The organism is Calditrichia bacterium (genome assembly GCA_020634975.1).
Classification (GTDB): Bacteria; Calditrichota; Calditrichia; order RBG-13-44-9; family J075; genus JACKAQ01.
In genome coordinates this window covers 115,343-173,013 of the sequence record JACKAQ010000003.1, presented here as the reverse complement: position 1 = coordinate 173,013, position 57,671 = coordinate 115,343, and the positions used below count along the sequence as shown (strand labels likewise).

At 47.4% G+C, this 57,671-nt stretch carries 49 protein-coding genes, 2 tRNA genes and 3 pseudogenes (1 of these 54 cut by a window edge); 22 read left to right on the top strand and 32 right to left on the bottom strand.

Annotated features, from left to right (window positions below; translation table 11 throughout):
- On the top strand, window positions 1-30 hold the 3' end of the coding sequence (locus H6629_18380) for a hypothetical protein (protein MCB9069751.1). Its footprint begins 129 nt before the window's first position; only the last 30 of its 159 coding nucleotides appear in the window; the start codon falls outside the window, past its left edge; the stop codon is at window positions 28-30.
- A gap of 34 nt (window positions 31-64) precedes the next feature.
- On the opposite strand, the gene H6629_18375 is transcribed toward H6629_18380, so the two are convergent.
- The 7 genes from H6629_18375 to H6629_18345 form a co-directional block, all read right to left on the bottom strand.
- Complete coding sequence (locus H6629_18375) at window positions 65-838, bottom strand: cyclase family protein (protein ID MCB9069750.1); 774 nt, start codon at window positions 836-838, stop codon at window positions 65-67.
- A 98-nt stretch (window positions 839-936) separates the two neighbouring features.
- Complete coding sequence (locus H6629_18370; GenBank protein MCB9069749.1) at window positions 937-1,950, bottom strand: amidohydrolase; 1,014 nt, start codon at window positions 1,948-1,950, stop codon at window positions 937-939.
- A gap of 229 nt (window positions 1,951-2,179) precedes the next feature.
- A complete protein-coding gene (locus H6629_18365) occupies window positions 2,180-2,707 on the bottom strand; it encodes a 3-hydroxyanthranilate 3,4-dioxygenase (GenBank protein ID MCB9069748.1) in 528 nt (175 codons plus the stop codon).
- A gap of 154 nt (window positions 2,708-2,861) precedes the next feature.
- On the bottom strand, window positions 2,862-5,486 hold the full coding sequence (locus H6629_18360; GenBank protein MCB9069747.1) for a T9SS type A sorting domain-containing protein: 2,625 nt from the start codon (window positions 5,484-5,486) through the stop codon (window positions 2,862-2,864).
- A gap of 544 nt (window positions 5,487-6,030) precedes the next feature.
- Entirely contained in the window at window positions 6,031-6,459 is a 429-nt protein-coding gene (locus H6629_18355) for a RidA family protein (protein ID MCB9069746.1), read from the bottom strand.
- 42 nt (window positions 6,460-6,501) lie between these two features.
- On the bottom strand, window positions 6,502-7,158 hold the full coding sequence (locus tag H6629_18350) for a hypothetical protein (protein ID MCB9069745.1): 657 nt from the start codon (window positions 7,156-7,158) through the stop codon (window positions 6,502-6,504).
- Between the two features lie 36 nt (window positions 7,159-7,194).
- A complete protein-coding gene (locus tag H6629_18345; GenBank protein ID MCB9069744.1) occupies window positions 7,195-8,460 on the bottom strand; it encodes a dicarboxylate/amino acid:cation symporter in 1,266 nt (421 codons plus the stop codon).
- Window positions 8,461-8,742: 282 nt separating this feature from the next.
- On the opposite strand from H6629_18345, the gene H6629_18340 reads away from it, so the two are divergent.
- On the top strand, window positions 8,743-9,090 hold the full coding sequence (locus H6629_18340) for a hypothetical protein (GenBank protein MCB9069743.1): 348 nt from the start codon (window positions 8,743-8,745) through the stop codon (window positions 9,088-9,090).
- A gap of 33 nt (window positions 9,091-9,123) precedes the next feature.
- Here the strand turns inward: H6629_18340 and H6629_18335 are convergent, their stop codons facing one another.
- The 15 genes from H6629_18335 to H6629_18265 form a co-directional block, all read right to left on the bottom strand.
- Window positions 9,124-9,885: a tetratricopeptide repeat protein gene (locus H6629_18335; protein MCB9069742.1), complete on the bottom strand. Its 762-nt coding sequence runs from the start codon at window positions 9,883-9,885 to the stop codon at window positions 9,124-9,126.
- A gap of 42 nt (window positions 9,886-9,927) precedes the next feature.
- Window positions 9,928-11,736: a protein BatD gene (locus tag H6629_18330; GenBank protein MCB9069741.1), complete on the bottom strand. Its 1,809-nt coding sequence runs from the start codon at window positions 11,734-11,736 to the stop codon at window positions 9,928-9,930.
- Window positions 11,737-11,794: 58 nt separating this feature from the next.
- Window positions 11,795-12,361: a hypothetical protein gene (locus tag H6629_18325; GenBank protein MCB9069740.1), complete on the bottom strand. Its 567-nt coding sequence runs from the start codon at window positions 12,359-12,361 to the stop codon at window positions 11,795-11,797.
- Between the two features lie 4 nt (window positions 12,362-12,365).
- Complete coding sequence (locus tag H6629_18320; GenBank protein MCB9069739.1) at window positions 12,366-13,022, bottom strand: tetratricopeptide repeat protein; 657 nt, start codon at window positions 13,020-13,022, stop codon at window positions 12,366-12,368.
- A 37-nt stretch (window positions 13,023-13,059) separates the two neighbouring features.
- The gene (locus H6629_18315; GenBank protein MCB9069738.1) at window positions 13,060-14,112 is read right to left on the bottom strand and encodes a VWA domain-containing protein; all 1,053 of its coding nucleotides are present in this window, start codon (window positions 14,110-14,112) and stop codon (window positions 13,060-13,062) included.
- A gap of 39 nt (window positions 14,113-14,151) precedes the next feature.
- Window positions 14,152-14,511, bottom strand: a complete 360-nt coding sequence (locus tag H6629_18310) for a four helix bundle protein (GenBank protein ID MCB9069737.1) — start codon at window positions 14,509-14,511, stop codon at window positions 14,152-14,154.
- 72 nt (window positions 14,512-14,583) lie between these two features.
- Window positions 14,584-15,573 (bottom strand): VWA domain-containing protein, encoded by a 990-nt coding sequence (locus H6629_18305; GenBank protein MCB9069736.1) that lies wholly within the window; start codon window positions 15,571-15,573, stop codon window positions 14,584-14,586.
- Window positions 15,574-15,576: 3 nt separating this feature from the next.
- Window positions 15,577-16,581: a hypothetical protein gene (locus H6629_18300; GenBank protein ID MCB9069735.1), complete on the bottom strand. Its 1,005-nt coding sequence runs from the start codon at window positions 16,579-16,581 to the stop codon at window positions 15,577-15,579.
- A 117-nt stretch (window positions 16,582-16,698) separates the two neighbouring features.
- A complete protein-coding gene (locus tag H6629_18295; GenBank protein MCB9069734.1) occupies window positions 16,699-17,592 on the bottom strand; it encodes a DUF58 domain-containing protein in 894 nt (297 codons plus the stop codon).
- Window positions 17,593-17,676: 84 nt separating this feature from the next.
- Window positions 17,677-18,666, bottom strand: a complete 990-nt coding sequence (locus tag H6629_18290; GenBank protein ID MCB9069733.1) for a MoxR family ATPase — start codon at window positions 18,664-18,666, stop codon at window positions 17,677-17,679.
- A gap of 8 nt (window positions 18,667-18,674) precedes the next feature.
- Window positions 18,675-19,619, bottom strand: coding sequence for a hypothetical protein (locus tag H6629_18285; GenBank protein ID MCB9069732.1), 945 nt, complete (start codon window positions 19,617-19,619; stop codon window positions 18,675-18,677).
- 150 nt (window positions 19,620-19,769) lie between these two features.
- A complete protein-coding gene (locus H6629_18280; GenBank protein MCB9069731.1) occupies window positions 19,770-20,201 on the bottom strand; it encodes a tetratricopeptide repeat protein in 432 nt (143 codons plus the stop codon).
- 122 nt (window positions 20,202-20,323) lie between these two features.
- A complete protein-coding gene (locus H6629_18275) occupies window positions 20,324-22,420 on the bottom strand; it encodes a glycosyltransferase (GenBank protein MCB9069730.1) in 2,097 nt (698 codons plus the stop codon).
- A 268-nt stretch (window positions 22,421-22,688) separates the two neighbouring features.
- On the bottom strand, window positions 22,689-23,099 hold the full coding sequence (locus tag H6629_18270; GenBank protein MCB9069729.1) for a sugar transferase: 411 nt from the start codon (window positions 23,097-23,099) through the stop codon (window positions 22,689-22,691).
- A complete protein-coding gene (locus H6629_18265; GenBank protein MCB9069728.1) occupies window positions 23,063-25,186 on the bottom strand; it encodes a hypothetical protein in 2,124 nt (707 codons plus the stop codon). The genes H6629_18270 and H6629_18265 overlap by 37 nt, the downstream gene beginning before the upstream one ends.
- A 273-nt stretch (window positions 25,187-25,459) precedes the next feature.
- Here H6629_18265 and H6629_18260 point away from each other — a divergent pair, with 273 nt between their 5' ends.
- From H6629_18260 to H6629_18190, 15 genes are all read left to right on the top strand, one after another.
- A complete protein-coding gene (locus H6629_18260; protein MCB9069727.1) occupies window positions 25,460-26,197 on the top strand; it encodes an outer membrane lipoprotein-sorting protein in 738 nt (245 codons plus the stop codon).
- Between the two features lie 57 nt (window positions 26,198-26,254).
- A complete protein-coding gene (locus tag H6629_18255) occupies window positions 26,255-27,478 on the top strand; it encodes an ABC transporter permease (GenBank protein MCB9069726.1) in 1,224 nt (407 codons plus the stop codon).
- Window positions 27,479-27,578: 100 nt separating this feature from the next.
- Window positions 27,579-28,808 carry an ABC transporter permease gene (locus H6629_18250; protein ID MCB9069725.1) on the top strand — a complete coding sequence of 410 codons (1,230 nt, stop codon included), beginning with the start codon at window positions 27,579-27,581 and terminating at the stop codon, window positions 28,806-28,808.
- Window positions 28,809-28,989: 181 nt separating this feature from the next.
- Entirely contained in the window at window positions 28,990-29,676 is a 687-nt protein-coding gene (locus tag H6629_18245; protein MCB9069724.1) for an ABC transporter ATP-binding protein, read from the top strand.
- Between the two features lie 25 nt (window positions 29,677-29,701).
- Window positions 29,702-30,808 carry a hypothetical protein gene (locus tag H6629_18240; protein MCB9069723.1) on the top strand — a complete coding sequence of 369 codons (1,107 nt, stop codon included), beginning with the start codon at window positions 29,702-29,704 and terminating at the stop codon, window positions 30,806-30,808.
- A 91-nt stretch (window positions 30,809-30,899) separates the two neighbouring features.
- Window positions 30,900-30,992 (top strand) — tRNA-Ser (locus tag H6629_18235).
- Between the two features lie 54 nt (window positions 30,993-31,046).
- Window positions 31,047-31,132 (top strand) — tRNA-Ser (locus tag H6629_18230).
- A 173-nt stretch (window positions 31,133-31,305) separates the two neighbouring features.
- The gene (locus tag H6629_18225) at window positions 31,306-32,874 is read left to right on the top strand and encodes a nicotinate phosphoribosyltransferase (GenBank protein MCB9069722.1); all 1,569 of its coding nucleotides are present in this window, start codon (window positions 31,306-31,308) and stop codon (window positions 32,872-32,874) included.
- Between the two features lie 81 nt (window positions 32,875-32,955).
- Entirely contained in the window at window positions 32,956-34,011 is a 1,056-nt protein-coding gene (locus H6629_18220; protein ID MCB9069721.1) for a CehA/McbA family metallohydrolase, read from the top strand.
- The gene (locus tag H6629_18215) at window positions 34,008-35,453 is read left to right on the top strand and encodes an SDR family oxidoreductase (protein ID MCB9069720.1); all 1,446 of its coding nucleotides are present in this window, start codon (window positions 34,008-34,010) and stop codon (window positions 35,451-35,453) included. The genes H6629_18220 and H6629_18215 overlap by 4 nt, the downstream gene beginning before the upstream one ends.
- A 78-nt stretch (window positions 35,454-35,531) precedes the next feature.
- Window positions 35,532-36,797, top strand: a complete 1,266-nt coding sequence (locus tag H6629_18210; GenBank protein ID MCB9069719.1) for a cysteine desulfurase-like protein — start codon at window positions 35,532-35,534, stop codon at window positions 36,795-36,797.
- A 289-nt stretch (window positions 36,798-37,086) separates the two neighbouring features.
- Window positions 37,087-37,749, top strand: a complete 663-nt coding sequence (locus tag H6629_18205) for a class II aldolase/adducin family protein (GenBank protein ID MCB9069718.1) — start codon at window positions 37,087-37,089, stop codon at window positions 37,747-37,749.
- A 266-nt stretch (window positions 37,750-38,015) separates the two neighbouring features.
- Window positions 38,016-41,630, top strand: a complete 3,615-nt coding sequence (locus H6629_18200; protein ID MCB9069717.1) for a T9SS type A sorting domain-containing protein — start codon at window positions 38,016-38,018, stop codon at window positions 41,628-41,630.
- A gap of 85 nt (window positions 41,631-41,715) precedes the next feature.
- Window positions 41,716-42,378 carry an alpha/beta fold hydrolase gene (locus H6629_18195; GenBank protein ID MCB9069716.1) on the top strand — a complete coding sequence of 221 codons (663 nt, stop codon included), beginning with the start codon at window positions 41,716-41,718 and terminating at the stop codon, window positions 42,376-42,378.
- 6 nt (window positions 42,379-42,384) lie between these two features.
- Window positions 42,385-43,335 (top strand): phosphodiester glycosidase family protein, encoded by a 951-nt coding sequence (locus H6629_18190; GenBank protein ID MCB9069715.1) that lies wholly within the window; start codon window positions 42,385-42,387, stop codon window positions 43,333-43,335.
- 50 nt (window positions 43,336-43,385) lie between these two features.
- Here the strand turns inward: H6629_18190 and speE are convergent, their stop codons facing one another.
- Entirely contained in the window at window positions 43,386-44,228 is an 843-nt protein-coding gene (speE, locus tag H6629_18185; protein ID MCB9069714.1) for a polyamine aminopropyltransferase, read from the bottom strand.
- Window positions 44,229-44,428: 200 nt separating this feature from the next.
- Between speE and H6629_18180 the strand changes: the two genes are divergently transcribed.
- On the top strand, window positions 44,429-44,845 hold the full coding sequence (locus tag H6629_18180; GenBank protein ID MCB9069713.1) for a hypothetical protein: 417 nt from the start codon (window positions 44,429-44,431) through the stop codon (window positions 44,843-44,845).
- A 194-nt stretch (window positions 44,846-45,039) separates the two neighbouring features.
- Here the strand turns inward: H6629_18180 and H6629_18175 are convergent, their stop codons facing one another.
- Window positions 45,040-46,326, bottom strand: a complete 1,287-nt coding sequence (locus H6629_18175; protein MCB9069712.1) for an acetyl-CoA hydrolase/transferase family protein — start codon at window positions 46,324-46,326, stop codon at window positions 45,040-45,042.
- 5 nt (window positions 46,327-46,331) lie between these two features.
- A complete protein-coding gene (locus H6629_18170) occupies window positions 46,332-47,438 on the bottom strand; it encodes an alanine dehydrogenase (protein ID MCB9069711.1) in 1,107 nt (368 codons plus the stop codon).
- Between the two features lie 175 nt (window positions 47,439-47,613).
- Here H6629_18170 and H6629_18165 point away from each other — a divergent pair, with 175 nt between their 5' ends.
- Together H6629_18165 and msrA are read left to right on the top strand one after the other, a co-directional pair.
- On the top strand, window positions 47,614-47,844 hold the full coding sequence (locus tag H6629_18165) for a hypothetical protein (protein MCB9069710.1): 231 nt from the start codon (window positions 47,614-47,616) through the stop codon (window positions 47,842-47,844).
- Window positions 47,834-48,376, top strand: coding sequence for a peptide-methionine (S)-S-oxide reductase MsrA (gene msrA, locus H6629_18160; protein ID MCB9069709.1), 543 nt, complete (start codon window positions 47,834-47,836; stop codon window positions 48,374-48,376). Before H6629_18165 ends, msrA begins: the two co-directional genes overlap by 11 nt.
- 68 nt (window positions 48,377-48,444) lie before the next feature.
- Here the strand turns inward: msrA and H6629_18155 are convergent, their stop codons facing one another.
- Window positions 48,445-49,767 (bottom strand): hypothetical protein, encoded by a 1,323-nt coding sequence (locus tag H6629_18155; protein ID MCB9069708.1) that lies wholly within the window; start codon window positions 49,765-49,767, stop codon window positions 48,445-48,447.
- 128 nt (window positions 49,768-49,895) lie between these two features.
- Between H6629_18155 and H6629_18150 the strand changes: the two genes are divergently transcribed.
- Window positions 49,896-50,744 carry an AraC family transcriptional regulator gene (locus H6629_18150; GenBank protein ID MCB9069707.1) on the top strand — a complete coding sequence of 283 codons (849 nt, stop codon included), beginning with the start codon at window positions 49,896-49,898 and terminating at the stop codon, window positions 50,742-50,744.
- A 177-nt stretch (window positions 50,745-50,921) separates the two neighbouring features.
- On the top strand, window positions 50,922-52,061 hold the full coding sequence (locus H6629_18145; GenBank protein MCB9069706.1) for a hypothetical protein: 1,140 nt from the start codon (window positions 50,922-50,924) through the stop codon (window positions 52,059-52,061).
- Between the two features lie 63 nt (window positions 52,062-52,124).
- Here the strand turns inward: H6629_18145 and H6629_18140 are convergent.
- From H6629_18140 to H6629_18115, 6 genes and pseudogenes are all read right to left on the bottom strand, one after another.
- A pseudogene (locus tag H6629_18140) lies at window positions 52,125-52,764 on the bottom strand (N-acetyltransferase).
- A gap of 499 nt (window positions 52,765-53,263) precedes the next feature.
- Window positions 53,264-53,776 carry a hypothetical protein gene (locus H6629_18135; protein ID MCB9069705.1) on the bottom strand — a complete coding sequence of 171 codons (513 nt, stop codon included), beginning with the start codon at window positions 53,774-53,776 and terminating at the stop codon, window positions 53,264-53,266.
- 454 nt (window positions 53,777-54,230) lie between these two features.
- Window positions 54,231-54,661: pseudogene (locus H6629_18130) on the bottom strand (transposase).
- Between the two features lie 378 nt (window positions 54,662-55,039).
- On the bottom strand, window positions 55,040-55,339 hold the full coding sequence (locus H6629_18125) for a hypothetical protein (GenBank protein MCB9069704.1): 300 nt from the start codon (window positions 55,337-55,339) through the stop codon (window positions 55,040-55,042).
- Window positions 55,340-55,789: 450 nt separating this feature from the next.
- Window positions 55,790-55,969 carry a hypothetical protein gene (locus H6629_18120; protein ID MCB9069703.1) on the bottom strand — a complete coding sequence of 60 codons (180 nt, stop codon included), beginning with the start codon at window positions 55,967-55,969 and terminating at the stop codon, window positions 55,790-55,792.
- Window positions 55,970-56,619: 650 nt separating this feature from the next.
- Window positions 56,620-57,449: pseudogene (locus H6629_18115) on the bottom strand (carbon-nitrogen hydrolase family protein).
- Window positions 57,450-57,671 lie beyond the last annotated feature (222 nt).

The following is a 57,671-nucleotide window of genomic DNA, read 5'->3' as shown; positions in this document are numbered from 1 at the left end:
ATCGCGCCATTTATTTACACATTGTTTTAAAATCGATTTGAGGCGCTGGCAAAGCGCCTCTTTTTTATGTTGCCGGTAGTAAAAAAACACGGCTCGGTGCTGCGTCGCTGCACCAGTTAGGGATCTGGATGGCAACAGAATAGCTGCCGTCCGGTATTTCATCCGGCACAAAAATCATCTCTGTAACTGTGCGTTCCCGCCGTGATTTTTCCGTCAATTTATGCGTTCCCAACGGCACATTCCACCAAATGTGGTGGGTGCTCAGCAACCCTTCGTCATACAATTTATCCAGCGATGGCATATCTACCAGCAAATGTTTGATTGGCAAATTCGTGATGAATTGCATCGCTTCCATCGAGAAAAACGGTGCCGGTTGCTCAACGTAATCCATTGTTTTTTTTGAAGATTCATTCGGTTGCGTTCGAATGATCAACCCGGTGAGGTTATCTGCTTTTACATTCCACAGGGCTTTTTCCAGTTGGGATTTTTGAATAATCCGATCGTCTGCTGATAATTGGGGCAGATAGTTGTCGCCCGATTCCGCAGCCAAAACCGGTGGAATTGTAACCAGTGTAGCCGGAAAAACAACATCGCGGAGCACCTCGTTGATGAACACCCGTTCATCTGTAATATGCCCGATGCACTCTGTGTGCGTTCCGTTGCAATGCGGAATCAGCGAGATTTGCTGAACGTTGCAACTGCCGCCTCTCCGCGTATCGCCGATAAAATTTACCGCAGCAATGGGCGAAGCTTTCGCTTTTGCCACATTGAAATGATTGGGTTGTTCATTGTTAAAATCCAACGGGATCGATATATCGATAGGGAATTGTTTGTTCATCATATAAAAGTGGGTGAGGGCGATGCCTCATCTATTTCGATTCAAAAAAGCAACGGATCGATGGGTTAATGGTTTTGTTATTTTTGAAATTCGAAAAATCACTGAAAACATGTTGCTTTTAAATTCAGCCATTCCAATGCCGTTCCGCTGAGAAGGCGTTGGCGATCTGCTTCGCTCAAATTGTTGTGGGTTTCGATCATTTTTCCGGGTTGCAATTCGCCCAACGGAAAGGGGTAATCGCTGCCCATCGCGATGCAGCTTGGCGTAAATAAATCCAGCAAATATTGAAAATAGCGCCGATCGTGAACAATCGAATCGACGTAAAACCGCCCGATGTAATCCCGGGGATTAACCGGATTATCCACCGCGCACAAATCCGGGCGCATGGTGTGGGCATGTTCGATCCGCCCGATAGTGGCGGGAAACGCACCGCCGCCATGGGCAAATGCAACCCGCAATTTTGGCAGTCGCTCAAAAATGCCGCCAAAAATCATCGAACAAATCGCCAGCGAAGATTCCGCAGGCATACCCACCAACCAAGGTAGCCAGTATTTGGGCATGCGTTCTTTAGCCATCATATCCCACGGGTGCACAAAAATTGCCGCACCAAGTTTTTCCGCGGCTTCGAAAAACGGAAACAGGTGTTCATCGTAAAAATTCCAGTTGTTCACATGTGTGCCAATTTCGACACCGACCAGTCCCAATTCGGTAACGCAGCGCTCCAGTTCGCGAATTGCCAGCTCCGGTGCTTGCAATGGCACAGTGCCCAATCCGACAAACCGTTTGGGGTGATTGCTACAAACTTGTGCTATTTCATCGTTTACAATTCTCGATAGATCCAACGCATCATGTGGACGTGCCCAATAACTAAATAGAATCGGGATAGGGGAGAGCACCTGCACGTTAACGCCGCTGGCATCGCACTCTTGAATACGAACGACCGGGTCCCAACAATTGTGTTTTATTTCGCGGAAACTGTCGCCGTTGACAATCATTTTTGCGCAACACGGGCGGTGATGTTCCAGCCGAACAAATCCGCCATAGCCATATTTCATCTCCAAATCGGGTAAATTTTTAGGGATGAAATGGGTGTGAATATCAATTTTTAACATACATCTGTTTCCCCGAAGTCAGTTGCAACTGTTGTGAAAAATATGCGTCACTAACGCAAATATATCAAAGTATCGGTAAACGGTGATGATTTTAGCACCATTAACGAATACAATTTTTTGATATTTGGATAGTGATTAAAAAAAGGGAAACCTCAAAAAACGCAGCTTAAGCCAAAATAGAACGAACCGCTGCGTTTGCAACGGTTCATTCCGGACCTTATAACAACATTTATGATTTCTTTTGGGGCGGTTGCATGACGGCGCCGCATTTATCGCAGGTGCGGTGCTGGTCATTTTTGTAAAATCGCTCCATAATCGGCGGGAGTTGGGTAACGATGTTTTCCAGCTTGAAATATTCATCGTAAAGTTTGTTGCCACAGCTTTCACAGAACCACATGAAACCGTCTTTTTCGCCGCTGTAACGTTTTCGCTCGATGACCAATCCGACGGTATTTGCCGGGCGTTGCGGCGAATGCGGCACTTTTGGCGGCAGCAGATAAATATCACCTTCGCGGATGGGAATATCCACCGGCTTATCCCCGTCCATCACTTTTAAAGTGATGTCGCCTTCAACCTGATAAAAAAATTCTTCGCCTTCGTTATAGTGAAAATCTTTCCGGGCGTTGGGTCCGCCAACGACCATCACGATAAAATCGTCTGTTTCCTCGAACACCAGTTTGTTGCCGACCGGCGGTTTGAGCAGGTGGCGGTGTTCGTCTATCCATTTCCGAAAATTGAATGCCTGAAAGTTAGCCAAGGGGCAATCTCCTCTGTTTGAGTTGATTGGCAAAATCGTCCAGTTTCGTATTTACATATTTAATTCGGATTCACAAAAATGTCAAGCGGTTTTAATGATTCATAAAAAAATCGCGGCAAACTGGAATTTTGCCGCGATTGTAAGTTGCCAAAATTTAACGGGATAGCATCATTTTATTCATTTGCGACCGCGATTGCTGACCGTTGATATCCAGCCGGTAAAAATAGGTACCACTGGCAACCGCTTCACCGCGATTGTTGCGTCCGTTCCACTCAAAATCATGCGATCCGGCAGACACATTACCGTCAACCAGATTGCGCACGGTTCGACCGAGATTGTCAAAAATAGTCAACCGGATATCCGCAGATGTCGCCAGTTTTACCGGAATTGTTGTGGTCGGGTTAAAGGGATTCGGGTAATTTTGCAACAGCGCGAAATCCTGTGGTGCGGTGTCTGTCGCCGGATCGTCGATGCCGACGAGTATTTGGGCGAGATCCATTTTATACATCGAACGTGCGTGCGTGCCGATCGCCAGATAATCCGCGGTTTCATGTACTTTCATATCGTACACCGTAACCATCGGGAAATCGCTGCTGATGTATTCCCAACTCAACCCGTCGTCCACGCTGTAATAAGCGCCCAAATCCGAACCGGCAAACAGATAAGTGCGGAAATTGTCATCGGTGAACACTGCAAATGCATTTACCGGCGCCTCCGGCAGGTTTGCGGTAATATCTTCCCAACTGGCGCCAAGATTGGTTGTTCGCATTACTTTGGCTTCCGCTTCCTTCCAGCGCAGCCCGTTGAATGTGGCGTAAGCGGTTGCTTCGTCCACCGGATGCGCGATTACCCGGGTTACCCAGCGATTGGGCAATCCGGTGGAAGTGTTCGTCCAGTTGCTACCGCCATCGGCAGTAACCCACACTTTTCCGTCATCCGTTCCGGCCCAAACAACGCTCGTGAGTGCCGGCGATACGCCGATGGTCGTTACCGTGCCGAGTCGCGAACCGGGAGTGGCGTTGTGCAGCACTGGACTGACGGCTGTCCAGCTCGATGCGCCGTTGGTAGTTTTCCACACGCGATCTGATCCATAATACAAAATACTGCTGTTTACGGGATCCATCACCACTGGTGTTGACCAGTTGGTTCTGCCGGAAATGCCGGAAGTCGCACCAAAAAACGATGCGCCGCCATTGGTGGATTTCCCGAGATTCCCATTTTGCGATTCCGCATAAATGATGTTCGGGTTGGAATGATCGACGATCACATAAAATCCGTCGCCACCAAAAATGCGCGTCCAGTCATCTGTGGCACCGGTGAGAGTACGCAGCGTGCCGTTATCCTGCGTGCCGCCGTAAAGGCGTTCGGGATTGTTGCGATCCAGCCCGATTTCGTAAAATTGGTTGACGGGAAGATCCGCCACTTTGGTGAAATTGACGCCGCCATCGGTGGAAATATTGATGCCGCCATCGTTGCCATTCAAAATATAATCCGGATTGGTGGGATGAAACGCCAACGCATGATGATCGACATGCAAAATATTCGGTCCGCCGTAACCGTAAATGATCGGCCAATTTGCTCCGCCATTGACGGAGCGCATAAACGCGACGTCCAGCACGTACACGATATCCGGGTTGGTCGGATGCACCCGGACCTGTCCGAAATACCAACTGAATCCGCCCGTTCCGTTCGAAAGCTCGTCATCCGGGTCCACATTTGTCCAACTGTCACCAAAATTTGTGGTTTTGAACAAACCGGAAATATTACTGCCGTTGGTGTAAATGGCGTAAGCGATATCAGGATTGGCAGCGTAAATATCCAAACCGATCCGCCCCACATTGGTTGCGTCCGGGTTTGGCAAGCCGCCGGATAATTCCGTCCAATTGGCGCCGCCATCGGTGGTGCGATACAGACCGCTGGTTTCGCCGTAGAGATGTGTGCCAAATTCCGGGTAACGAACGCGTTCCCACATTGCCACAATCATCCGTTGGGGATTTGCGGGATCGATGATCAGGTCTGTTGCGCCGGTGGAATCGCTGATAAAGAAAATATTATCCCAGGTTGCGCCGCCGTCTGTGCTGTGATACAATCCGCGATCCGGATTCGGGGCAAAATATGAGCCTTGCGCCGCGACAAACACTTCCTGCGTGTTAAGCGGATTCACCCGAACCCGCCCGATGGAAACGGTATTTTCCAATCCCATCAATTGCCAGGTTGCGCCAGCATCTGTCGATTTATAAAGTCCGCCGCCGGGCATATTGTTGTGTCCGCCGTTGGCTTCGCCGGTGCCGACGTAAATGATATCCGGGTTTGCAGGATCAACGCAAATATCACCAATGGTCAAGATAGCCACATCGTCGAATATCGGAAACCAGGTGTTGCCCGTATCGGTAGATTTGAAAACACCACCGGTAGCTGCCGCTGCGTAAACGATCGTCGGATCCTGCGGATTAAATTCGATATCCACTATCCGCCCGCCAATATTGGACGGTCCGGCAAATTCCACCGCCTGAACAGCCATCGGTTTGGCAGTGGCGCGCATTTGCCGTGCACGTTGGAATTCTTTCTGAAATGCTTCAGCATCCGCATTGCCGTATGGCGATGTCCGTCGCAGCCATTCCCATTCCGACGGGCGCATGTCCGGTCCCGGCTCGCCTTTCTCGGAAAAAGCGACCGGCGCCGCAGCTTGTTCTGATTCTTTGAACAACCAGATGCCGACTGCCGCCAATACAACAAACAGTGTTATGTAACGCAATATTGATTTATGCGATGGATACACGAATTCCTCCGGGTGAAGATTGATAGTTAAATATCTGAAAAATATGTCATCAATTTATCGCTTTGCGGCATGCGTAAAAGTCGGGGCTAAGGATAAAGTAAAATTGCTAAAATCTCTGATTGCCCCGATAATATCAAAATTTCTTTAACTTGTAAAGAAATTAGCATTCATTAAACCTAAGTTTAGGCAGCGAAATAATATAATTACCGTGCCCGGATGATGCAACGAAAATGCGTTCGGGAATGCAGCGCAGCCACTAAAGTACGCAAACGTGTAATTCAAAGATGCAAACGAGAGGCTCAGAGGTGCAATCTTGCATATCGGAAATGCAACCGTGCGGTAAAAAGGTGCAATTGAGCGGTTCTGAGGTGCAAACGGGAGGTTCAAAAATGCAACCGTGCAGTAAAAAGATGCAATTGAGCGGTTCCGAGGTGCAAGCGAGGGGTTTAAAAATGCTTCAAAAATGCAACCGACCAGTATTGTGGTTATTTTATCCTTTATCCTTTAACTTTTATCCTTAAAAAACATACAACTGATAATCAGATCAATTATCGATAACGGCGATAACTTTCAGTTCAATGGCAATGGGCGTGGGCAGTGCGTTCACTTCAACGGTGGTGCGGCAGGGTTGGTTGTCGCGGAAATATTCCGCATAAATCCGGTTGTAAGCTGCAAAATCCGCTTTCATGTTGGTGAGAAAAACGGTTACATCCACAACATTTTCCCATTTCGCACCGGCGTCCTCAACAATAAAACGCACATTTTGAAATACGGAATGGCACTGTGCCTCAATATCGTAATCAACAATATTGCCGTTGCTGTCGAGCGTTACGCCGGGAATTGTCGCTGAATTTTTGCTGCGCGGACCCACTCCGGATAAAAACAGCAAATTACCTACCCGCCGGGCGTGCGGATATAATCCCACCGGCGCCGGTGCACGCTCTGAATTGCGAATCTCGTTAGGTGTTTTCATCTCTTTATTCCAGTTTGAAATTTTTTTGGATAATCTTCCGGATTATTCGCTGACCGTAAAGCTCGCCAATGCCCGCTGATTTAAGCCCGCTGAAATCGTTTGCCAAATCTCTGTCTCATCGTCGCCATCGTAAAATTCACTAATGGAATGTCCGCTCGCAGATGCGTTTTCGATATAAAAAATGATCAACTCCGATTTACGATCCGCATTTCCCAATGTTACATATCGCGAAAGCATAAATTCATCTTCCACAGAAAAGCCTTTTTCGGTGAGAAATGTTGCGGTTAATGCGCCTTCACGGTTTGGACTGTTGCGCAACGCGGCGGCGTTCGAATATGCAAATGTGTTTTGTTTAAATTTATGATTTCCCAATACCAACGCATTATCAAAACTGTATCGATAAATTTCATCAGTTGTCGGCAGGAATTGTTCGAATTGAAAAATAATCAGTCGGCGAATATTTTTTTGATCAGCATCTACAAATACAAATCGCTCACCAGTCGCCAAAGTATCGATTTCGAATGCGAATTTCCCGATATATTTGAATGCATTCGCAACCCGGATGTTGATTGGCGGCAGTTTTTTTGAATGAATAGTTTGACCGTCAACCCAAACGTCTTCCGGTGAATTATCCGGTTTTTCAGAATTACAGGACATCAGAAAAAAGCTGCCCAACAGCAATAAATATATTGATTTCATGATTTGTGAACCCCTTCTGCATAAAATATATGCGGTTTACGTGAGCTCGGCACCCTCTTTTCGCGCGACATATGCGGCGCAGGTGATATCCCCGGTAACATTCACTACCGTGCGGCACATATCCAGAATGCGATCGACACCCAAAATGATGGCGATGCCCTCCGCCGGAACGTTAACCATCCCCAAAACCATCACCAAAAGAGGAATAGAGCCGGACGGCACACCGGCAGACCCGACGGAAATTAACAAACTCATGATCACCACAATCGTTTGCATGCCCAGCGACAAATCCACCCCGAACACCTGCGCCAGAAACAGCACTGTCACGCCTTCAAAAATGGCGGTGCCGTTCATGTTCATCGTTGCGCCCAGCGGCAGCACAAATCCGGTAATTTTTGAGGGAATTCCAAGGTTTTTTTGCGAAACCAGAATGGTTGTCGGCAGCGTTGCGTTGCTGGAACTGGTGGAAATTGCGGTGAGCATCACCGTGCGAATTTTTTTGAAAAACTGCACCGGATTGTATTTCACAAAAACACGAATTAACACGGCAAAAGCACCAAACTGGTGCAAGGTTAATCCGAGCAAAACCGTGACCACATACATGCTCAGGGCAATCAACAGGTCAAACCCAAACCGCGATGTAACGCTGAAAATCAGCGCGGCTACGCCATACGGCGCCAGTTTCATGGCGATATCGATAATTTTTACAGTGATATCGTTGATACCTTCCAACAGCCGGATAACCGGTTGCGCGCGTTCTTTATCAATCAATGTGAGCGCGATGCCAACCATCATCGTTACGAAAATCAGCGCCAGCATATCCGGATTTGGTCGTGCGATAGCTGCAATTGGATTTCGCGGCACAAAATTCACTAACGTCTGAATGCCGAATTCATTTTTTCCGGCAGCGCTTTTCAACTCTGCAGCCTGTTCGCTGTAAGTGGTCATCATTTCTGCTTTAATGTCTTCCGACAAATAATCGCCGGGGCGAATTGTATTGACCAGCACCAAACCAATCATCACCGCAAGGGTTGTCACCAGTAAAAAATATGAAAAGGTGCGCATGCCGATTCTGCCGAGTTGCTTCAGATCGCCCATTTGCGTGACGCCCAATGCCAGGCTGGCAAAAACCAGCGGCACCACCATCATAATCAGCATGTTTAGAAATATTTTCCCCAGCGGATCGCTGAGATATTTTTGAACCGCAAACAAAAACGGGGTTCCCGGCAGGAAATTATTACACAAAACGCCGGCAACAGCACCAATTAACAACCCCAGGAATATTTTCGTATGTCGCGCCATTACGATACTTTCTGTGGAAATTTCAAAAAATGAAATCGGGAAAAAATTTAGCCCGATAGAATAAACAAGTGGATTATTACTGCTATTGGTAAATGTCTGAAAAATGTGGCGGAACTGCAAATTTTAAAACGGGTAATGGAAAAATTTGGCTTATTATCGTTCAGTTCCCATGCAGATAATCTGTCAATTATCTTTGCATAATTTCATGAAAAATAATATATTTAGCAAAGAAAAACATAACACGTTTGTAAAACAAGTTTAAGTGAATCAGAAAGCCGTTAGATGGCAACCGAGCAAATAATTCATATCGTCGATCAGTTTTATTTTCTGATACTCCTGTTTTTACTGGCGCTGACCTGGCCCGGTCTGAAAATGCCCGGATTTTTCAAATTGCTGACCTACTTTTTGATTGTAGTTATTTGCGCATTCTTTTTTGTTCGCCCGATCGATCCGTCATCGTATCAGATGTATGGGTTTTTTGCAGGTGGTTCATTTGAAGAAGGCATCAGCTATTTGTGGTATACCGGGGGAACCTGGTTTGAGGGTTTTTTTGACGGTGTGATATTCTGTTTTGTGCTGGTGATTTTCTTTCATTTTTTGAATATGCTGTATAAACATTTCAAAAAATAGTAGAGACAATTCATGAATTATCTCTACTACTTCCTAAATAACACCCAAATACTGCTGTTTTAACCAACCGCTTTTGCCATCGGGCAACGCGATTTTTACCCATTCGCCACGGGTTTCCGCCATGGTGACTTTGGCGCCTTCGTGCAGTAAAAATACGTTTGTGCTGTTCTCTTCCGGCGCGCTGAGGACGTTGACGGTTGAGGTCAGCACGATGGCTTCTTTTTGCGATTCATCCATAATATTGACTGCCAGCAAAGCGCCTGCGCAAAAGGTGAGCACCGCCGCGCTGATGATTACCATTCGAAATATCCTGCGGATAAACCCATCATTTACAAATAGATAAGCAATTCCAAAAAGCATCGATATGATATAAAATGCTGCCGTAATGCTCGTCCAGCCGGCTAAAGAAAACATCCCTTTTGTGGATTCCCACCACCGCAGGAGCACAAACGATTCCGGCATTACAATCCGGTCGCGCACTTTAAGGTTAACCAATTCGAGGTTGAATTGCAGTTCCGGGTCATCCGGATTCAATTTGCGGGCTTTCTCAAAATGGAGAACGGCATTTCCGATATCATCCATTTTGTAATAGCAATTGCCCAAATTGTAATGAATTTCGCTGCTTTCGTAACCCGTATCCAATATTTTCTGATACCACTCAACCGCCAATTCAAAATCATTTTGGCGATAGGCGGAATTACCCTGCTCAAAATAAAATTCGGCACCGCTTTGCGCGAAAAGGGCGGACGACAATAGCCATCCGGCAAAAATCAAAATGTTAGGGATTCGGTTCAATTGTGCCATCGTAAGCTTTTGTAAATACATGATTTATTCAGATTATTTTCGGAAATATTTTAACAGATTGCTCAACAAATCTGCTGCCGTATCGTAAAATTCCTGTGCGGCATCCGGTGTCGCCTGTCCCGGGGCGAATCGCCGGAAATCGGCTTCGTCGAGGCATTTCAGATAGTCATCGATCAGTGATTCGTCAACGTTGCTTTCGTGCAGCAGCGAAGCCACGTTGTCGCGCATCAAACCGGCTGCGGAGTGATTGGTTTTATCCGCCACAAATCCCAACAATGCCCGGGATACTTCACCGTAAAAGGCTTCAAATTTTTGTTGATTCATCAACGTTTTGGCAGTTCTGAGGCGTTTTTCCGCCTGTTTGGATGCCTGGCGTTTGCGGGCATATTCCACATTTGTGCTCATTTTTTCCTGATGCTGGCGATAGCCAAACGCCATTCCCAACGCGAGCAGCGGCAAAAACAACGCGCTCAAAAACCAGCCGGAAGTGTATGGCGCTGCATCAACCGATACGAGATCGGACATTTTTTCTTTGATAAAATGAATATCCCGACCGAGCAGCCGCACTTCCGATTTGGTGAAATTGCCGCTGTTCATTCCGGCGGCCAAATCGCCTTCCTGCACATCAATCAGATATTCGCGGGAACGCAAGGTGCGATATTGTTTGGTTGTCGGGTCAAAAAAGGAGATTTCCAGAGGATCAAGCGTGTATTCGCCGGGCGAACGGGGGATAATTACGTATTCCATATCGCGCGAGAAAAAGAGGCGATCGCCGCGCCGGTTGACATTATCGCTGATTTTGGGATTGAACACTTCGAACGATTCCGGGAATTTGATTTGCAAATCTTGCAGTGTTTTTAAATTGCCGGAACCACTCAATTTGATTTTGTAAGTGATTGCCTCATTTGCTTTTACGGTCGTTTTGTCGATGTCCACCGTCATGTTGAAATTGCCAACCAGCCCGCTGAAATTCTCCGGTTTTCCGTTGGTGGGCAGTTGCTGGACATCCAGTTTGATTTCGCGACTGCTCAAAATTTTGCGCGTGGTTCTGCCCAGCGGATCGTCAAAAAAATCATCAAATACCGAAAATGGATCGCGTCGCCGCCGGCGCTCCACCACATCCACCGACAGTTGCAGCGGTGTAATGTTCAAGTCACCGGATTTGGTCGGGAACAGCGCCAGCTTTTTCACTTCTGCAACGCTGTATTGCTGTCCGTTGATAACTTCCTGCGTAACCGGAATGTTTTGGGCAATCTCGTATTCTTCTACCCAAAAGCCCACGGTTTCCGGCAGCTTGATAAAATCGGGATTCCGGATCGGCACCCGGAAATACACTTTGTAACTAACGTTGATTTGATCGTTTACATAAACTTTTGTTTTTGATGGGATTGCGCGAATAAATATATCCTGGCTTTCGCCTGATTCACTCTGGTTTTGCGATTGTGCCTGTGGTGTTTCCTGCACAACGGTAATCACAATCGGCTCTGACCGATAGGTGTTGCCTTTGTGTTTTACGGAAACGGAAGGGATGGTAAATTTGCCGGTTTTTTTGGCGAGCAACGTTACGGAATAGGTTTTGCTGACATTCACGCGCCCGTTGATCATGTTAAATTGCGAAGATTGGTTGGGACCGCTGATCACCCGGAAATCGTTCAACGGTGGTAATTCAACTTCCGGCAGCGAGCGGTTCGCGCCGCTGACTTCCAGCTTAAACTGGAACGCATCGCTCAAGCCAACGGTATTTTGGCTGACGCTGGCATTCAGGTTAATTTCCTGTGCAAAGCCCGTAGATATCGCGAAAAGCAAAAATGTCAGAACGGAAAAGTATTTGTAAATTCTCAATTTAACCAACACCGATTGTTAATTTTTCAATGTTAAACTTAGTCAGGAATTCCGCAGATTACCAATCTTTCTCTACTTTCTTTTTACCGATCATGGGAATTTTTTTCAGCTTCTGGTTTTCTTTTTCTTTGGCACGCAGCGCCTGCAAAATCCGTTCGGCGTCCTCTTTGGAAATCTGGTTGGGCTGCAGCGGCTGTTGCTGCTGTTGATCCTCCGGGTTTTGCTGATCTTTCATATCTTCCGGTTTTTGCTGCTGCTCCTGCTCTTTTTCTTCGTCCTGCTGTTGCTGATCTTCCTGATTCTGCTGCTGTTCCTGCTTTTCTTTCTGTTGCTGATCCTGATTTTGCTGGTTCTGCTGATCCTGGTTTTGATCCTGCTGGTTTTGCTGATTTTGTTGCTGCTGTTGCTGCTGTTGTTGCTGTTCTTTCTGCTCTTTTAATTTGGTGAGCAACGCCTGAAGTTTGGGATTGTCCGGCTCTATTTCCAGTCCGCGCTGCACTTTGGCAATCGCGTCATCTAGTTTGCTGTCGATATACGATTGCGCGCTGCCGTGAAAATAATCGTTGGCCGTTTGTCCAAAAACCGGCAGCGAAACCGCAATGATGAATGCTAAAAACCACTTCATTTATTTAATCCCCAATATTGTTTATTTCTGCAACTTCTTTCAATCGATTGATAAACGATTGAAATGCCGCCACAGTTTCATCCGAACGCAAGCCCTTTTGCATCAGGTCGAAAGCCTCGCGATAGAGCCGCTGCGACACCAGAATTTCCGCCCGCGCTTTCAATTGTTTGGCAAATTCCGATGGCTCGATGTTGTCATTTTGCTGATTTTGATCCTGCTTTTCCTGATCTTCCTTTTCTTTCAATTTGCGTTGTGCCAGTTCCAGATTGTGTTTGGCCTGAACATCTTCCGGGTTCAGTTGCAACGCTTTTTTGTAAGATTCGATGGCTTGTTCGTATTCCTCATTTTCGAATCGGGCGTTGCCCAGATTGTAAAAAGCGTTCTGGCGAAGCTGATCATCCGGCGATGTCAGTGCTTTTTCGAAAACAGGAATCGCATTTTTGAAATCCCCTTTTTTATAGAGCGCGGCACCGTAGTTAAAATTTGCCTGCGGGTCGTCCGGCGCGCCGGCGAGGGCACTCTCAAAATTTTGTGCCGCGATTTCGTAACTGCCTTCCGAATATGCTTTTAGCCCGCTTTCCATTTTTGCGGCATCCACCTGCTGGGCGAATATGCCAACCGGTGACAGCAGCATGAATATTGTGAATATTACTTTTCTCATTATTTAAACCATTGAAAAATAGTTAGTTCGCTCAATATCAAAACCGGTTTTCCACAGCCTGTTTGCGGGCAATTGCCATCAATCGTTGGTGGCTCCGGCGTTCGCTGATAAACATTTCCAGCGCAAAAATGATCAGCGCGATCAACAAAAAAATCTGGAAACGGTCTTCAAATTGGGTGAATTCACGGGCGGAAAGCTCTTTTTTTTCCATGCCCATCATTTCTTCGTAAACCTGCGCGAGTCCGCCGCCGGCAGCGCCCATGCTCACAAATTTGCCGTTGGCGGCATCCGCAATTTTTTCCAGCGTAAGCACATCCAGTTTGGTGGTGATGGTTTGTCCGCGATTATCTTTTTTGTATCCGGTCATTTGTCCGCGCTGGTTGTATTCGGGAATCGGTGCACCGGCCGGCGAGCCAACGCCAACGGTGTAAATCAGCACACCGCTTTCGGCGGCTTCCTGCGCGACTTCCACCGGATCGTCCTCATGATCCTCACCGTCGGTGATGACGATCAGCACTTTATATTTTTGCTCCTGCGATACAAAAGATGTCATCGCCGTGCGGATCGCTTCAGATATCGATGTGCCCGGCTGCGGAATGCTGCCAACGTTGCTTTCATCGAGAAACAGCTTTGCCGCGCCGTAATCCAGCGTCAGCGGGCATTGCACAAATGCCAGGCTGGAAAACAGGATTAGTCCGACGCGATCGCCGCGCAATTCGTCGATAAAGTTCGATATTTCCTGTTTTGCGCGATCAAATCGATTGGGTGCAACATCTTCCGCGAGCATGCTTTTGGACACATCCAGCGCGATAAAAACGTCTAATCCCTCACGTTTCACTTCCTGCAATTTTGTCCCGATTTGCGGATTGGTGAGCGCCAAAACCAGCACGGAATAACCGAGCAAAAACAGCACAGCTTTCCAAACACGTTTGCGCGGACTGATGCTGCGGGTCAGTTGGGCGATCAAATGGTCATCACCGAGGCGCTGCAACAGCCGTTTCCGGTGACGCGCTGCCCAAAACAGGAACGCCATCAGCACCGGCACCAGCCAAAATAAATGAAAAAATTCAGGATTCGCGAATCGTAACATGGTTTTTCTATTTAATATTTTTAATTGTATATTTAATATTTATAAGGCTTTAGGTTTTGTAGAAGATTTTCTGGAACTTGCCAGAATCGAGCAGATTTCTTTTCCCTCTGTCAATAAATCCAACAACCGATGATCATCGAACAAATGTTCATCCCGAATAAATTCAACCCAAAAAACGGATTCATCTGCTTCCTCCAATGCAATACTTAATTTGGCGACAAATGCAGCTTTTGATTGCGCAACGCACGCTGCCCGATAGTTAGCAGCAACGGATGTCGATGATCGAATGAGCTGGTTTCCTAAATGTTTCCCCAGACCGGTTTTTGGCAGCGAAAGCGCCAATTTCACACAACGATGCGCAAAGTTCTTCGTCCGGGCTTTGAGTTGTTCCGCATTCATGCATTCGATACTTCAGTATGTATGTGATAATTCCCCAAAATATTCAATATTCAATCTAAAATATTCAATAATTTACGGCAACCGCCGTAAATACGTGTGTCGCAAAATCAACTCAATGAGCAGCAAAATCAATCCAGCCAACGCGTAATTAACGAACAACTCTGTGTATTTCGTATATTCTTTCACCTCGATTTTGGTTTTTTCCAATTCATCGATTTGTTTGTAAATATCGCGCAATTTTTGGGTGTCCGTGGCGCGGAAATATTGTCCGCCGGTAGTTTCGGCGATGCGGGTGAGCAAATCTTCATCGATTTCCACCGGAATCGGTTTGTATTGTTTGCCGAACAGCGGATGGCTGAACGGATACATCGCGGTGCCGCGAGTGCCCGCGCCAATCGTGTAAACGCGCACGCCAAACGTTTGCGCGACCTGCGCGGCGGTGATCGGGTCCACTTCGCCGGCGTTATTTTCGCCATCGGTGAGCATGATGACCACTTTGCTTTTGGCGCGACTTTCCTGCAACCGTGCAACGGCGGTTGCCAGCCCGTTGCCCATCGCGGTGCCGTCCCACGCTTCCGAGGCGACTTCCACTTTTTCGAGAATATCGGTGAGCACGCCGTAATCGAGCGTCAGCGGGCACTGGCTGAACGCTTCGCGGGCGAAAATCACCAACCCGATCGGGTCGTTGATGCGTCCGCCGATAAATTCTTCGGCAACCATTTTCGCGGCGCCGAGCCGGTTTTTTGGTTTGAAATCTTCCGCCAGCATCGATGTGCTCACATCCACCACCAGCATGATGTCGATACCTTCGGTGATCACTTCTTCCTGCTTTGCGCCGGACTGCGGTCTGGCGAACGCGACAATCAGCAATCCGAGACCGATTAACTGCAGCCAATACAAATAGTTACCTAAAATTTGGCGAATCGTTTTCGGCAGCTTTTTGATATGCCGCAAACTCGAAAAATTGACCTGCCCGTTCATCCGTTTTCGCCAATAATAAATGGCGATCAACGGGAGCAGGAGCAGCAAAAAAAGGTATTCGGGATTTGCAAATCGAAACATAATTTATGAATTGACCGTTTTTGATTCCGTTTCAGCCGGCTCGATACGCTGCATTTTCTCAACAGCAGCAAATTCCAGCCGTGTTTCCTCGATAAATTTCCGCACCAGCGCCACGGTTTTGTCCGTGTCGTCGCTGCCGGGAATAAATTTGGCAAACTTCACCAGATCGCACATGTGCAGCGCATCAATCGCATGCGTTGCCTGTTGCGATTCGATCTGGCTTTGTTCCAGCGATTCGACCAGCTCGCCGGTGGTTTCCTCCAACGCGCGAATGTAAAATCGACCCTCCACATATCGCCGCAAAATATCCGACAAAATGGAATAAAATGCTTTGTGTTTGCCGGTTTTCAGCAAATCGGATTGCAGCAGATGATCCAGTTCTTCCAACGCAATTTCGTGTGCCGGGCGAATCACCTCTTTTTTGAACAGCGCTTTCGGGCGATCGGTTTTTTTGCGGAAGAAGAAATACCACACCGCCAAACCAATCAGCAGCGCAGCCACAATTGCCCATATCCACCAACGGTTTCCGGGCAATCCGAACGGCGGACGAATGTCCTCCAATTCCGCATTCTCCGCTTCGATAACGCTTTTCACGGTGATGGTGATCGGGTCTGCATCGATAATTTGGTAATCGCCATCCGACAGCGAATCCGGCGGCAAAAACGCGACAGGGTAGGAGGGGATGATATATGTGCCGGTGTCGTAAACCGCCAGCGTGTATTCAAATTTCTGGATGATCCGGTTGCCCTCGCGACGTTCCGGCAACGGCTGAAATTCGCGAACTTCGAACGCGCCAATGTTGCTACCTTTGGCGGGATCGCGCAGTTCAACGCCCTCGCGGCGATTAATTTCCAGCGAATATTTGATCGGATCGCCAACGGTGAGCACGGTTTTATCCACGCTCGCCTTCACTTCAATCAGCGATGATTGCGCGAAAATTGCGGCGGAAAACAGCATCGCAATCGCTGCGATAAATAGTTGAAAATATGTGAGATATCTATTGTTCATTTTCACGGCCTCGTTCAAAGCTCCTGCTTTGAACGCATATTTTTCTGAGAATCTCGCGATCCAATAATTGTTGATCATTTTGTTTTCAAACCGCTTATCATAGATGCTACGCTACGATCACCGGATCCGGCGTGCGCGCATGCGGAAAAATTTGGTCAACGGTTTCACATACGATTGATGGGTGTAAATATCGATGTAATCGATACCGTTGGTTTTGAAAAAACGCGCCAGCCGGGATTTCTCTTTTTGGGCGGTATCGGCGTATTGTTTGCGGAGCGATTCGGCACCGGTATCGACGAGCATAAATTCGCCGGTTTCCAGATCCTGCATTTCAACCAGGCCAACGCCGGGAAGTTGCTCCTCCAGCGGATCGATGATATGCAACGCCACCAGATCGTGCCGTTTATTGGCGATTTGCAAATCTTTTTCGTAATCTTCCGCCACAAAATCGCTGATCAAAAACACGGTTGCGCGGCGTTTCAAAATCTGGTTCATGTATTGCAGCGCAACGGCGATGTCCGTTTTCGGCGTGCGGGGAATGTTGTCCGGATCTTCGTAAAACAGCAGTTCGCGAATGACGCGCAGCACGTGCTGGCGACCTTTTCGCGGCGGCACAAATTTTTCGATTTTATCACTAAAAATAATCAGCCCGACTTTGTCATTATTTTTGATGGCGGATGCTGCCAGCAGCGCGGAAATTTCCGTTGCGATTTCCGATTTTTGCTGACCGCGCGTGCCGAAAGCGCCGGACGCACTCACATCGAACAGCACCATCACAGTGAGTTCGCGTTCCTCGTCGAACACTTTCACGAAAGGGTGATTCATCCGGGCGGATACGTTCCAGTCGATATTGCGGACGTCGTCGCCGGCCAGATATTCGCGCACTTCCGCAAATTCCATCCCGCGACCTTTGAACACCGAGTGATATTCACCGGCGAACACCTCGTTCACCACGCCGCGAATGCTCAGCTCAATCTGCCGGACTTTTTTTAGTAACTCTTTTGTTTCCATTGATTTATGTGTTTCGATATTTTTCCGGAACGGTCGCGACCGTTCCCTACTTTATCCTTTTCCCTTTATCCTTTTTCCTTCCCGTTAGGGCACTTCCACCTGATTGAGCACTTTGCGCACCACATCTTCCGATGTCACTTCTTCGGCTTCCGCTTCAAACGTGACAATCACGCGATGGCGCAGCACATCCAGCCCGATCGCTTTCACATCCTCTGGCGTAACGTATCCGCGACGGCGCAAAAATGCGTGGGCTTTGGCAGCGCGTTTCAGGTTGATTGATGCGCGCGGCGATGCGCCGAAGGCAATCAGCGGCTTCAGATCTTTCGCGCCGTAGGCTTCCGGCTCACGAGTTGCGAAAACGATATCAATAATATAGCGCTCAATTTTTTCATCGATATACACTTCGTCCACCACTTTGCGGGCACGGAGAATATCTTTCGGGCTCACCTGTGCTGTGGGTTCGGGCGGAGCGCCGTCGCTCATCCGGCGGATGATTTCCAGCTCCTCGTCACGGGAAGGATAACCGACTTTCAGCTTCAGCATAAAACGATCCACCTGCGCTTCCGGCAGGGGATAGGTGCCTTCCTGTTCGATCGGGTTTTGGGTGGCGAGCACCAAAAACGGATTTTCCAGCGGATAAGTTTTGTCACCAATCGTCACCTGTCGTTCCTGCATCGCTTCCAATAGCGCGCTTTGCACTTTTGCGGGGGAACGGTTGATTTCGTCTGCCAAAATAAGATTGGAAAAAATGGGACCTTTATGGGTGATAAATTCGCCGTTACGCTGGTTGTAAATCAACGTGCCGAGCAAGTCTGCCGGCAGCAGATCCGGCGTAAACTGGATGCGCTGGAATTTGCAATCGATGATCCGCGCCAGCGTGTTGACAGTCAGCGTTTTTGCCAGTCCCGGCACACCTTCCAGCAGCACGTGACCGTTGCTCAGCAAGCCGATCAGCAGTCGCTCCACCATATATTTTTGCCCGACAATCACTTTGCCGACTTCTGCGGTAACTTTATCGACGAATGCACTTTCCTGATGGATTTTTTCGTTAATTGCCTGAATGTCCAATTGCATCGTTTCCCTCATTTTACTGTTTTAGCCTGTTGCGTTTGGCGATATTTTAAAAATTCTTCGACTGTCTCACATAAATTTGCAAATGTCAGCGGATCGATGTCATCCCCGCCAAATTTAATCATATCGATTTTAGTGAAAAACGGTTCCAACTTTTTTAATTCATTTGTATCTACACCATTTTGTTGCAAAAGGTTCAACCAATCCTTTGCGTTGGCTGCACCGGAAACATCCATTGTGCCGGAGAGATATTCCCGGAAAATGGAACCCAACCGCAAAAACATCTCGCGGAGATTTTTGCCTTTGGGGTCAACTTCCTGGGTAATTCGTTGTAAATATTGAGCTTCCCGTGTGAAATTTTCATTGTTTTCCGATTGCCGCGATTTCCGTTTTTGCAAAAAAATGAACAGGAAATAGCCGACCGTTGCACCAAAAATAATTAGCAGCACAATATAGATAACACCCTTTAGCCCGCCGGTGATGTCCGGCAGCGGTTCGGTAATTTTCACAAAAATGCGTTGGGAATGGAGCACGTCTGTTTCGCCGGTTTGCGAATCGCGATAGCGAACTTCCATACTTTCGATAAAGCCGTCGCCGACCGAAACCGGTTTTAACTCGAACATGATGGTTTTTGTGGAGCGCAATTGCCCGTCCGAAAGCTGGTCCTGCCGATTGGCGGAGCCGCTGCCTTCGAGCATCAGATTATCGAGTCGCGGTTGGGGGATTTGCACAATTTGATAGCGGCTGATATCGCCAACCCACGATAATTCGATGTTAAAATTAAACATCTGATTTTGAGGAATTTCATTTTTTTCGAGGTAGGTTTTCAGGACGATCGTCACCGGATTTGCCGTGCTATCCGGGGTTTGCGCCTGCAATCCGGTTAATCCCCACGATTGGCAACTCAAAAGCGCAAAAAAATATATCGTTGAAAATCGAACAGAGATTTTTTTCATTGTTGAACCGCAAAACAATTTACTCAACCAACCCATCAGTGCGCTGTGAGTATGAAACGGAATTGATATCAGATTACCGGATTCGACAGAATGCAAAAAGGGGTGAAGTTTACCTGCCACACCCCTTTTATAAATTGATAAAAAACAATGCTAATTTGATGTTTTTTGAGCCTGGGAACTATTCGTTTCGGCTGCAGTGCCGGACGATTCGCTGTCGTTCAGAAACGGCAGTTCATCCGGGTTTTTTCCGAGATGTTCCAGCTCATATTTTGCTGCAGTTACCAGTTCATTTTCCGGAAATTTCTGAATAAAATCGTTATAATAGGTTTTTGCTTTTTCCAGATCTTTCAGGTGATTGGCGTTCAGATAGCCAACCATAAACAGCGAACGTGCGGTAAACATGCCATCCGGATATTCTTTCAGCAAGCTCAAAAAACTGGCTTCAGCTTCCGTCCAGTTTTGCTGTTCCATATACTCGTTTGCTTTACCGAAATAGTCCGTTTCGCTCAATTTTTGTTTACTACACGCAAACAATAACAGCCATCCAAAAACGACGATTCCGAAAATACGTGCACCCTTCATAATTCATGTCTCCACAATGGTTGTTTGAACACACACAGCCGAATAATATATCTGCATCCTGTGGAAAAATCAAGATGAATTTTCTTGTGCAATTTTTGTGAGTTGAAGCCATCCGGCGCGAATTATTTACCCAGCAACGCCTTTACGATAATTTCCAGATCGAGCAGCAGCGACTGGTTTTTCATATAAAATAAATGATATTTTTCCACATCGTCCGGTGCGAGAATTTTGTGACGATTAATTTGCACCAATCCGGTGAGTCCGGGTTGATAGCCGAAGCTTTTCCGCGATTTCGGATTTTCACCGGGAAGCGGTTCGATGGGCGCACCGACAAACGTGAGCTCGCCGCGAAACACCGCCCACCATTTTAGCCAGCGATTCGCCAATGAATTGTCTGCGGAACTGCTGATTTTCCAATAGCTTATCCGATTCGTTTTTGAATGGCGAAGGGTATGGCGGGTGAGTTTTTTTCGCCGGAAAAAAATTCCCGGCAGCGCGATTGCCGCAGTGAACAGCAACAATATCCACGCGAGAAACACATCGAACATGCGCTTCACTGCGCGATTGAACGGCTTTCCGATGCCATAATCGATATCCAGCAGCGGATAGTCATCCAGCCGTTCGATGGACGATTTGCCGATCACCACTTCCTGATTGGATGGGGCAATTTTGTATTCGATGGCGGGCATTTCCAGCTCGCTCATTGTGCGCAAAATCTGTTCGTAACTCAGCTTTTCCGATGCGAAAATGATCTGCCGAACGCGATGGAATTTCACGATTTCCCGCAAATTGGCCATTTTGCCGAGCACCGGCACCTGTTCTGTGGAAACGCCGTTTTCAGGCGCATTTTCCGTCACCACGCCGAGCAGATCGTAGCTCAAATCGCGCAGCTCGCGAATTTTTTGATAGAGCTTGCGCACCTCATCGCCGCTGCCAACGATGATGGTCGGGCGACTGAACAAATCCTTGCCCCACGCCGCCGTATCGCCGCGATAAAAGCGTTTCAGAATAAACCGCCACAAAATCATGAACAGCGGTGAGAACATCGCGGCGATGAGCACCACCATCCGCGAATAGCCGAATTGTTTGAAAAAAAACGTGAGCGACGCCAGCAACGTAAACGTAATCACATTCGCTTTGATGATGCCCTGAATAGAAAACCGGTGGTGCGGATGCACCTCCAGATAATACACGCTGCCCCAAAAAAACACCGTGGAAATCAGGTGGATCACCCAATATTGCTCCCAAACCGCAGCCCACTGAAAGCCGTGTTTCAGCTCCATCCGCACGATGAACGAGAGCAGCACAACGATGTTCAAAATGACCGTATCCAGCACCAACGGAAAGTGCTCGCGCAAAAAATTGCGCAGATACACAACTAGTCCCCGCGCCATTATTCCGGCGATGATCAGCCATCTAAACGGCGATAATGTGCGATTTGCGTAATGTTTCTCAAAAAACTGGTAGAGCGCTTTGTTGAATGTGACCACATAATCGATGTTGTTTTTTTTGGTGCTTTCGCCTTTGTAATGAATGATTTGCGAAGTGGGCACATACCAGATTTTTTGCCCGCTCTGCCCGATACGGTGACACAAATCGATGTCTTCGCAATACATAAAAAAGCGCTCATCGAAATGCCCGATCTCATCCAGCACCGATTTTTTGATCATCATAAAAGAGCCGGAAATCGCGGGTACCGGATAGGTTTGCTCGGTGTCGAGATAGGTGAGGTGGTAGCGGGCGAAAATTTTGCTTTTCGGGAACAACTTGCTGAAGCCGATCACCTTCCAGAATGCGTCGATCGGCGTGGGAATATTGTGCCGGCAATCGATGGAAAACGAGCCGTCCGGGTTGATGATTTTGCAGGTTGCCGCGCCCGCGTCCGGCTGCTTTTCGAAAAAATCGAGCAGCGCGGTGAAGGTGTCTTCCTGCACGACCGTATCGGGATTGATGAGCACCACAAACTCGCCGCGAACCTGCGCCAACGCCAGATTGTTGGCTTTACCGAATCCCAGATTTTCGCTGCTTTCGATGATGTTCACCCCCGGAAAGCGCTGGCGGATGTGCGCCACGCTGCCGTCAATTGAAGCGTTATCCACCACAAAAATCTCGTTGGAAATGCCGGAGAGCGCCCGTTGCAGCGAGATCAGCGCCTGCTCCAGATATTCCTTCACATTATAATTGACGATGACGACGGAGATTTTTGGTGGTTGGGTCATTGTTTTTGGCTGTTAGCGGTTTTTGAAATTGGTTGAATTTGTTGGGAGATTCCTGCATTCGCAGGAATGACACCCCTAATTTTAGATTGTCACCCCTGCGAATGCAGGGGTCTCCTGATATTTTTCACAGTTTTAAAATTCAATTTGTGATTCGAATATTTAATAACATTCCATCATCATTATAAAGCCGCTTGACTCTAATAATCTATTTGCTCCTCCGTGGCTCTGTGGCAAAAACGCCGGCATCAGTTAATATCGCGAGTATGAATTACCCGATTAATTTGCCCAGCAAAATTAATAAACTGCGCAACAGAATGCGCAAATCGAGGTTGAGCGAAATATTTTCGCTGTAAAAAATATCATATTTCAGGCGTTCGCGCATGTCTGTTTGCGATGATTCGAAGCGGTATTTCATCTGCGCCAGCCCGGTGATGCCCGGGCGAACCATCAACCGGCGGTGCAACAGCCGCAATTTGCCGGAAAATTCGCGATACCAGCAGAGCGGTTCCGGTCGCGGTCCGACGAGGCTCACGTTGCCGCGCAGCAGGTTCAGCAGCATTGGCAGTTTGTAAATCTGGGTGCGGTAAAGCCATTCCCCGTATGCACTTAGCTGTTTCTCGCCGCCGCCGCGATAACCGTCGGTCAACATATCATCAGCATCGATGTGAAACAGCAGCATGTTGAACAATCGCCCCTGTTTCCCGACAATCGGAATTTTCCCGACCGGGAATCGCCCGAATTTTCGCCAGCCGATAAATGCCAGAATTGCGCCGGGAATCGCCAGAAACACAATCGCGAAAATGCCCGCAAAAAGTCGATCATCCGTTTGATGAGCCACTGCCAGAGCATCATGTTGTCCGGGAACGCCCGGACAATCGGTCCATCGTCGATGGCACCGGATCGCCCGGAAACCACCGCTTGCAACTCCGGCAGCGTTTTCACGACAATCTGCATCCGGTCGCAAATGGCGATGATGTTCAGCAAATCCTCTTTTGCGGAATCGTGCAGCGCAACGATGATTTCCTCCACCCGGTGTTCGTGAATGAGTTGCGGCAAATTGTGATATTCTTTCACCACCGGAAAACCTTCCAGCGTGTCGGTTTTCGCTTTACGATCGACCACGCCGACGATGTGGTTCAGCAAATGCGGATTGTCGCGAATATCGCGAATCACGTTGCGGGCTTTGCGATTCGTGCCGAAAACCAGCGTGTTTTTAAAGGTATATTCAAAAATGTGCAGCCGCTTTTCGATGTTGATAATCAACAATCGCATGAGGTTCACAAAACCGATCAGCGAAGCCCAATATACCGCCAGGGTAGATAGCTGCATCGTATTGAAAATATCGGTTGAGCTTTCGGCAAACAGGATATCGAAATTCAATAAAAACAATAGCATGAGCACGCCGAATGTGACCACTTTGGTAACCCGCATCGCCTTGCTGAAACGTGACACATCCCACGACATTTGATACAATCCGTTCAGCCAGAACAGGATTACCCAGATTGCCGTGAACACCAGCCACACCGGCGCGACGAGGTAATCCTGTATCGAGCGCAGCGTGAGCGGATTGACCACACCGGACTGAAACCGGAACCACCAGGTGAGATACATCGCCAGGTTGATGCTGATGATATCGCCGAAAAAAATGGCGATCTGGTGCCAGATTTTATCCACGTGAATCGGCGGACGGCGCACAGCCAACAGCGATTCGTCGATTTCATCGAAGGTGATGTATTTCCGGGTTTCCACATAGCCGAGTCGCCACGCCCAATAAATCGAAAACGCTAAAGCCAGAATAAACAACGGGATACCGGCGATTTCGCGATAAATGACCATCAGCACGCCCAGCGCCACATACAGCAGCGTGAAATAATACATCATCCAAACGGAGTCGAGGTGGGAGAGACCGAGGTTGAGCAAGCGATGGTGGATGTGTTCGCGATCCGGTTTGAACGGGTGATCGCCGCGCCCCATCCGCCGGAAAAATGAGATCAGCGTGTCGGTAACGGGCATGCCCAACATCACCAGCGACGCCAGAAAATACACCTGATGGCTATTGGCAATTTTCAACCCTTCGATGGAAAACGCCGCGAGCAGATAGCCGAGCATCAAACTGCCGACATCGCCCATAAAAATGGATGCGGGATGATAGTTGAAGCGCAAAAATCCGAGGATGCCGCCGATCAGCGAAATGGCCAGCACGATCAAAAAAACGTTGCCGATGGCGATTGCCAGCAGTAAAAATCCGCTCGCGATAATCAGGCTGATGCCGCTGGAAAGCCCGTCCAGCCCGTCCAGCAGGTTCACCGCGTTCATCAAAAAAACAATCCACGCAATCGAAAAAGGGATGCCTAGCCAGCCCAATTCCAGCAGCGTTTCGCCGGGACTGTAAAATGCCTGAATAAAACAACCGTCCGCGACCAGCAATCCGGCAGCCAGAAATTCACCCGAAAATTTTTGCCAGGCGTTCAGTCCGCGCAAATCGTCGATGAATCCGGTGATCAGAATCGCCAGCAATCCCGCCCAGAAAAAGCGGTGTTCCTGCCAGATTTCCGCCGGCAAAATATCCAGCGCAATCGCAGTGAAAAATCCGATAACGATGCCGACAAAAATGCCCAACCCGCCGAGCAACGGCTTGAAATCGGTGTGGATTTTCCGGGCGCTCGGCAATGCGCCGATTTTAAAATGAATGGCAATCCGGCGCGTACCGCCAACGGCCGCCAGCGCAGAAAAAAAAGATGTAATTAATAACACCAAGTTGGACATTTAGCGTGACTTTCCTGTCCCTTTTTCTTTCAATTTCGTTGTTAAAAAATCATTCGGTAACGCTTTATTTTTGAACAGCTTCAACGATTGCGCTGCCGTTAGCTAATTTGCATAATCTAACCTTTCACCGGGAAATCGACAACCGTTAAATGAAGTAGCGATTTGTTTGAAATCGTGTGCAATTTCGAGAGAAGTGAAGGATGGCTTGACTCTGATCCATATTAGTGGTTAGATTCTGTAAACAAACAGACAACCTCGAAAAGGTGTCATCGCATGCAAAAAATAATTCTATTGATGTGTCTGATCGCCACTTCGGTTCTGGCGCAAACTGCCGAAGAAATTATCCGCAAAGCGGAAGATGCGGTCAAAGGTGAAACTGCCCACGGCATTATCGAAATGACCGTTGTGACGCCCGATTACACCCGGGAAATGCGCATGGAAAGCTGGTGGATCGGCAACGAAAAAGCGCTGATCGTCACCGAAAAACCCCGAAAAGAAGCCGGCAACAAAACCCTGAAAATCGGGAACGAGATGTGGAATTATCTCAAAAATACCGAAACGACCATCAAAATTCCGCCGTCGATGATGCTGCAATCGTGGAACGGTTCGGATTTCACCAATGATGACCTCGTTCGCGAATCCAATTTAATTGAAGATTACGACCAACAACTGGCCGGCACGGATACGGTGCAGGGCGCAAACTGCTGGAAAGTTGAACTGTTGCCCAAACCGGATGCGCCGGTAGTTTGGGGTAAGTTGCTGTATTGGGTGAGACAGCAGGATTTTCTACCCGCGCGAGTGGAATATTTTGACGAATCCGGTGAACTGATTCGCTACCTCGATTACCGCGATTACCAACAGATGGGCGACCGCAAAATTCCCGCCAAATGGGTGATGCACAACGTCGATAAACCGGGACGTCGCACCGAAATCCGGCTCGTCGAAATGGCGTTCGATGTGAAAATACCCGACCGGATTTTCTCCTTCCGCGAACTCGAACGCGGCCGGTAGGGGGGCGGTGTGACGCGCTTAATTTATTGTAAATAAACAATTTTAACGAGATAAAAAATGCTCCTCAAACTTGCCTGGCGAAATGTTTGGCGAAACAAACGGCGGTCGGTGATCACCATTTTGGCTGTGGCGTTTGCGGCAATGCTTTGCCTCGCGATGCGCGGATTGCAAATCGGCACGTACGAGTTGAACATCATCAACAGTGTGGAGCTGTTCAGTGGCTATTTGCAAATACAGAAAAAGGGCTACCAGGAACGACCGTCGCTGCAAAAAAGCTTTCGTTTCGATGACAAACTGCGCGAACTGTGCGCACAAACCGGACACATCGTGGCGGTTACGCCGCGCGTTCTCGGCGACGGGCTGATCAGCTTTCGCGACCAGTCGCAGGGCACGGCGATCATCGCGGTTGATCCGCAAACTGAGTTGCAGGTGAGCACTATTCTCACCAAAATCAGCGCCGGCGAAATGTTCACCAAACCGGATGGCGACGATATTGTGGTGGGTTACAAGCTGCTCGACAATTTAAAAGCTGACATTGGCGACACGGTTGTGGTGCTCTCGCAGGGATTCGACGGATCGCTCGGCAACCTCAAATTCCGCATTTCCGGAACGCTAAAAACCGGCGCGCAGGAACTCGACCGAATGGCAATTGTGATGGGCATCGCCACAGCGCAGGAGTTGCTGGCGATGTATGGGCGCATTAACGCCGTTGCGATAAAACTGGACGATATCGACGCAATTCCGTCAGTGAAAAAATCGCTAAACAACGCCATTGCAGAAAATAATTTGATCGCAATGAGCTGGAACGAGATCATGCCGGAGATGGAACAGGCTATCGAACTGGACAGCATCGGCGGGATTTTATTTCTCGGCATTTTGGTGCTGATTGTGGCATTTGGCATCACCAATACTATTCTAATGTCCGTGACCGAACGTTTCCGCGAGTTTGGCGTCACGCTCGCCATCGGCATGCCGCAACTGCGATTGCTGGTGCAAGTGCTGCTGGAAACGACATTTATTATTCTGATCGGGCTGGTGCTCGGCAATTTGCTCGGGCTCGCCATCAACGCATACATGGTTGCCAATCCGATCACTTTCGGCGGCGAATTTGCGGATTTGTATGCCGAATACGGTTTTCTGCCGCAACTGAAATCGTCACTTGCGCTGTCGATTTTCATCAACATCAACCTGACCATTTTTGTCATTTCGCTGATCGCTTGCATTTATCCGCTGTTAAAAGTGTATCGCCTCGCACCGTTGAAAGGCATTCGTTACACTTAAAGGTTAAAGGGTGAAGGATAAAGGAAAAAGTAGGGGCGCGGTGTGACGCGCCAAAACATACGTTGCAAAAATTGAAATCGGAATCTGCCGGAAAAAAATAATGCTGCTAAAACTCGCATGGCGAAACATTTGGCGTAACAGCCGCCGCTCGATGATTGTGCTGGTTTCCATCATCGTCGGGATGATTTGCGTGATTTTATACGACGCGCTATCTGTTGGGGTGATACACCAGATGCTCAACAATCAGGTGGGCGCGCATGTGTCGCACATTCAGATTCACAAAAACGGATTCAACGATAACAAACTGCTCCAAAATTATTTGCCGGAGCCCGACTCCGTTGCCGCGCTGTTGGCACGCCAGCCACAGATTACCGCCTTTTCCCGCCGGGTGATCACTTACGGCATCATCAGCAGCCCGACGAGTTCATCCGGTATTTCGCTGATCGGCATCGAGCCGGAACAGGAATCGCAGGTTACGGACATCAAAAAAATGATGGTCGAAGGCAGCTATTTGGGCGATGGCAAACGGGATATTGTCGTAGGCAAAGCGTTGGCGGAAAAGCTCGATGTGGGCATCGGCGACAAAGTTGTGGCAATGGCATCGCGGATCGATGGCAGCATCGGCTCGGATGTGTTTCGCATTTCCGGACTGTTCGAAACGTTCAATTCCGAATTCGATAAAATCAGTGTTTACATCAGTTTAGCGAATGCCCAAAAAATGTTGGCGTTTGACAATCGCATTTCGGAAATAGCGATGGTGATTCACGAAATGGAGAACGCCGCTTCAGTCAAAAAAGTGCTCGCCGGCAAATTGAACGATTCGGAAAATCCGCCGCAATACGAGGTGCTCACCTTTCGCGAATTGCTGCCGCTGCTGGTGATGCAGGTGGATGTTTATCGCGAATCGATCAGCGTGTTTTACGGCATCGTCGCGCTGGCGATGCTGTTCGGCATCGTCAATACCATGCTGATGTCCGTTTTGGAACGCACCCAGGAATTTGGCGTGCTGATGGCAATGGGAATGAAAAATCGCCGCATTTTCAAAATGGTTCTGCTCGAAGCGTTTTTGCTGAGCGTGTTGGGCACGTTGGTCGGTATCGGGCTGAGTTATGTGTTTTATCTGCCATTGGCGAATTCCGGCATCGATTTGAGCGCATTTTCCGCCGGACTGGATTCGTTTGGTACCGGCAGCATCATTTATCCGGTTTACACGCTGGAAGGGCTGCTCAACGGGTTGCTGATTGTGCCCATCGCCGCGGTAATCGGCGCGGTTTATCCGGCACGCAAAGCCATGAAACTGGTGCCCATCGAAGCCATCCGGAAAGTGTAAAATGGAATCACATATTCCCATATTGCATAATTTGTTAGGGTGGCGATCTATCGTTGTTGCGATAATAAACCGGTCATTCCTGCGAAGGCAGGAATCTCCAGACATTCAGCAATAATAATCTGTCAGCGACACAAGTATCATAATTTTATCTTTATCCTTTATCCTTTAACCGAAGGTTAACATGTCCATCATTCGCACAGAAAACCTGGAAAAAACCTATCAGGACAACGGTGTTCCGGTGAAAGCCTTGCGCAGCGTTTCGATGACGATTGAGCCGGGTGAATTTACCGTGATTGCCGGTCCGTCCGGTTCCGGGAAAACCACACTGCTCAACCTCATCGGTGCACTGGATGTGCCCACCGCTGGAACCGTGATGTTGGAAAATGCGGTTCTCGCCGAGCTTTCCCGCGATCAGCTCAGCGATTTGCGGCTGCGCAAAATCGGATTCGTATTTCAGGCATATAACCTTATTCCGGTGCTTAGCGCTATTGAAAATGTCGAGTTCACGATGGTGCTCAGCGGTGTTTCCGAAAAAGATCGCACCGAACGCGCAATGAAAGTGCTCAATGAATTGGGCATCGGCGAGTTGGCGAACAAACGTCCCAACGAAATGAGCGGCGGACAGCAGCAGCGGGTGGCGGTTGCCCGCGCGATCGTCAACGATCCGGCGCTGGTGCTCGCGGACGAACCCACTGCCAACCTCGATTCCAAAACCGGTGAAGAATTGCTCGATTTGATGGAAAATATGAATCGCGAAAAGCAGATCACATTTGTGTTTTCCTCCCACGATCCGCAGGTGATCGAACGCGCTCACCGGTTGATCACATTAAAAGATGGTCAAATTGTTGAAGATAAAAAGCAGAAATAGATCGACTATCCTTTTCATTTTGCTGATGCCGTTTTCGGTTGTATTTGCGCAAACGGAATGGGATTTTAGCGGCTACATCGTCGATTTGCCGGTCTACAGCGATAACATCGAATTCGGTTTTTTTCAGAGCGACGCCCAAATTGCCAATATTTCCCGATTGCGGCTGCGCCCGACAGCGTATTTCGGGAAAAACGCCCGATTGGCGATGGAATACGAAATTTCCGGTTTGTATCATCAGCAAAATCAATTGTTTACGACATCACCCGGAAAAACGACTCGCCAGTTTTTTGACTGGCGCTGGCAGCCGGTAAATGATGAAAATGTCACCATTTCACATTTCATCGACCGGTTGTATTGGCGGCAGGATTTCCGATTCGGCAATCTCACAGTCGGACGTCAGCGGGTGGCGTGGGGGAGTGGTCGCATCTGGAATCCGACGGATTTATTTAACCCGATCAACCCCGCCGCGTTCGATAAAATTGAAAAAGACGGCGCGGATTTGCTCACCGCACAAATTTATCTCGGCAACTTTACCGATCTCACGGTGGTGCACAATCCCCAAAAATTATTGCGGAAAAACAACGCGGCTGCCAAATTTCGTACGAATTATCAAACGTATGATATTTCCATTCTCGGTGGTTATTTTGATGAGCGGATTATTTTTGGCGGCGATTTCGCCGGAAATCTGTTCACTGCCGGTTTGCGTGGTGAGTGGATTTTCTCCGCGCAAAATGATGATTTTTCGAACCATTTTGTGAAATATATTGTGGGTGTCGATTACCAGTTTTCCCGGCGAATCTATTCGCTGATCGAATATCAATTCAATGGAGAAGGCGCAACGTCGTTTGCTGGATACGATTTTGCCAGTCTCGCCGACGGGCGATTGATCAACCTAAGCCGCAATTACCTGTTTTCCCAAACGATGATTCAGTTGCACGATTTGGTCAGTAGCGGCATCGGCTGGAATGGCAATTTAAATGACGGCAGCGGATTTTTTGCGCTAACAATGAGTTACAACTATCGCCCAAATCTGGATTTGCAATGTGGCGGACAATTGTATTACGGGCAAACATTTAGCGAATATGGATTTTATCCCACCACGCTTTTTGGTCGGGTAAGTTGGTATTTTTGAGGGGGCAAAAAACCGTTTCTCATAAAATCGCAATTAATACTTGATTCCGCTATCCAAAAGGGTTATTTTTGCCGTGCAATTTTTGATCATTGGAGAGGTGGCCGAGTGGCTGAAGGCGCCCGCCTGCTAAGCGGGTATAGGGGTATTCCCCCTATCGAGGGTTCGAATCCCTCCCTCTCCGCCAAAAGACACCCGAAAGGGTGTTTTTTTGTGACGTAACAATTACATAAGCACCGTTGGAGAGGTGCCAGAGTGGTTGAATGGGGCGGTCTTGAAAACCGTTGTGCGTTCTGCGTACCGTGGGTTCGAATCCCACCCTCTCCGCAAGTAAAAACGAAAAAGGGTTAAGGTGAACGGATAAAAATATCCTGCTTTAATCCTTTTTCATTTTCAGAATCTCACCCGACACATTCCTTTATTATTCTTGAATCACTCCCCAAAATTGTTTAATCTTTAGCCACAGCTAATTCAAATCGCAACTGTTATGTGGAGCACGTGTGAAAAACGCAGATCGCCAAACCGCAGAAGGCATTTTGTTTACCGACCAATATCAATTGACGATGGCGCAGGTGTATTTCCGGATGGGATTGCACGAAAAAGAGGCGCAATTTGACCATTTTTTCCGGAAATATCCCAATTATGGGAGTCACCAGGCGGGGTATTGCATCAATGCCGGATTGGAATGGCTGTTGGACTGGATTGACGAATCGCATTTTCGTGACATCGATATCGAATATTTGCGCGGACAAAAAAATCGCACCGGAAAGCGTGTTTTCGAAGATGATTTCCTCAATTGGCTGCGAACGGATTTCACATTTCAGCGATTGCATATTCGTGCGATTCCGGAAGGTCGGGTGGTGCATCCGCATGTGCCACTAACGGTGGTTCGCGGCCCATTGGCGATCGCCCAGATTTTAGAAACAGCATTGCTTAACCAATTGAATTTTCAGACACTTATCGCCACAAAAGCAGCGCGAATCCGTGAAATCGGTCACGGGCAGTTGATGATGGAATTCGGGTTGCGGCGTGCCCACGAACGCGGCGCCAACGCCGGCGCACGGGCCGCTCTCATCGGCGGTGCGGATTTTACCTCAAATGTCGGCATTTCGCACGTGCTCGGATTGCAACCGAAAGGCACCCACGCCCACAGCATGATTCAGGCGTTCATCGCACTCGGGCAAACCGAACTGGACGCATTTCGGGCGTACGCAGAAATTTATCCCGACGACTGTTTGCTGTTGGTTGATACGATTAACACGCTGGAAAGCGGGATTCCCAACGCCATCAAAGTGTTCGAAGAATTGCGCAAAAACGGGCACCAGCCGGTTGGTGTGCGGCTGGATTCCGGCGACCTTGCCTATCTGGCGATTCAGGTTGCCAAAATGCTCAACGATGCCAATTTTCCGGACGTCGCGATTGTTTTGTCCAACAATCTGGATGAACTTGTGATTTGGCAGATTGTCACCCAAATTAAAGAAGAAGCACCGCGATACGGCGTCGATGCCCGGAATTTGCTAAAGCGACTGGTTTATGGCGTCGGCACGCGATTGATTACATCCGAAGGATCGCCCAGTTTGGGCGGTGTTTACAAATTGGTTGCCCTGAAAAATGGCGGCGGCTGGCAACCGGCCATCAAAATTTCCGAAACGCCTGATAAAACGCCAAATCCCGGAAACAAGCTGGTGTGGCGCGTTTATGATTCGCGTGGCAAAGCCACCGCAGATTTGCTGGCGCTGGCGGATGAAACGCCCGCGGACAACAAAAAACTGGTGCTCCGTAGTCCGCTCGATCACACCAAAAAACGAACGCTGCAAAAAGAAGATGTTTCTGTCGTTGAGCCATTATTGGTTGATGTGTTGAAAGATGGCCAACAAATTTACGAATGTCCACCGCTCGATAAACTTCGCGAACAGCGCGTTCGTGACGTCGAGCGGTTGGACCCCGGTATTCGCCGGTTGATCAGCCCGCACATTTACCACGTTTCTATCAGCCAAAAATTGTGGCGAACCAAAGAAAGCCTCATCCAGAAAATCTCAGAAATGCCGGATGAACAAAATGGCGATTGAGAAAGGTGAAAAGTAAAAAGTTAAATGTAAAACCGCCTGATTAATCCTTAATCCTTTATCCTTTATCCTTAAGATGGAAATATGATTCGAAAATTTACGCTGCTTAACTTATTGATTTTGCTGTTGTTGGCGCAATCTTGCACAACCCGGCAAAACTGGTATCGCGGGAACACCCATGCGCACACGGTGCTGTGCGGTCATGCCGATTCCGCACCGGATGTGGTCGCCAAATGGTATCTCGATCACGGTTACAATTTTGTGATTTTAAGCGAACACAACCGGTTTATTAACCCGGATTCGGTGACGCTGCCGGACAATCGCCGGTCGGATTTTATCCTCATTCCCGGTGAGGAAATCTCAGGGAAAAAGATAATCCACACCACCGCAATGAATATTCGCGAATTGGCGGATTGGCAATTCGACAGCGAGCAAAAATCGCAAATCATCCAGTCGCATGTGGATAACGCGATGGCCGCAGGCGGGCAGGCGATACTCAATCACCCGAATTATTATTACGCTGCGAGCGCAGCGGATGTGTTGCAGGTTCAGCGATTAATCATGTTTGAGCTGTTCAACGGTCATCCGCAGGTGAATGTCTGGGGCGACGAAACGCATCCCTCCACTGAAGAAATGTGGGATTTTTGGCTCAGCAAAGGGATGAAAATTTTCGCGGTTTCGTCAGACGACGCGCATCATTTTCAAACGTGGGGCGCAGATCAATCCAATCCCGGCCGTGGATGGGTGATGGTAAATTCCCAAAAACTTTCGCCGGATGCAATTACCGATGCGATGGTTCGCGGCGAATTTTACGCCAGTAACGGCGTGTTTTTGAAACGTGCTCAAATTTCTGAAAAACAATATCTTATCGAAGTTGATGAATCGCGTACGGCTGCCGAATTAGCGACCGGATTGGTGGTTGGCAAATCATCACCGGAAGGCTTATCGGGGTGGAAAATCGAATTTATCGGAAAAGAAGGCGAGTTGCTGGATTCAAAAAATGGAACAAAAGCCGTGTTTTCACTTCCCGATGGGCAACCGTTTGTCCGCGCCAAAGTAACGTTTACCCGCCCAGCAGAATCCGGGTTCGAATCCTTTTTCGCGTGGATACAGCCATTATTTAACGATGGCCGCCGATGAAAATTTTGCTCACCGGCGCCACAGGCTACATCGGAAAACGGCTGTTGCCTATGCTCGTCAGCAATGGATATGAAGTTTACTGTATCGTCCGGGATGCCGCCAGATTTAATCTGGAAACTGCTGTTTCTGCTAAAGTTAGTATCGCTGTTGGCGATTTGGGTGATCCTCACAGCTTTGATAATTTCCCCACCGATTTCGATGCCGCATATTATCTTGTCCATTCGATGACCCAATCTGTGGAAGAATTTCACGAGCTCGAATTACAAATCGCCAAAAATTTTGCCGATTGGGTAAAGTCAACATCAGCAAAGCAGATCATTTATCTCGGTGGAATTGTCAACGATGAAAATTTGTCCAAACACTTGAAATCGCGGATGGCCGTTGAGGATGTGCTGAAAACTTCCGGCGTTCCCGTGACGATATTGCGAGCGGCAATTATCATCGGTTCCGGCAGTGCTTCGTTCGAAATTATTCGCGATTTGGTGGAAAAACTGCCGGTGATGATCGCGCCAAAATGGGTGAACACCCGCTGCCAGCCCATCGCCATCCGGGATGTGCTCCGGCTGCTGCAAAAGGTGTTGCTACATCCCAAAGCGCTCAATCGCACTTTCGATATTGGCGGGCCGGATGTGCTTACCTACAAACAAATGATGCTCAGTTTTGCCAATGTTCGCGGCTATCGTCGTTATATCCAAACGGTGCCGGTGCTCAGTCCGCGACTGTCATCGTATTGGCTGTATTTTGTTACATCAACCTCGTACACATTGGCGCGCTCGCTGGTTGACAGCATGAAAAATGAAGTGGTTTGCCGGGATAATTCCATCCGCGAAATTGATGACCAACCCACCATTGCTTATGAAAAAGCGATTGAACTGGCGTTCAGCAAAATTGAGCAAAATGCCATTGTTTCGAGCTGGATAGATGCGCTGCATCACTCATCGCTCACGTCGTCAATCGGTGAATATATACAGGTGCCGCAATACGGTTGTTTGATCGATACCCGAAGCGTTGAAATTCGCCAAAGCGAAGATCAGGTTTTGGAAAATATCTGGCAAATTGGCGGGGATCGCGGTTGGTATTTTGCCAACTGGCTGTGGGTGATTCGCGGATTTCTGGATAAATTGGTCGGCGGTGTCGGGCTGCGGCGCGGCAGGCGCGATCCGGTGAACCTGCAATCCGGTGATGCGCTGGATTACTGGCGGGTGATTTTGGCAGATCGAAACAACAAACGATTGCTGTTGTATGCAGAAATGAAATTGCCCGGCGAAGCATGGTTGGAATTCAAAATTATCAACGAATCTAACACATCATTTTTGATCCAAAAAGCGACATTTCGTCCGCGCGGCATTTTGGGGCGATTGTACTGGTTTGGCATTTATCCGCTGCATGTAATGGTATTTAAGGGAATGGCAGAATCAATCGTGACTTTTCGGGAAGATTGAACAACAGTGGAATGGGGTTGATTTTGAGTGTCGCAAAGCCTAATTTGGATCATCGAACATCAAAAATCAGGTGTAACCATGTATTTTAATGTTGACGAACTCCGGGCAAAATTTCCCGCGCTTTCCATCGAAGATGACGGAAAACCGCGCGTTTACCTCGATAATCCGGCGGGCACACAGGTGCCGCACCGTGTTTTGGAGCGAATGGAGCGGTATCTGGTGCGCAGCAACGCCAACAGCGGCGGCTATTTTGTAACCGCGCGGGAATCCGATGTGCTGAAAACGCAGGCACGGCAGGCGATGGCGGATTTGCTGAACGCCCCCGATCTGTCGGAAATCGTGTTCGGTCCGAACATGACTACACTGACGTATTCGGTTTCGCGGGCAATCGGGCGGTTGCTCAAACCCGGCGACAGCATTGTCGTTACCCGGATGGATCACGATGCAAACGTGTATCCGTGGCTGCAACTTGCCGAAGATCTTGGCTTAACCGTAAAATTTCTTCCGTTCAACCGGGAAACCTATCAATTTGATCTGCAAAATTTCGCGGAATTACTCGACGAAACTGTGAAAATCGTGGCCATCGGTCACGCCAGCAACGCGCTCGGGACGATCAACAATATTCCGGAAATGTGCAAAATGGCGCACGAATACGGTGCGTGGGTGTATGTGGATGCGGTTCAATCTGCGCCGCATATTCCTGTGGATGTTCAATCGCTCGGCTGCGATTTTCTGGTCTGCTCGTCTTACAAATTTTTCGGTCCGCACCAGGGCATTTTGTGGGGGCGAAAGTCGATTCTCGATCATTTGAAAAGCTATCAGGTGCGTCCGGCGAAAGATAAATTGCCCGGTAAATTCGAAAACGGCACACAGTCGCACGAAGGAATGGCCGGCGTGCTCGGCGCATTGGAATATCTGGCGGAAGTAGGGGAGATGTTTGGCGATCCGTTTTCCGCTAATTTCCCAAATTTTAGCGGACAACAGCTCGGTTTGCACACGGCAATGGCGGCGATCCAGTCTTACGAGCAGACGCTCAGCAACTATTTGATTCGCGGTTTGCAACAAATTTCCGGTGTGAAAGTGCACGGCGTAACCGACAGAAACGAGCTGCAGCATCGCGTGCCGACGGTTACATTCACCAAAGAAAATGTGCACCCAAACGACATCGCCAAACAATTGGCTGCGGAGAATATTTTTGTGTGGAGCGGCCATTTTTACGCGGTGGAAGTAATTGATTTTCTTGGGCTTGCGGAAAGTGGCGGTTTGCTCCGTGTCGGCGCTGCGCATTACAACACCGCCGATGAAATCGACAAGCTGCTCAATGTCGTGGATTCAATTAGATAATAAATATTGCCGCAGAGGCGCAAAGTTCGCAAAGGTTTTTTTGTATTTGTGTAGCGATCTATCACTTTTGTGTTAATAATCCGGAGATTCCTGCCTTCGCAGGAATCTCCGGACTTTCAGCAATGATATTCTATCAGCTACACAAGTACGTTTTTATATTTGCCTGCGAAACACACGAAATTACACAAAATTCTAAAAAAATCATTTTCGTGTTTTTTCGTATTTTTCGTAGGCAGTTCAACCTTCGCGATCTTCGCGATCTTCGCGGCAAAAAAAAGAAAAACAGAAGATGAACGAAAACCAGCTTCGCCGGGAAATGATCGAAACCGGCAAACAATTATACGAAAAATCGTTGATTGCGGCGGCGGAAGGCAACTTCAGCGTGCGGCTGGATGCGCAGCGGATTCTGGCAACGCCAACCGGATTGTGCAAAGGCAAAATGGCTGCAGATGATCTGGTGATAATCGATCCGGACGGCAATCACATTTCCGGGGAACGACGGGCGTCTTCGGAAATAAAAATGCATCTGGAAGTTTATCGCCGGCGACCGGATGCGCAGGCGGTGATTCATGCGCACCCGCCGATTTGCATTGCGCTGATGCTCGCCGGCATCGGGCTGGATCGCCCGGTTCTCGCCGAAAATGTGGTGTTGATGGGCAAAGTGCCCACCGCGCCATACGCCCGCCCGTCGACGGATGCTGTGCCGGAATCGATTCGTCCGTTTATCGAGCGCACCGATTTTTTACTACTGGATCGCCACGGCAGCCTGACCGTCGGCGCGACTTTGGACGAGGCGTTTCGCAAACAGGAAATGCTGGAACACACCGCCAAATCTGTTCACGCCGCGTTGCAATTGGGCGACATCCGCGATTTGCCCGCCGATGAAATCGCAGCGCTGAACGATCTGCGCGTCAATCGCTACCGCATTCCGTGGCAACTCATTCCTTTTTGATTTTCAAAAATTTCCCTATTTTACCCTTTGTGCAAATCTGTTTTATGGTTATTTTGGACGCTTGCAGCCTCGTCTGTCAGATTGTGCCGGGAGGGTTTTGTTGAATGCTTTGCTCAAGCTGGGTGGCATTTTCCAAGCGAAAATCACCGCTTTTGCAATGCCAATTTTGATATTTGTCATCCCGGAAATCGAGCGAAAGATTATTTTTAGTTTCAGTTATTTTCAATAACAAATCTGTTGGTCAAGGGATTTCCCGGAGAATTTGAATGAAGCGCCTCCGTTTCGCACATTTGTTGTGTTGGTTGATGGTCATTTCCGCCAGCCTTTTGGGCAATTGGCGACCCAACGAAATGCGCATCAAAATTACGGCGGCTGCGGCAGACGATATTCGCAAAATCACCGGACTTGGTATCGATGTCGAAGAAGTTAACCTGCCGCATATTTACCTTTACGTCACTCCCGATGAATATGACCGTTTGATTGCCATTGGTTTCCGCCCGGAAATTCTCATTCCGGATATGCTGGCATATGCCGAGATGCAGCGCCAAAATCCCGCTATTCTCGGCTATTACGATTACAATCGCGGTGTCGCGCTGGTTGATAGTTTGTGCCGCCAATTTCCCAAAATTATCAAAAAAGAAATTTACGGCTGGAGCGTAGAAAAACGTGCCCTGTTCGCCGTAAAAATCAGCGATAACGTTACGCTGGACGAACCGGAGGCGGAAGTCGCATTCGACGGATGTTATCACGGGGATGAAATCATCAGCGCAGAAATTTTGATGCGGCTGATCCGCGATCTCTGCCATTCATACGGCAATGACGACGAAGTGACCCGTCTCGTGAACAGTCGCGAAATCTGGATTTTCCCGTTCGCCAATCCCGACGGCCGGCAAATGCTGGATCGCCGCAATAAAAATGATGTCGATATCAACCGAGATTGGGGATACATGTGGGATGGCTGGGGCGATAGCGCAACCCCGTTTTCCCAGCCCGAAACGCGGGCGCTACTCAGTTGGTTTTTGGGGCATCAATTTGTGGTTGCGCAATCCGTTCATGCGGGAATGGAAGTGATTTCGCTGCCGTGGAGTTATCGCCCGGGACAATCGCCGGATCAGCAGGTGATGATCGCACTGGCGGATGGCTATGCCAAATCATCCCGCTATCCGTCGTTAACCTACGGGAGTGGGTTCGACCAGTTGTATCCGGTAAACGGCACCGCGAAAGACAGCTATTACGGAATTCGCGGCTCGCTGAGCTGGACGTTGGAAATTTCCGATAACAAATCGCCCTCGCTGGAAAAAGTTCGGGACATTTACCGCAGCAATCGTCCGGCGATGCTGTATCTCATTAAGTCCGCCGGAACCGGTTTGCACGGAACGATTCGCGATGCCAAAACCGGAAAAAGCGTTTCCGCGATGCTTTGGCTGCGCAACGAGAAACAGGAATTTTGGCCGGTGTACAGCGATCCGCTGATCGGCGATTTCCACAAAATGGTGCAGCCGGGAAACTACACGCTGCGGATTACGGCAAACGGCTATCGCGATAAAATTATGAAAAACATCACCGTTCCGGACACCGGCAGCACGGCAGTGAATGTTTCGCTGGAGCCGGCTGATGGAAAATTTGCCTGGCAGGTGCTTAGTTGCCGGGTGCCCGGCAATAATTTTTCGGATGACGGCATCACATATCACGTTTTGGGTGCGCCGGACCGGCGATTTTATTCGCTCGGGCGAAAAGGTTGGATAGTGCTGGACATGGGCGAAACGATTTTCGATTTGCCCGGTGATGATCTGAAAATTTCCGAAGGCGATTTGACGCCGGAAGGTTACGCCGTTTATGTGGCTGCCGAAATGACCGGTGAATGGCAAAAACTTGGCAACGGACGCGGCTCCGCAACGTTCGATTTGGCTGCGAACAAAATAAAGTCATTCCGGTTTGTGCGAATCGAAGATGACGGCGACGGCTTTGCCGGTGTTGCCAATGCCGGGTTCGACCTGGATGCGGTGGAAGCCTGCAATAATCCAGAAATGGCGGCGTTTCCGGTACCGGTTGGCGTCAGTTTTGTGGATACGTTGAGCAATTTTAACGGCGTTTGGGAAAGCGGCGAATGGGTGAATGTGGATGTTCATCTCAAAAACAACGGCGGCAACGAGGCGCGTAACATTCGTATTCGTGTGATTTGCGATGACGAACAAATTCAGGTTGTCCATCCGGAAATTACTGTCGATGCGCTGTTGCCGGGGGAAGAAAAACGGGTGTCCGGTGTGCGGCTATTTGCGGAAGATCGTCCGGTAAACCGGCGAAAGCTGCCGCTGTTGATCCGCGTTTCCATCGAAAATCAGCAGTGGGATCACATCATTTCGGTTGATCTGCGCGATGGCGGGCGGCTGCAAACGGCAGCATCGGTCACATTTGACGATCCGTTTGTGAATATCAGAAATGAATCCAAACTGCAGTTGCGCAACGGCGGTTCGGACACGTTGAATATTTTTCAGTTGCAAACCCGGACAGCGGCGTTTCAGGTGCCGTCCAGCCAATTCAAGATTCCGCCGGGTGAAAGCGTTCCGCTGATGGTTGCGTTTACACCTGCGTCGACAACCGAGCATCGCGATACGTTGATAATTCTCAACAGCGATCCGCGCCAGCCGCGAAAACTGGTGCCGCTATTGGGCACCGGAAATCCTGCGCCGTCGCTGGCGTTGCGTTCGACCGATTCGTTGAATATTTATCTCACCGGAACGGATTCGCTGGAAGTCGGTTGGCAAATTTCCAACAGTGGGAAAGGGGAGCTTTCGGTTGTTGCCACGCTCGCTATCGATCGCGATGCGCTGGAATTTCCCGTCTCCGAGTTTCTGGATGCCAGCGGCTATCTCTGGCATTTTCAACAACTTGCAGATGGCGAAACCGAGCCGGGATCGCGCTTGCTGGAGGTGTTGCCGCAGCCGCTTCAGTTTAGCGAAGCCGCTCCGGAAACGCCGGTTGATTTGCAACTGCCTTTCCCGTTTTCGATCGACCGGGTGCATTTTCACCAGCTCAATATTTTTCCGGGCGGACAATTTGAGCTCGCCGGTCATCACAATAATCCGGACAATCCGCCCCGTCAATTTCAATTGCTTTCCGGCGATTGGTCGATTGCCGCACCGTTCGATGTTTATTTTCGTTCGCTGCCCGAACATTTATTACTCGAGTGGCAGGCGTTATTTGATGGCAACGGCAACGGTCCGTTTCAACTGAAAGCGCTGCTCAGCGCCAACGGGGAAATGATTTTTTATTACCCGGTGCTCGGCGAATTAACCGATGAAATGTCGATCCGTACGCCCGGCGCAACGTTGGGCAAACCGGAGGCGGATCTCCGTGCGGGCACCCAAATTGCGCTGCAGCCGCGTGCGGGATTCCGCATCAAACAACGTTCTGCCGGGCTGCATCCCGGTGAATCGAAACAGCAACAACTGGTGGTTGTTACCAAAAACCTGCCGTCCGGTAACTACCCGTTTATTCTGGAGTTACACAGCAACGATCCGCTGCAGCCGCTGACCCTTTTGCCGCTGCGGCTGCATGTGGGCAGCGAGCTTTCGCGCACCGGCGAACCGGGCGTTGCACCGGAAAAATTCGCATTATTGCAAAATTATCCAAACCCGTTTAACCCCAGCACAACCATCACTTTTCACCTTGCGAAAAGCGCCAAAAGCTTGCTCACGGTGTATAACATGCTCGGTCAGGCAGTGCAGGTTTTGGTCGATGAAACGTTGGCGCCCGGCGAATATCGGGTGACCTGGGAAGGGGTGAACGATTACGGCGAGACAATGCCGAGCGGCATTTATTTTTACGAACTTCGTGCCAATGAATTTGTTCAAATTCGCAAAATGATTTTGCTCCATTGAGCCCGGTTGGCTCACCTGATTTGCTGGCTGAACTTCATTTCATTAGATCGAGAACGGATAAACCCATAAAAAACAGGAACAACCGATGCGGCTACCAATTGACGATTCGCGTGAAATAGAGATTCTTGCGCCCGAAAATCCCGATCCCGGACAACCGCTGCTTATTTTAGCGCACGGCGCCGGGAACGATATGCACTCCGGTTTTATGGAAACCATTGCCGGACATTTAACCGAAAACCGGGTGTCTGTGGTGCGATTCAATTTTCCGTATTTCACTGCGGGAAGGAAAATGCCCGATCGCGGTCCGGTGTTGGAAGAAGCCTGGCGCGCGGTTATCCGCTGGACACAGGAAAATTGCGATTATTCGCAACTGTTTATCGGCGGAAAAAGCATGGGCGGGCGGGTTGCCGCAACTGTCGGACGTGAATTTGAGGATGTGCGCGGGGTGGTGTTTTTGGGTTATCCGTTGCATCCGCCGGGAAAATTTGAGCATCGCCGCGATGAATATCTGAACATGCTGCGCAAGCCGATGCTCTTTATTCAGGGCACTCGCGATCCTTTTGCCCGGATGGATTTGCTGCAGGATGTGCTCAGCGATATCCGCGAATTTGCCCGGTTGGAATGGGTGGAAGGCGGCGATCACTCATTCAAAGTATTGGTGCGGCAGGGCGTTCACTATCCCGAAGTGCTCAAAAATGTAGCGTTGGAAGTGGCGGACTGGACGAAACAACTCAGCAATAAAATGTGAGAAATAATGAATTTATCCAAAGCAATAGTGTTTGTTGGTGCTATTCTGTTATTCGGTTGCGAAACGGAAAAGCCCGCGCCGGTAGCGCAAATTCCCATGAATTGGCAGGAAATCGATTCGCTGAAAAACCGCTTGCCGGAAGGTATTCGGGTATTTGCCGGACAAAATGCCGAAATGCCGCTGAAAGCCTGGCTTGCGGAAATCGATACAAAACAGCCGCACATCCAAACCCGCGTGGTGCTTTCCGGCGATACATCGGATAACCGCGAATCGACCGCAGATTTTGCTTCACGGCTGAACGCGCCGGTTGCCGTAAACGGCGGCTATTTCACGATGAACAAAACGCCTGCCGGACATGTGGGATTGCTGGCGATTGACGGCAGTGTGATTGAGCCTGCAACCCGTTCCGTTTCCCGGGAAAATGTGCGTTTTCCCACTGCCCGCGCTGCGATCGGATTTGCCGCGACTGGGAAAATGGACATTGCATGGGTGCGCACGGAAAACGGGGAATTGTTCGCCTGGGATGAACCGCTGGCAAACACGCCCGAAACTGCCGCGGCAGAACCTGACCCGGAGAGCGGTAAGCGCTGGCAAATGCGCGATGCCATCGGCGCCGGACCGATGCTCATCGAAGATGGTGAAAAGCAGGTGACTTCCGATGCTGAAGTATTTTTCGGAACGTCCATTCCGTTGGTGCATCCGCGAACGGCCGCCGGATATTCGAAAGATGGCAAATTATTTTTGCTGGTGGTGGACGGCCGTCAGCCGGAAAGCCGTGGCGTTAGCCTGGACGAACTTGCCATGATGATGCAGGATTTGGGCGCATACGAAGCGCTGAATCTCGACGGCGGCGGCTCATCCACGATGATTGCGGATGGCGTGTTGCTCAATCGCCCCGGCGGCGGCGAATACCAACGCGAGGTGATGTCCGCAATTGCTGTATTGGTGAATAAATAACGTTGTTAACCAATTAGTAGCGGCGATTCATGCACGAAATGCCTGTCCGATTATTCATCCAACAACTTTCTGAAAAACGTTGGCAATACAAACGATGCCCGGTGAATCCCGTCATTATAATAATTAAAATCGAGATTCAATTGATCGTAGCGCTGTTGATCGAAATTATTCAACGGATGCAGTGTTTTTGCAGCAAACCCGAACGCCCAGTGACCGGACGGATAAGTGGGGATGCTCGCATGATAAAAATGAAATTGCGGAAAGATATCGCGCAGCTTAACCTGAATATTTTTAACGATTTTCGGCAACCACGCCGGTGATTCACTCTGGTTTACCAGAATGCCATCGGACTTCAGCGCGTTAAAACAATCGCGGTAAAATTCCCGGGAGAACAGCCCTTCGCCAACGCTGATCGGATCAGTCGAATCAACGATGATCAGATCGTATGCGTTGGATTTACGCTTGACAAACGCCACGCCATCCTCAAAAAAACAGCTCACCCGCGGATCATCCAGTTTTCCGGCAATTGCCGGAAAAAACTCGACACAGGCTTTTGTTACCAACTCGTCAATGTCCACCAAATCCACATGCGCCACATTCGGGTGCCGCAAACATTCGCGAACGGTGCCGCCGTCGCCACCGCCGATAACCAGCACATTTTTGGGATTCGGGTGAACAAATAACGGCGTATGCGAAATCATTTCGTGATATACGAATTCATCGCGATCGGTGAGCATCACAAATCCATCGATAAGCAGCATTCTTCCAAAACCTTTGGATTGCACAACCTCGATTTTCTGGAACTGGCTCTGCTCCGAAAACAACACCGCATCCACCTCAAAACGGAATTCCGCTTTTACCTCCGGATAATATTCCCCAAATGTCAAAGACATGCTGATCTCCTTTTTTTTTGTCGCGATTATGATATTGAAAACACCGGCTTTTCGCAAAAGAAAAAAGAAATAAAATCAGATAGCGGTGAGCAGTTACAAAAATTTTTCATGCAAAACAGATGCTGTTTGATTTCTCAACAATCTCTCATTATTATATTTCTTTGTAAAAAGAGATATCCGGCAACAAACGGAGGTAAGCAATGGCAACACATAAATCAGATTTGATTAATGCATTGCGGGAAACAGCAACCAAGTTAAGCAATGGCGCCAATTACGAATGGGGACATATGGCGCGCTGCAACTGCGGACATTTGGTGCAAACCGTCACCAAAATGAGCGATAAGGAAATTGCCCGCGCTGTGGAATTTGATCTGGACGAGTGGACAGAATACGCCAAAGATATTTGTGACGGCACTGGCAGCCGGGCGGAAAACCTTTTTCTCGCGTTGCGCGAAGTCGGGTTTAATTATGACGATGTGATTCATCTGGAGAACCTGTCTGATAAACGAGTGCTGTCCCGCATTGAAAACGGGAATTATCTTCGCAAAAATGATCCCGGTGATGTATCGTGTTACATGCAAACGCTGGCTGATGTACTGGAAGAAGAAGCGGTGTAAGTGCAGAATTTCTGATGTTGATCATTAATGAAATATGTTTGAAAATGCTGTTGTGTTCGGGAGATTGCAGAATTTCGTTCTGCGCCATCAGTGTTATCACGTAATTATATTCAAACCCTGAAAACGAGTTAAATGACCCAAAATACAAAAGGCGTTCAAACGAACGCCTTTTTTTGTTGCTGCTATCAGCTTGTTTACAAATAATTTAGCTCACGGGCTTTTTGGGTGAGTTCTTCCCGGAATTCCGGTGCGGCAATCTCAATCAACGCTTTTGCCCGCTGGCGGATGGTTTTGCCGAAGGTTTCCACATAGCCGTATTCGGTAACGATAATCGGCGCATCGTTACGGGTGGTGGTCACGCCGGAGCCGGGTTTTAGCATCGGCACAATGCGGCTGAGTTCGCCATTTTTGGCTGTGGACGGCAGCGCGATAAACGGTTTGCCGCCTTTCGAGCGCGATGCCCCGCGCACAAAATCCAGCTGACCGCCGACACCGCTGTAAAAACGGGTGCCGATCGAATCTGCTGCAACCTGTCCGGTCAAATCCACTTCGATGGCGCTGTTGATGCTGATCATGTTATCATTTTGCGCGATGATAAACGGATCATTCACATAATCCGTCGGGTGCAATTCGATAATCGGGTTGTTATCCACATAATCATACAGCCGTTTGGAGCCAAGAATAAATCCGGCAATCACTTTTCCGGGGTGCAGCGTCTTTTTCGCACCGTTGATAATGCCGGCTTCAATCAGATCGACAACGCCGTCCGAGAACAACTCGGAGTGAATACCCAGATCTTTATGATTGTGCAAATTGTTCAACACGGCATCCGGAATACTGCCGATACCCATTTGCAATGTTGCGCCGTTGGGTATCAGATTCGCGATAATTTTCCCGATCTGCTGCAACGTTTCGGATGCGCCGCCCTGCGATGCTTCCGGCAGCGGATAATCGCTGACCACAATCATATCCAGGTTGCGGACGTGCAAAAAACTATCGCCGAGGGTGCGTGGCACCTGTTTGTTCACTTCTGCGATTGTGAATTTGGCATGTTCCGCAGCGCCTTTGGTGCAACCCACTTCTGCGCCCAGCGAACAAAACCCGTGTTCATCCGGCGGCGAAACCTGAACAATTGCGATATCCAGCGGCACATGGCCGTCGCGAAACAGCGACGGAATTTCCGATAAAAACACCGGTGTAAAATCTGCATGACCCTGCTGCACCGCGCTGCGGACGTTGTGTCCGATAAACATCGCGTTGTGCCGGAAACTCTGGGCATATTCCGGCTTCACATATTCGGCTTTGCCGAAGTGCAGGATGTGAATCAATTCCACATTGCGCAGTTCCGGTGCGCGTTTTACCAGTGCATCGATGACCGTTTGCGGCGCGCCCACACCACCGCCCAGATACACCCGGCTGTCCGACACAATTTTGCGGGCAGCTTCCTCCGCGGAAGTTAACCGTTCCTGATATAACTTCATCCAACTCATAATTTCACCTCAAGATCTTTTTTCAGTGCCTCCGCAACGCCTGCGTGAGACAATTTTCCCTGGAATGTGTTAACGCCACGTTTAAGCTCCGCGTTATTGCGGATAGCTGCGTCGATACCCAATTCGCCCATCTGCAACAGATATGGAATCAGCGCATTCGAGAGCGCGTAGCTGCTGGTGCGCGATACCCGTGATGGCACGTTGGGCACGCAATAGTGAATGATACCTTCTTCCACAAAAGAAGGATCTGCTAACGTGGTGGGACGGCTCGTTTCCACATTGCCGCCGCTGTTAATGGCAAAGTCCAGAATGATTGCCCGCGATTTCATGCTTTTCAGCATTTGACGGGTGATCAGCACCGGTGCTTTTTCGCCGGCGCTTGCTGCGGTTGTTACCAGCACATCGGCAAATTTTACAGCTTTCTCGATATTGTGTGCGTTGGCATACATGGTTGGCAACTTGGCATCGAACAACCGATCCACCCGGCGCAATGCCATCAGGTCGTTATCCAGTAATGTGACATCCGCACCCAGATCGCGGAACGCCCGCGCCGAGTTGCAGCCGAGTACACCCGCACCGATGATGACAACCGATGCCGGCGCGATACCGGGAATGCCGCTCAACAAAATACCGCGACCGCCTTTAAAGCTGCCTAGCAAATCTCCGGCGATCACCGGCGACATGCGTCCGGTAATTTCGCTCAATGCCTGTAACACGGTCAATTTGTTATCGTTGGTTTCGATCGTTTCGCAGGCGATGGCGGTTATTTCTGATGTTGCCAACTGTTCCAGCAAATCTTCGGAAGCGACAGCCAGGTTCAGGAAACTGACGATAGCCTGCTGGTGATTAAAAAATCGATATTCATCTTCTGTCGGTCGTGAAACTTTAACCAAAACATCTGCACGTCCATATGCTTCTGAAGCTGTGTAAACCAGCTTTCCGCCTGCCGTTTCGTATTCCTGATCGGTGAATCCGGCTTTTAATCCGGCATTGTGTTCGAAATACACGGTATGACCATTTCTAACCAGCGAGCGAACGGCCGCCGGTGTTAATCCCACCCGGTATTCAAACGGGCGCACCTCTTTAGGAATGCCAAAATTCATGGTTTGCCCCTTTCTGTTTTTAACTGCAATGTTTATTCGTATTTAGCTATTTCCCAAATCCAACATAAGATCGGTGGACTATACAAAGTTAATACCAAATAGATACTGTTCGCTATAAGATTCACAAAAACATAATGTTGACTATCCTTTATTTGGCATATTTTCTGATGAAATCATGCCACATTTTCGTTTTTTGCAGCGGTTTTGTGGCTATCCGGTTATTTCCAGAATAGCGCTGGTTTCGGTGCCGTTAATCCTGAGCCTGCGCCGCCCTGAGTTTATCGATGGGGCGAAGGACTCAGCTACTACTTTTTATCCTTTATCTTTTATCCTTTATCCTTTTTCATCCTTTTTCATTAACTTTAGAGCAGACAGAATGAAAACAGGAGAAAGCAATGAACAATAGCAATAAAGCATTAGCAACATTCGGCGGTGGCTGTTTCTGGTGTGTGGAAGCCGTGTTTCTGGAATTAAAAGGTGTGGAGAAAGTTGTGTCCGGTTATGCCGGTGGGAAGATTCCAAATCCTACATATGAGCAAATTTGCAGCGGAACAACCGGACATGCGGAAGTGATCCAGATTGCCTTTGATCCGGCCGTTATCAGCTACGATCAATTGCTGACTGTATTCTGGCATGTCCACGACCCGACAACCCTGAATCGCCAGGGTGCGGATGTTGGCACACAGTATCGCTCAACCATCATGGTTCATAACGAAGAACAGCGCAGTATTGCCGAAGTTTCCAAAGCGGAAACCGATGCATCCGGATTGTGGAACGACCCGATTGTTACGGAGATCGTTCCATTGGACGTGTTTTATCCGGCTGAAAGCTATCATCAGGATTATTATAACCGCAATCCCCGGCAGGGCTACTGCTCATTTGTGATCGCTCCCAAAATGCAGAAATTCCGGAAGGAATTTGCCGATTGGCTGCGATGAAAAATATGGTTTATTTAAGCGGAATCATTAATCATTTACACATAAAAGCTTTTGCATTGTTGAATTGTTCACTTAAAAAAGTCAAAATAATAAACAATGGCTGCTCTTCGCCAATCACCGATACCTTCAACTGTGCCTCGTGAAGAACTACCGATCCAAACTTCACCTTTTGGTGTAATCAGCCCAACCTGGCTGCCTCGTTTCCACACTTCACCTTTTGCAGTGATCGTACCTACATGATTGCCGTTATGCCACACATCGCCGTTGGATTCCAGAGAACCAACCCGGTTGCCATGTGCCCAAATTTTACCATTCGCTTCGATAAATCCGACGTAATTACCGCTCATCCAAACTTCACCCTTTTTGGTGATTTCACAAAACTGAGACCCATCCAGCCAAAGTTTTTGACTGGTTGATGGCTTTTTTTGAGGTTTAGGACGGGCAGCTATTTCTTTGTTTAAGCTCGCTGCTTTTGATTTAAACATCTCCAAACGAGTTTCGGCCGATGTTATCTTTTGGCGTTGCATTTCCCGTAATTGTGAATCCGCTATTCCCGCACCTTCATCATACGCGATAACCTTTTCCAAAAACGTTTTGCCATTTCGCAAAGTAGCCTTTTTGTCATTATAGGGTACATCGTTACCGATATTCAAAATTCTGTTCTGATCATTTTCATCTGCATTGTTGATGAAATCTGCCTGCTCTATAGCCATTTCAATTTCGCTGTCAAATGCCTGCCGGACCCGAGTAATTTGCTGCTCGATCTGGTTTTTCCAATTATTATGCACCCATTGGTAAAAACGGTTGCGATCCTGTGAATTCAGTCTGCCGGCGGCAAATTCAGCTTCCACCGTTTTGGTGTCTGTATCTATCTGCTCCGTACCCAAATGTTTCATTTGTTGTGCCCATGCACCGGCTTCTTGAGGAGAAGCGTCAATTGACAAATCGGGACGATTTTGCACCTGATATTTACTGATAATCGATTGATAGATTTGGGAGCTGTTCTGGGGCGAAGCAGACCGTTGGGTTTGTGCCGGATTCGCTTTCGGCTGTGTGGTTGTTTGCTGGGATTGTTGGGTGTTTTGTTGTTGTGCCGGTTGGTTTTGCCAGATGTTAGCTATTTCAATCAATTTTTCCCTTGAAGCATTCCAGCGATTAACCAACGTGCCATATTCTTCATGATCTTTTGATTGGGTTGATTCCAGCAACTGTCTGGTATCGGTTAATTTGGCGGATAATTGATTGTATGTAGGTACGTCGCCGGTTTTCAAATATTTAATGCCATTATCTATTTGATCCAACATTTTACGGGCACGGACGAAATCTGAATCCTGAGCGATGGATAAAGTGATGCTCAAGCTTATAATCATTAATACCAGCAGATTTTTCATGATGCTCCTTGTCTTTGGGATTTGAAAATGATGACTAAATATACAACAGTAATTAGTGACACGAATTGCAAAATCGATAACTTTTTGAAAAAAAATCCGTTTAACACACGATAAACAATGGTAATGTGATGAGTTATTGGAAATTACAACCCGCAGAAGTCTTAAAACCATATGTTGAATCTATATGGATTCAGGAAGATTTAACATATGATCCCAACTGGCAGCCAACCCGGATAATTCCCACTACAAGATCCGATATGCTGTTTTACTTCCGTGAACCGTTTGTGACACATTCAAATGGTGGTAGTGAAAAAATCCCGATGTGCGTTTTGCATGGACAAATGACAAAACCGCTTCACGTTTCAGCAACGGGTAAAACCGGATTGATCATTTTCAGCTTCTATCCCTGGGGAATAGCCCCGTTTATCAATATCCCTTTTTATGAATTCACCGATAAATCCATCGATTTGGGACTGGTCTTTGGGCACAAAGTAATCCGTGAACTTCACGAAAAAATTGTTGATTCAAATACAAACGAAGATCGTATCAAACTGATAGAGGATTTTCTCATTAACAATCTGCCGGAAAACCCGGTTGATCATTTTGGCTGCAAATTCGCGAAGTTGATCAACCAAAGGCTCGGCAATGTTCAATTGACCGGGATTGCCAAAGAATTGAACATTAGCCGCAGGCATTTGCAAAGACGTTTTAGCCTGGCTACCGGACTCAGTCCCAAACAATTTGCCGAGATTATCCGTTTTCAAAAAGCCTTATACCTCAAACGAAAAGGGTATCACTGGGCAGATATTGCCGAAACTTGCGGTTATTACGACCAATCCCATTTTATCAAAAAAGTAAAGACCTTTACCGGAACCTCACCAGAAAAAATCTACGCTGATGTAAAACCCACCAAACTGATGCGCTATTTCAACACGGTTGAACAGATGTCCCATTTTTACAATACTATTTATCTGTGATTGATTATTCTGCAGTTGTGCGTCGTATTTAGCATGTAGTATGCAAACGCACAAGCTTTTTGTATGTCATTCCTGCGTCGAAAAGGCAACTTCAGCGTGTGTGTCAAATGGGACAGAATATATCAAAGAACTCAGCAAATGAACGCACTCAAACAGCATAAAAACTTGAGGATAACCATGAAAAAAACGATCATTTACCGGCAGTTGTTCAGCAATCGCTTTATCATTGGATTACTGATCATCGGGTTTCCGCTAATCGCTTTTGCACAAACGATTCCGTTTGATTCGCCGCAATGGGATGTTACTGCGGAAACCTTTGAAACCGGCACCTACTTTGGCAAAAAAGGTGTTTTTATCAAAGATGGTGGCGCATATCTGAAAGATGCCCAATTTCTCAACGGCATCATCGAATTTGATATTGCCGTGACCGGCGAACGCGGTTTTATGGGCGTGCAGTGGCGGGTTGTGGACCGAAAAAATAGTGAAGAGTTTTACATCCGTCCGCATTTATCCGGTATGCCGGATGCCAACCAATATACGCCCATCATCAACGGCGGCAGTGCCTGGCAGTTGTATCACGGGGAACGGTACTCTGCGCCGGTTAATTACACCTTCAACGAATGGATGCACATTAAAATTGTGGTATCCGGTCAGCAGGCTGAAGTGTACTTCATGGATATGGAAACGCCCGCATTGTTTATCCCTGAATTAAAACGAGAAGCAGCCACGGGAACGTTAGGCATTACTGCGGGCTCCGGATTTGCGCCGGCTTATTTTGCCGATTTCAGCTATCAATCGATAGAAAAGCCCGTGCTCAAATCGAAGCCGGTTGCACCGGAAATTGCACCGGATGGCGTTGTGAAACATTGGCTGGTTTCCGAAATTGTTGAATCCGAATGGCTGGCTGACACATACCAGTTGAATGATAACGCGCTAAAACATCTCCATTGGACCAGGTTAAACAGCGAGGTCACCGGAATTACGAATCTATCCAGGGTTCAGGCGTATACGCGGGAAAAAAATACTGTATTTTGCAAGCTGGTGATTCAATCTGAAAAAGATCAGATTAAACAGTTGCGGTTCGGTTACAGCGATGATGTAAAAGTTTATGTAAACGGTACATTAACATATGGCGGAACCAACAGGTATCTTTCTCGTGATTACCGGTATTTGGGCACTATCGGCTTGTTTGACGAGCTTTACCTGAAGCTCCACAAAGGTGAAAATACAATCTTGTTTGCTGTTTCCGAGAGATTTGGCGGGTGGGGGATTCTCGCGGCATTTGCGGATGTGAACAACATTACCTTATCCGAATAACCTGTTTTTGTTGGGAAAGGTGACATATTGCTCCGTGCAATTTGGCTTCCGTGACCCAAAAACCTATTCCAGCACCGCCCGGATCAACATCTCATACAGCATCTGGCTGTGCTGGTAGCGTTTTTCCTTTGGCGGGAAGCGCCGGTCGTATTCTTCTACCGGACTGAACTCGATATTATAATCGTCGCTTTCCTTAAACGTCCAGCGATGACCGTCGAACACACCTTTTTCCAGTTCCAGCACCAGCAAGCCCAGCGGATATTTTCCTTCGGCATTGCCGACATGGTAATCCCTGCCGGTTTTAAACCCGTGAACGCAGTAATTATGCGGATCGCCCAGGATGATGATTGCCGGAAAACCTTTTTCAATAACGATATTTTTGGTATGGTTGATGAGCGCCGTGCCGATGCCCTTCCGCTGGAAATCCGGGTGAACACATACCGGACCAAAGGTTGCCGTGCGGATCGTTTTTCCCGCTTCGTTGCTCACCTGCGAAACGGTATATATAAAATATAGCCGATGATCTGACCCTCATGTTCAACCACATAATTCAGGTCCCGGATGATATCCGGACTGTTGCGGATGGTATGCACCAGATAGTGTTCATCGCAACCCGGTTTGTATAAATTCCAGAAGGCTTCCGGGTTAATGCCTCAACGGCATGGTAATCGTTTTCTGTTTCCAGCCGGATGGTGTAATTCATGAGGTGATTCTGCCTTATTAGAATGTTGTTTATATGTATTCCAATATATCATATTTCAAGACATACAATTTCTGATTCTGTTTTGAAGCAAATCAATTCTGTTACCGGTTAAGCATGGGCAAAAAATAGATTCTTTTGGTTCTTGCGAAGCATTGACTTGTGGTTCGGACAAATCCAATTGTGACTATTTTGCGTTGGTTCTTCTAATAACGGGGGCATAACAATTTAGTTTATATGGCATGATCAGCTTTTGCTGGACATGACCATTATATACATTGTTGTGCTATCGTTATATTTCAATATTCTGATCTATTAATTCAATAATGTGTTCTAAGGTTGTCATCAATTTTTTTCTTCTTCTAAACCATTTTTTCGAACATTATAAAAGATGTTCAACTGCCCATCTGAATTCGGATAAGAATAAAGCAACTTTATATCATATCCTTTAATCATATTGTCCTCAATTAAATATGCATGATTAAAAGATGATTTCATCAATTCATCTCTTTGAGCTTCTATTTTCAATACGTCTTCTAAAGCATCTATTGTCAATTCCTTTATGGAAGCTAATAAATATTTGAGCTCTTTTTATCGAAAGCCGGTTTATCTGTCCAGAGGAAATAATAGAATTAAGTATCCCATATTGCGGATCATAGGTATAGTTAAAATTCATTTTTACAACCGATGCAAAAAAATAGACTATCTGACATTTTATTAAAAGCTTCTGCGTCATTAAAAGGGCTCTAATTTTTAATGCAGTTTGGAACGATTTTTCGTTTCCTTTAATAGCAGTTTCTAATGCTTTCAGATTCTCCGTCATCTCTTGCTTTAAGTCTTTGAGAATGAATTGTTGCTCTATCTTAAGCTTTCTGTCTCCATTCCAATCATTAATAGATACTGCTATTAGAATTCCAATAATGACAAGAATAATTTCACCAACAGCATACTTGAGATACTTTATTTTTGCCATCGGAAAGTAGGCTTTGGCGAATTTTCTAAATAATTTTATCATTGGTTAATCGTCAGTTTTAATGAAGCGCAGCTTGAGGCTTTAATTTAGGTTATCATAATTAATTAACCTTAAGCTGAATATATTGAGTAAACAATGTAAATTCAAGATATACTTCGACAATACCGGCAATGATCGGTTATCACAAATGACTCGCCAAAAACCAGCTCCACTAATCTGAGTGTCATGAAATTTTTTTGGATTGTTTAATAGATCGAACAATATATGGAATGAGCTAAAGCCCTGTTGATGTTGATTTTTATTTAAATGGAATGGCTAAAAAGCCCATTCCAATTGATAATATTATCTATTTTGAAATGTCTCCTGCTTTTGAATTGCCTCCTGCTTCACTCCTCCTGCTTTAGCTGAGGGAGGAAGAAAAAATCATTATGATATTTATTGATTTTTATTATTTGGATGGAATGGGCTGAAGCCCATTCCTATAGATATATTTTATTTATTGATATTTTTCAAATCCATATTTGCTGATAAATTGCTCATATTCTTCAGAAAATGTTTTCTTGCTATGGTGTTCTTCCTGATGCTTTATATAATTTCTTACCCTGTCTATCATTGATTCGGACACTGATACAGCAAAATATTCATCCTGCCATTCAAATTTCTGTTTGGTGAGCTTGTTCTTGTTTATCCAGAAAGAGGATTCCCTTTTATCAATTGTATGGTTTTTGAATGGTTTGATCAAAACCCGATGAAACCAGACAATGACAATGGTCTGAATATCCGTTTATAAAATCGATACAAATGCCCTTTTCCTTCGCATATTCCTGATATGATGCCAGACCGCTGTTCTCAATTCCCTTGAGTTCAGAAGGGGTATCGATTTTTTGTGCTCCATACACAGCGGATGTAAACTTTTATGAAGGACATTTTCAAACTCTGCTTGTTTAAGCAAATGTTGGATGGATTAATTGGCTTGGGAGGCTTGTTTATATTTATTCCAATGCATCATATTTCAAGACATACAATTTCCGATTCTGTTTGAAGTTTTAGGTTAAGCGTGGGCAAAAAAATAGATTCTTTTGGTACTGAAACATTGACTTGTGTTTCGGATAAATCCAAATGTAACTGTTATGAGTTGGTTCTTCTAATAATGGGGCACAGCAGTTAGTATATGAAAAGTAGGCGTTTTAGAAGCACTGAAACTTTCGGTTAAGCACAAAATCCCAGTACGAGCCAAAAGTCTTGAATTTATCACTGTTTCGCCTATTTTTTTATATACATTGTTACCTGCTGGCAAAATATTTATCAGTTGTATCTTATCGCCCATAATTCTTCCGTTAAAATCTTGTCCGTTGGTGTATGTTCATATATTTCCTTTATCGTTTTATTCTGTTTGTCCAAGAGGTAGGCTATTTCCAAATGATAAAGTCTATATAAACCTTTCGTTGGGTCGAGTTCTGGTGCTTTGTCATGCCAAAGTTTTAAATTTTCATTAAAGTCAAATTTTCCGTCTTTCGCAATATAATCTGCATATCCTTCCGTTAGCCAAGTCGGGTTGCTAAAATCAAATCTTCCAGTGTAAATGATTTGTAGTTTATGTGTCATTTCGTGAGCAAAATAATAGGATAGTGGTCGGTCTGCAAAGGCATGTGGATTATTGGCAAAATGCCACTCTTTTGCAGGAATGATTTTATTATTGACAATATCGCAAGGTCTAAAAAAAAATTTCTTGTTAAATGATAATGCGTTTCAGCACCAACGTTTTTATTCCTTGTGTAAAAACTGTAATCGTTAAATATCATTGCAAAATAAAAATATTAAAATGAATAAATGCTATCATAGAGTTCTGATTTTGAGATTCTGCCAATGGCATCATCTATGATAAATGTAATATTATCGTCAATTGGTTTATCAGAATAAAAAGTACATTGTTTGTATTCAATTTTATATGCAAAAAAATACACTTGGGAAAGTAAGCAAGAACAAGTAACTAAATTTTAAGCCGATAAAATAGGAAGGTAATTCAGTTTCCAATATTTTTTAAAAAATTTTGCGTCATTTTCTGTTGGGTTTAAATCTAAATCCTAAAAATATTCCGTTGCCGTTGTAGGAAGGATTGGTGGGGACAATTCCTGTTCCGTTAGAAAAATGTTGCCACCGATAGCCAAATATTAATTGTGTTTTATCATTCAATTCTCGATAATGTTTTTGCCAGCCCATAATTGGGGGTGCCATTGTAAGTTGTTCCTAATGGCGGAAAAGGTTTTAAGGTAAAAATCATTCCAAATCCATACTCAACAAATAAGGTTCCCATCGCATCACTCCCGAAAAGCCACCACCAAAAGTATTGCAGTTATAGGTTTGCCTGTTTGCAAATCTTTCCCTCTTCAGTAATGGGCTAAAAATAGTTGACCACCAACTGAAAAACGATTAAATAAATAATAAGAAGTTTCTGTTTTACAAGTCCTACAGAAATCTGTTTGTCTAATTCTTCACTAAAAGTATATTCAAAAGAAGTGCTAGTTTGATAGCATCCTTTATAATTATTCATGTCTTTATCTACACCAAAAAATTGATTTTTGCCCAAACATTGTTGTTGAGGTCAGAATAAATGTCAGTATTAAAAGTTTAGTTTTTGTCATTTACGTTGTCTCTAATTGCTTGCAGGTAACGTGATAATAAACGTATTGCGTTTATCCCGGTTATAAGTTATCTTTATTTAATTAAGCTTACGCTGAATATATTGTGTAAACAATGAAAACTCAAGATATAATTCGACATTGCGGCGGCAATAATCATTGCATTATTTACTCGCCAAAAACCAATTCCACTTATCTGAGTTTTTTATTTTTTTGGCATATTTAATGATCGAACAAAAGCTTCCTTCAGAGGAAGACCAGCGTTGCCAATCCTAAACTGCTTTTTGAGTTCCTTTTAAATTTGGACACATCTCCCCAAACCCCTCTTCGAAGAGGGGCTTTAATGACTACGCCACCGGTATCAGCCGGCGCATCCGTAACCGTATCATAAATCAACAGCCCTTCGTCGGTTTTGCCGAGCTGACCTTTTAATACGCCTTCGCGATTCCAGATGGCGGACTGTCCCGCGCTGGTAAAATTATCGCAATGTCCGGTGCTGTTTGCCATTGCAACAATCATTGAGCTTGCTTTGGCTATTTCCGGATACAACCGGGCAGCTTTGGCAACACCACTGGCGGATTTTGCCACACTCGCTGCATAAACATCCGCATGGCGCGCTTCGCAGTGTTCGTGTGCCAGGGCTGTAAAGCTTCATAACAGATCGCCGGTGCAACCGTCATATTCGCAACATTCAGAAACAATTGCCCGAATCCCCGCACAAAATAGGGGTTTTCATCAACATGTAACAATTGCTTGGCATAATTCTCCACAGGTGTTTCAGGTTGAAACACAATCATGCTGATGGTGATTCCGGTTGCTGCCTGAATCGGCATACCCACCCCGATGGTGATGGTGCCCCGGTTGCTCAATGCCTGTAAATCATTGAACCGGGTATCATCCGGTTGGGTCGCCAGCGTTTTGGCAAGGGTAGGCTCGTATCCGGTGAGGGATAATTCCGGAAAAATAATCAGGTCTGCGTGATGCTCAATCGCCCGTTCAATCCATCGGCAATGGTTGGCGATGTTGATGGCAACATCACCCGGAGCGGCTGTTGTTTGTGCGATGCAAAGTTTCATATTATTGCCCAATTCCAGTTAGTAACTGATGTAACGCGCTGATAGCGAATTAGCATCCTGAGTGGCGCAGAGCGCGTATCGAAGGGTGCTGGTTTGTTTTGATTTTGATTCACTGTGTAACATCAGTTAATAATTGATGTTACGCATTAAATAATATTTGTCAGGAAATCAGCATCCTGAGATACGCCAAAGTAATAGCGGAACGCATGTATGCGTTCCCTA

What these genes read in the sequence shown, in the direction of transcription:
- H6629_18375 (MCB9069750.1), bottom strand. Translation starts at nt 838, where the DNA reads ATGAACAAACAATTCCCTATCGATATATCGATCCCGTTGGATTTTAAC.
- H6629_18370 (MCB9069749.1), bottom strand. Translation starts at nt 1,950, where the DNA reads ATGTTAAAAATTGATATTCACACCCATTTCATCCCTAAAAATTTACCC.
- H6629_18355 (MCB9069746.1), bottom strand. Translation starts at nt 6,459, where the DNA reads ATGAAAACACCTAACGAGATTCGCAATTCAGAGCGTGCACCGGCGCCG.
- H6629_18350 (MCB9069745.1), bottom strand. Translation starts at nt 7,158, where the DNA reads ATGAAATCAATATATTTATTGCTGTTGGGCAGCTTTTTTCTGATGTCC.
- H6629_18345 (MCB9069744.1), bottom strand. Translation starts at nt 8,460, where the DNA reads ATGGCGCGACATACGAAAATATTCCTGGGGTTGTTAATTGGTGCTGTT.
- H6629_18340 (MCB9069743.1), top strand. Translation starts at nt 8,743, where the DNA reads ATGGCAACCGAGCAAATAATTCATATCGTCGATCAGTTTTATTTTCTG.
- H6629_18325 (MCB9069740.1), bottom strand. Translation starts at nt 12,361, where the DNA reads ATGAAGTGGTTTTTAGCATTCATCATTGCGGTTTCGCTGCCGGTTTTT.
- H6629_18320 (MCB9069739.1), bottom strand. Translation starts at nt 13,022, where the DNA reads ATGAGAAAAGTAATATTCACAATATTCATGCTGCTGTCACCGGTTGGC.
- H6629_18315 (MCB9069738.1), bottom strand. Translation starts at nt 14,112, where the DNA reads ATGTTACGATTCGCGAATCCTGAATTTTTTCATTTATTTTGGCTGGTG.
- H6629_18310 (MCB9069737.1), bottom strand. Translation starts at nt 14,511, where the DNA reads ATGAATGCGGAACAACTCAAAGCCCGGACGAAGAACTTTGCGCATCGT.
- H6629_18305 (MCB9069736.1), bottom strand. Translation starts at nt 15,573, where the DNA reads ATGTTTCGATTTGCAAATCCCGAATACCTTTTTTTGCTGCTCCTGCTC.
- H6629_18300 (MCB9069735.1), bottom strand. Translation starts at nt 16,581, where the DNA reads ATGAACAATAGATATCTCACATATTTTCAACTATTTATCGCAGCGATT.
- H6629_18295 (MCB9069734.1), bottom strand. Translation starts at nt 17,592, where the DNA reads ATGGAAACAAAAGAGTTACTAAAAAAAGTCCGGCAGATTGAGCTGAGC.
- H6629_18290 (MCB9069733.1), bottom strand. Translation starts at nt 18,666, where the DNA reads ATGCAATTGGACATTCAGGCAATTAACGAAAAAATCCATCAGGAAAGT.
- H6629_18285 (MCB9069732.1), bottom strand. Translation starts at nt 19,619, where the DNA reads ATGAAAAAAATCTCTGTTCGATTTTCAACGATATATTTTTTTGCGCTT.
- H6629_18280 (MCB9069731.1), bottom strand. Translation starts at nt 20,201, where the DNA reads ATGAAGGGTGCACGTATTTTCGGAATCGTCGTTTTTGGATGGCTGTTA.
- H6629_18275 (MCB9069730.1), bottom strand. Translation starts at nt 22,420, where the DNA reads ATGACCCAACCACCAAAAATCTCCGTCGTCATCGTCAATTATAATGTG.
- H6629_18270 (MCB9069729.1), bottom strand. Translation starts at nt 23,099, where the DNA reads ATGCTGCTGTTTCACATCGATGCTGATGATATGTTGACCGACGGTTAT.
- H6629_18265 (MCB9069728.1), bottom strand. Translation starts at nt 25,186, where the DNA reads ATGTCCAACTTGGTGTTATTAATTACATCTTTTTTTTCTGCGCTGGCG.
- H6629_18260 (MCB9069727.1), top strand. Translation starts at nt 25,460, where the DNA reads ATGCAAAAAATAATTCTATTGATGTGTCTGATCGCCACTTCGGTTCTG.
- H6629_18255 (MCB9069726.1), top strand. Translation starts at nt 26,255, where the DNA reads ATGCTCCTCAAACTTGCCTGGCGAAATGTTTGGCGAAACAAACGGCGG.
- H6629_18250 (MCB9069725.1), top strand. Translation starts at nt 27,579, where the DNA reads ATGCTGCTAAAACTCGCATGGCGAAACATTTGGCGTAACAGCCGCCGC.
- H6629_18245 (MCB9069724.1), top strand. Translation starts at nt 28,990, where the DNA reads ATGTCCATCATTCGCACAGAAAACCTGGAAAAAACCTATCAGGACAAC.
- H6629_18240 (MCB9069723.1), top strand. Translation starts at nt 29,702, where the DNA reads ATGCCGTTTTCGGTTGTATTTGCGCAAACGGAATGGGATTTTAGCGGC.
- H6629_18220 (MCB9069721.1), top strand. Translation starts at nt 32,956, where the DNA reads ATGATTCGAAAATTTACGCTGCTTAACTTATTGATTTTGCTGTTGTTG.
- H6629_18215 (MCB9069720.1), top strand. Translation starts at nt 34,008, where the DNA reads ATGAAAATTTTGCTCACCGGCGCCACAGGCTACATCGGAAAACGGCTG.
- H6629_18210 (MCB9069719.1), top strand. Translation starts at nt 35,532, where the DNA reads ATGTATTTTAATGTTGACGAACTCCGGGCAAAATTTCCCGCGCTTTCC.
- H6629_18205 (MCB9069718.1), top strand. Translation starts at nt 37,087, where the DNA reads ATGAACGAAAACCAGCTTCGCCGGGAAATGATCGAAACCGGCAAACAA.
- H6629_18200 (MCB9069717.1), top strand. Translation starts at nt 38,016, where the DNA reads ATGAAGCGCCTCCGTTTCGCACATTTGTTGTGTTGGTTGATGGTCATT.
- H6629_18195 (MCB9069716.1), top strand. Translation starts at nt 41,716, where the DNA reads ATGCGGCTACCAATTGACGATTCGCGTGAAATAGAGATTCTTGCGCCC.
- H6629_18190 (MCB9069715.1), top strand. Translation starts at nt 42,385, where the DNA reads ATGAATTTATCCAAAGCAATAGTGTTTGTTGGTGCTATTCTGTTATTC.
- speE (MCB9069714.1), bottom strand. Translation starts at nt 44,228, where the DNA reads ATGTCTTTGACATTTGGGGAATATTATCCGGAGGTAAAAGCGGAATTC.
- H6629_18180 (MCB9069713.1), top strand. Translation starts at nt 44,429, where the DNA reads ATGGCAACACATAAATCAGATTTGATTAATGCATTGCGGGAAACAGCA.
- H6629_18175 (MCB9069712.1), bottom strand. Translation starts at nt 46,326, where the DNA reads ATGAAGTTATATCAGGAACGGTTAACTTCCGCGGAGGAAGCTGCCCGC.
- H6629_18170 (MCB9069711.1), bottom strand. Translation starts at nt 47,438, where the DNA reads ATGAATTTTGGCATTCCTAAAGAGGTGCGCCCGTTTGAATACCGGGTG.
- H6629_18165 (MCB9069710.1), top strand. Translation starts at nt 47,614, where the DNA reads ATGCCACATTTTCGTTTTTTGCAGCGGTTTTGTGGCTATCCGGTTATT.
- msrA (MCB9069709.1), top strand. Translation starts at nt 47,834, where the DNA reads ATGAACAATAGCAATAAAGCATTAGCAACATTCGGCGGTGGCTGTTTC.
- H6629_18155 (MCB9069708.1), bottom strand. Translation starts at nt 49,767, where the DNA reads ATGAAAAATCTGCTGGTATTAATGATTATAAGCTTGAGCATCACTTTA.
- H6629_18150 (MCB9069707.1), top strand. Translation starts at nt 49,896, where the DNA reads ATGAGTTATTGGAAATTACAACCCGCAGAAGTCTTAAAACCATATGTT.
- H6629_18145 (MCB9069706.1), top strand. Translation starts at nt 50,922, where the DNA reads ATGAAAAAAACGATCATTTACCGGCAGTTGTTCAGCAATCGCTTTATC.
- H6629_18135 (MCB9069705.1), bottom strand. Translation starts at nt 53,776, where the DNA reads ATGATAAAATTATTTAGAAAATTCGCCAAAGCCTACTTTCCGATGGCA.
- H6629_18125 (MCB9069704.1), bottom strand. Translation starts at nt 55,339, where the DNA reads ATGACACATAAACTACAAATCATTTACACTGGAAGATTTGATTTTAGC.
- H6629_18120 (MCB9069703.1), bottom strand. Translation starts at nt 55,969, where the DNA reads ATGGCACCCCCAATTATGGGCTGGCAAAAACATTATCGAGAATTGAAT.